Genomic DNA, 57,671 nt, shown 5'->3' with positions numbered 1-57,671 from the left:
AGCGCAGTGTCCGGTTTAAAGCTCCATTTGCCATCGCTACCAACAACGGTAGAACCGATCGCCTTACCATTGTCATAAACAGTAATGGTGTTACCTGCTTCACCAGTCCCATAAATTGTTGGATTTTTTTCATCGGTAACAGAACCATAGGCAATCTCACCTGTGATAGTACCGGTGATATCGGTTGCGCCGCTAATGGTTGGTACAGAGGCAGGCTCTGGAGCCGGAGATGATTTATCATCTTTGTTATGCTCATAGATAGCATTGCCAACAATACCACCGATAACTGCTGCACCTAAGAACCATGGCCATAATGCTAATAAACCATAGTCATTTTCAGTTTCGGCAAACAGATAAGAACCATCCCCTTGCGAAGCTCCACCTAACGCAACAGGGGCAAAACTACCATCATTAAACAGATAGCCATCACCTAAACCCGAACCATCCGTGATTACATAGGCATATACCTGACCATCCTCTGCCATACCCAACAATGGCGTGTTATTGCCAGAAATATAATAGTCTTCAATAACTATCGCTGGTGTGCTATCTCCTTCTAAAATGACATATAAATCATCACCATTACGCTGCAGAGTTGCGTTTTCAGGTGCGAAATTATCATTTTGGTTTTTAAGAAGGTATTTAGTACCGGGTTGGATCTTTATTTTGATGGGTTTACCCGCGTCAAGGGAAACTATCTGGGAAGGACCACTTCCTGAATTAACCAATAAACTGACATTCTTATTCATTTAGAATAACTCCTTTATCCTTACATATTCCTAGAAAGAAGCATTCTGTTAGGTATATGACAGCACACTTAACCGAACTCTTCTCAAAAGACGAACGCAACGATGCAATTACGTCACAATATCCGACTAAGAAAACATATTAACCCATAAGACAATACTTACGCGATCGAATTATCTATTTATGGTTAGATAAAGGATTTAAAAACCAAACAATAAGGCAAAATAAAGAATAATCATCTTATTTTGATCTGGCGAATAGACAAAACAAAAGAGATATAACAAAAAAAAGAGATATAACAAAAAAAAGAGATATAACAAAAAAAGAGATAAAATAACAACAAAGAAACGCATTAAATTAATATAAAAATAAAATTAGCACTCTTTTTAATAGGCAGCTCACGTTAAAACAAAATAAAAATAAATAATAAAAAATACCAATAACAACATATTTAAAAAAATTAAAATAATAAATATATTAAATTTTACTCAATTAAAACAAATAGATGAAAAAATTATCATTAAAAAAATAGAATGAAAATGTTGAAAATAAAAACTAAAAACAACAAAAATGAAAACCAAGCATAGATTTAAGCCACAAAATTCAATCTGAGAAATATTGTTGAAGACACAATTGCAATCAATCAAAAATAGGTAGGGAACAAGAGTGATAACAATCAGAAACTATTACCTAGGTTAGTATTTATTGTATAATAAAAGAGCATGAACCATAAAAAATTTGAATAAGTAACTATTGTTGTTAATTCCGCCGTTCAGGGTTAGCCAACCATTATTCTTATAAAAAATAAGGCCACCCTTTAGGTGGCCTTATTCAAAATAATTATGCAAAAAAATATTGATTTTAGTCGATCAATTCGACATCCGAGCCAGATGTTTAATATGCTGCTCTACCGTAGAAAGCCGCACTCTGATCTCATTACTAATCTGTTCAGGTGTCAGCTCATCAGTAAGCAGACGCTCGACCTGGGCAGCAATATTCTGCTCTTTACCCTTATAGATATAGTTAGTTTGAAACGTCTTCTTACACAGCGCACAGTAATAACGCTGATGGCCAGATTTAGCAATACCATGCTTCTTAACGCCATTTGCTTCGCCACAGTGGTGACAAATAGGAATTTCTCTTTTCATTATTAACCTCCGTATAGTAACGAAAACCAGTCCATTGAACTTACTCAATACTTAATGCTGGTTTGACTTCTAATCGGTGCTATCGCTCCAGTAATCGATAGCACCTTAAACCACTAATAGACTGGCATTCCCAGCCATCCCAATAACATTGCTGATTCCGCCATGATGCTGATATTGGCGGTATAACCATCAAACTCATTGTTAATAGCCGAAATTTGGTTATTAAAATGGTCATTCTCTGCTGTCAGTACATCCAGCAATGAACGCTTACCCAGGTAGTACCACTGTTCATAGAACATGTTCCTCACCCGATCCGTCTCTGATGACAGTGCCTGATACTCTTTTGCCCGTTCAAAGGCGGAGTCTCGTACCTGGATCATGCTGCGAATTTTGTATTTCAGCTCCAGTACCGTTGTCTCAAACTGCATCTGAGTCGCTTGTGCGCGCTGTACGGCCGCTGCCTGAGATGCCGAGGCCGAACCACCGGTAAACAGATCCCACTCTACGTTGATCCCGGTATACCAGGCCTGTTCATCGCCGTTGCTGTCTCTGGCAGAGCTTTTTGACACTACCCAGTTGATATTCGGGTAGCTGGATGACTTGATAGCATCGGCTTTGTGCAAGCTGGCCTGTACATCTGCCTTTGCCTTCATTATTTGCGGATGATTGTCCAGCGCCGTCAAAATGGTTTGAGTCGACAGTGCAGAATCATCCCACTGTAAGTTTTCCGGTATCTGAACTTCGCGCCCTAACAGACGGGTCATTTTGATTTGGGTGTCGCGCCAGCTGCTTTCCAGTTGCTGTACGTTGGTCTGGGCCTGTAACAGTTTAGACCGGGCCTGAACCAGTTCACTGCCCCGGCCTTTATCGGTCTGGGTGATTTGCGACAACATATTTACCAAATCGGCCATGCGCTTTTCATAAGCTTTTGCCACTTTGATGTCTTTCTGGAATTTATTTAACTCCAGCAACCCTTCAATGGTTTGATAGGCGATCTGATTGCGGGTTAACTTCACCAGTTGTAAGGACGATTTAGACGTCTCTTCAGCACTCTGAATACCGCTGCCGGTTTTACCAAAGTCATACACCGTGGTGGTCATGGATACTGAGCCGCTGGTATCACTCACATCGGAAGAGTAATTATTTCTGGAACCGCTACCAAAACTGGATACTGGTGAGTTAGCACCCACTTTCACCTGCGGCCAGCGGGTACCTTTAATTTCATCCACATCATATTTAGCTGCAGTAAATGCAGCCTGAGCGTTACGGATTTCCGGACTAAAGTTCAGTGCCTGGCGTACGGTACTTTTTACAAACTCAATGGATGGAATACCTTTACCCGCCACCGGCAGTTTATTGGCATAGCCAGAAGCCTTCACATTGCTCTCAGCACTTTGACCATTTTCCGGTGAGCTCAGTGAGGTATCAGTCACTACCCAGTTCAGAATATCCTGTTCAGTCGCAGTTTCTGCACTTGCCGTTGTGGTTTGCATGACCGGCACGGATCGGGTAACCGGACGGGTATCCACCAATGCTTTACCAGATGCCGGTTTAGTTACCGCAGGTATATCGTCTGACGATGAAATATCGGTAAAAGCCAGTTGCTCAGTATCATGGGAATCCACACCCTTTGTGGATTTCACTGGCTGCCCGGCCGCTACAGCCGCAACAGTTTGTTTCAGATTGTGTTCTGCTACCGCCACACCACTCATCGAGGCTATCGGAGCCGGATTTTTCGCACTGCGTTTGGGTTCTGGCTCTGCCACTGAAACAGGAGTACTACTCGCGACAGTGTCAACGTTAGTCTCTGGCGCATTAATTGCGGTAAACTCCAGCGCATCAGGATCGGAAGATGCCATCGTAGAAATCAACGGTTTTACGTCTGGTTGCGTACTGGCTTTAGCGGGTTGAGCCCCGGTATCTTTTACTACCCAGAGTTTGCCATCACGACCCACTGTAGTGATTGGTGCTGCTATTGATACAATCGGTGCCGGATTTTGTGCGGTTCTAACCGGTTGCGGCTCTGCCACAACCACCGGCGCTGGCGTGCTGTTTGCCACTGCTTTTGGGGCGGTCTCTGTGGCGTCAATATCCATCAGCTCCAGCACCTGATTATCATCGCCTGATGGCTGGCGAACGGGTTCAGAAGCGGGTTGAGTCGGCGCATCCTGCTGCCAGCCTTTATGGCTGCTGGCAGTCGACACAGGCACAGCTGCGGGCTTAGTGCCTGTCGACCAGCTGTTACCGTCACGACCCACGGTCGATACCGGTGCAGGAGGGGGCACAACAATTGCCGGGGTCACTTCACGGGCAGGTGTAGCTGATACCGGGGTTGGCGTAATCATTACCGGTTCGGCCTGAGCCACCGGCATATCAACCACTTTCGGTTTGACCGCCGGTGGAGGCGGCTGATTGACCGCACCCGCACGACGCCCCGGCTGTAACGCCTGTAATAATTTATCGTCCACCTGTGCTGACATGGCGGTTGTCACCGTCACCGATAAGGAGAGTGTCAGCAGGGCCAGTTGTTTCATCTTCATATATTTATTAACGCTCCCGGAACGCTTCTCTGGCTTTCAAGACTGGTTTCAGGATGTAATCCAGTATGGTTTTCTCTCCCGTTCTGATTTCTACCGTGGCTATCATGCCCGGCATAATCGGGAAGACCTTGTCTTTGGCGGTCAGTGCCGCTTTGTCAGTACGCACTAACACCCGGTAATAGGTGGTATCACCACGACCCTGACGCATCTTGTCTTCATCTTTCAGGGTATCGGCACTGATGTGCTCCAGCGTGCCGCTTAAGCCGCCGTATATCGCATAGTCATAGGCGGTGATTTTGACCGTGGCCTTCAGGCCGGGATGCAGGAATGCCACATCCGACGGTTTAATCTTCGCTTCCACCAGCAGTTGATCTTCCAGCGGGATAATCGCCATGATCTCACCGCCCTGTTGGATAACCCCGCCAACGGTGGTCACTTTGATGTTATTCACCGTGCCACGTACCGGGGCCACGATGGTGGTCCGGTTCATCACGTCTTCCCGGGCCGCTACGTTCTCCACGCTTTGTGCCAGCTCACTTTCGAATTTGTTCAACTCGGCGTTGGCCTCGGAGCGGAAGCGGTTCTGACGTTCAGCAATTTGCAGGCGGAACTCGTTAGCCTGACGGCGCATCCGCAGCAGTTCCACTTCGGACATTAACCCCTTTTGCATCAGCGGTTCGGACAGATTGATTTCATCTTCCGCCAGCTTCAGGCTGGTTTGCAGCGTTTTAACACTCTCATCCAGCGTCTGCTTGCGGGCGCTATAAGCCTGGGTTTCATCTTTCACCACTGACGGCACCGCCATCACGTCTGCCGGGAACACCAGCGGCGTACCGTAAGCTTCGGCCCGCAGGCGAGTGATGGTACCTTTCAGGCCAATCACCTTGGAAACCCCTTCGCGATATACTGCGCCGGCGCGGGTCGGGTCAATTTTCAACAGCACCTGACCTTTCTCAACAATGTCCCCTTCACGCACGTTCAGCTCTTCCAGGATCCCGCCTTCCAGGCTCTGGATAATCTGCTCTCGGCTGGCAGGAATAATCCGCCCTTCTCCCAGGGTGATCTCTTCCACCCGCGCAAACTTCGCCCAGACAAGGGCGATAATCAGGATCGCGCCGATTAAATACAGCATGATCAGGCTGAACGGCGTCTTTTGCTCGATCAGCGCTTCCTGCAGGTCACGCATAAACGGCAGATCGCTGCTTTTTACTTTTCCTGTTGGTGCCGGTAATCCACCACCCACTTTTTGTATCTTGTCTGTCATTGAACCGTATTCTCCGGCGCTATCCGCGCCATCTGTTGCTATCCATTACTGACGTCCTTGTCGAAAGTGGGTGATTTTCTTACACCCACCATCTAAAAACATCGGTTACTGCGCCTTACCGTTAGCTTTAAGAGCGGCGATAACTTCATCTTTTGGTCCGTCCGCCACCACCTTGCCCTCATCCAGCACAATCAGCCGGTCCACCAGCTCCAGCAGTGAGAAGCGGTGAGTGACCAGCACCACCGTCTGGTCAGTAATGGAGGTTTTTAACTTATTGATAAACTGCAATTCGGTCATAGCATCCATCGAACTGGTCGGTTCATCCATCAGCAGAATTTTGGGTTTTAACAGCAGGCAACGGGCCAGTGATACCAGCTGTTTCTGACCGCCGGAAATACCCTGTCCCATTTCGCCGATGGGCATTTCAAAGCCTAACGGGTGGCGCATCGCCACTTTGTCCAGGCCGGTCATACGGGCTACCTGTAATAACTCTTCGGTCGCCACCGATGGATTACCAATGGTGACGTTTTCCCGCAGGGTGCCGAAAAACAGACGACTGTCCTGCCCCACATAGCCTACCGAGGTGCGCCAGTCTGCCGGGTCTACCTGAGTGGCATCCACGTTGTCGATCATCAGCTGACCGCCACCCGGCTGGAACAGTCGTGCCATCACTTTCAATAAAGTAGATTTACCGCTGCCGATGCTGCCGAGGATCGCCACCCGCTCACCCCGACGGATAGAGATATTGATTTTTTGCAGTACCACCGGCGCACTCATCATCATGTTGCCGCTCGGGTAACTGAAGTTGACGTTCTTTAAACGCAGGTTGCCGGTAAAGTTAGGAGCCGACAGATAGTGAATTTTCTCGTCACGCTCGGTAGGCATTTTCATTAACTGGTTCAGTGAACTCAGCGCGGCTTTCGCCTGCTGGAAACGCAGGGTCAGACCCACTACCGAACCCAGTGGCGACAGAGTACGACCCGATAAGATCACCGCACCGATCATCGAACCCATGGTCAGTTCACCGGCATGGATGAGATAGACACCCCAGATAACGATGGCCACCGTGGTCAGCTGTTGCATAAAGCTGACAAAGGTGGTGGTGGTACTGGATAACGCTTTAGTCTTCATTGAGGTGGCCGCTGCCAGCGCACTGAAGTCTTCCCAGCGCTTTTGCATCACCCCTTCACCCTGCGCAGCTTTCAGCGATTCCAGCCCGTCGATGGTTTCAATCAGCAGGCCCTGTTTAAGGGAGATTTCCCGCAGGTTTTCCTTCATGTTTTTTGCCAGCGGCCACTGCACGCACAGGCTGACAATCAGGATAATCGGCACCGCACACAACGGAACCAGCACCAGCGGACCGGCTACCAGATAGATGATAAACAGGAACAGCGCACAGAACGGCAGATCCGACAGCGTTGATAACGTCGCGGAGGTAACGAAATCGCGCACCGATTCAAATTCACGCAACTGGTTAGCAAAGGCACCAGAGGATTGCGGTTTGCTCTCCATGCGGATCCCCAGCACTTGCCTGAACAACATGGTTCCCAGCAGTAAATCTGCTTTCTTACCCGCAATATCAAACAGGTGAGATCTTACTAACCTTGAGACAAATTCGAAGATGATGGCGATAAATACGCCGATACCTAATGACCATAAAGTCACATAGGCCTGAGTCGGTACCACCCGGTCATACACGTTCATGGTGAAGAAGGTGGAGGCCAGCGTCAGGACGTTGGCTAACAGCGCAGCAAGGGCCGCACTGGCAAAGTAGTGGCGGTAGCGCCACAGGGTGGAGAACAGCCAGTGGCCTTCTTTATTCGGTTCCGGCAGGCAGTCGTTGCTGCGTTCATCCAGTTTGGGTTTAGGGTTACACAGCAGGGCGTAACCGGAATACATCTCTTCCAGCGCACGGGCAGACAGAGTTACTTCGCCGCCGTTTTCCGGCAGGATCACCCGATAGGATGAACCGGCACCTTTACCGCTGCTGCGTTCGGTAACGATACAGTGGCTACCGTCTTTACGGGTAAGCACCACCGGGAACAGGTAAGAGAACAGTTGGTCTAAATCCCGCTCCACCCAGGCAACGCCCATGCCGATCTGGTCCAGCATGCGCAGGGCAAGCTGGGAAGTTAGTTTCGGCTCTTTAGGCAGCCCGGCGTACAGTACCGCGGCACTGGCCGGTTTATTGTAATATGCTGCCAGCCACTGAACGGACCAGAGTAAGCTGTCCTGTTGAGCGTCCGTTGCGGGGGCGAAATCCTGACTCATAGTTATTGTTATTCCTGTTGTTGGTGCTTCATCTATTTTTTGATATGGGTAGCAGACTTCGGTTTTCTTGATGGTGGAAATCCGCTGTCCATATCATTAGCTCAATGTGTTGCTTAATATTATTAAATAAGCTTTTTTGGATATTCCGGCCGTAAAGGCAATGTGCTTATATCGCCTTTGTGTTCGGCCGGAAGACCGGTTGTACTTTAATTCGGAGGGCGTCGGGCATTACCCTCCGATTAACATCTTTTACTATTAGCTTCCGCGGATATTCCGGCCGTAAAAGCAATGTGCTTATATCGCCTTTGTGCCCGGCCGGAAGACCATTTGTACTTTACCCTTGTGGGCGTCGGGCCTAGCCCGCCTACGGGCGCTTCGTTGGCTTACGCCAAGTCGACCCCCACGGCGGCCTCTCCCTCCGATTGGCTTTGATAAATTCAAGACCAATCTCTTTTCTAACTATCAAACCGGTTGGTACAAATTCAGGTACCAAACCGGTTTGGTTTACTTCATTACTCTTAATAACCTGCGCCGGTTTGGATCATGGTGTCGACGCGACGGTTAGCACGGTTGCAGAAGTTGCGTTCGTTGTTTGGCAGGCCGGTGCAGTCAACCGTTGGGTTGTTGGCGCCCTGACCGCTAACAGACAGTACTGATGGTGAGACGCCGTAGGAGATCAACATCTTCTTCACGGTTTCTGCACGCTGTACTGACAGCTTCTGGTTAAACGATGGGTTACCCACCGGGTCGGCGTGGCCGACGATGTTGACACTCGAACCCGCAGGCAGACCATTGATGTGGTTTGCCATGTTTTGCACGATTTCTGTACCGCCCGCTTCAATATCCGATACGTTTTTACCGGCGAAGCTGAACAGTACGTTGCCTAACGGTGAACCACCGACGTAGTCACAGGCGCGTACTGCGGAGGCACGGTTAATGGTCGCGCCACCTTTGTAGCCAAACAGTTTGCTTTCGGCCTGGGTACGAGTGACTGCGATTGGTGTACCCACACCCGGTACGCGGTTAGCTTCGATAAAATAAGTTTTGCCACCATTTAATCTAGCGACCGATTTTGGCGTTTCTTTACCGTTATAATTCGGTGCATCATCCGCATAGGCTTCGATGATGTGTTTTCCCGGCTCCACACAGAACACGGTGAACTCACCGTTTCTTAATGCACCCTGGAATTCACGATCGACATAAACGTTTGATACGCCCACATCCGCATCACCCGGCTGACGATAGAACACCACCTGAGCCAGATTTTCACTGACTCTGGCTACCGGTACGTATTGAGTACCGGTATGGGTCAGTACTACCGGTGCAGAAACAGTAGCTGCTTCTTCCGTTGAACTGATTTCCATCACATCATTCGCCGGTACACTGGCAGCTGTTACGCTGAAGGCTAATAAAGCAGGAATCACACCCGCAGCAGATACGCGTAATAGCGTTGTCAGCTTATTCACTTCAGACCCCTTGTTTTCCCTAAACATATTTACTCCTGGGTTATTCAGTTATTGGTAAATTAATCAGTGTCCCGAAAGGACTGCCTTACGGCAGTCCTTCGGTTAAGCCATTACAGGATGACCGGGTTCACCGTATTCTCGACCAGCACCTCAATTCCTGAGGCGCCCATAGTCCAGACGTTATAAGTGTTACCTTGATACTGGTAATTGCTTTGCGACATGGTCCACTGACCATCAGTACCCTCTAACTGCAGGGTACTGCCGGCTTCGCCGTTGACCACAATCGCTTTATTGCCACTGTTAATTGCCAGTTCTTCTGATCCCAGGCGCAGGACATCTTCCAGCGATACGTTCATGGTGTTGCCACCGTTGCCCATATCGAAGATCTCCACTGAGCTCAGCTTGTCTTTCAACGCACTCAGGTCTAACAGTTCGCCGGTGGTATCCAGGATCAGGGTGTCGATACCCTCATCACCGGAAATATGAGCGAAGTCTGTAGAGATAATCTTAATGATGTCGTTACCGTCACCACCCGATACCTGATCCCCTTTACCGATGCCGATAAAGGTGTCGTCGCCCAGACCGCCCAGCAGAATGTCTTCGCGCTCGGTACCGAACATAATGTCGTCACCCACACTAAACATTTGCGTGATGGCCTGGAAGTCGCTGGTTGTCGCAGACACTTTTCCATCGTCGATGACTATCTGGTGGTTCGCTAACAGCTCTTCCAGAGTTGCTTTGGTATCTTTCAATGTCAGCAACTCGGTACTGCTATAAGCTGAGCCATCACCATCACGGTCAATAGACAGAATAGTGTCATTACCGCTGTAGGACACAGAGAGGTACTGAGTAATCCGGTCACCGGCATCAATGGTTGCAACACCATTAATATAGTGAGCCGCACCGTCAGCATCCGCGATGTAACCAACCAACATGTCACTTACGTCAATAATGTCAGCATTTGGTGTTGCTTCCACCGTACCAATCGCGAAGTTATAGACCGTATCGCGACCGTTGCCACCATTATTGGCTGATAAGCTCAGCGACTTATACATCAGCGTATCCTGACCATTACTACCAAGATGGAAGGTGTCATCGCCACCGCGACCTTCAAAGTAGTTATGCGCTGCTGTACCACTGGTAAAGGTGTCGTTACCGCCACCGCCAGCGATCCCTTCGATATTCACAAACTGTGCATTACCGAAACCGGTATTCTGCATAGTCGTCTTGCTCAGATCGATGGTCAGTGCTGTATTACCTGCCAGTTTGTAGTCAACGATGTCCAGACCGCCAGTATCACTCCAGGACTTAACGCCGGATATCTCCGTGGTACCGCCCGCGCCGTTATACAAATCATTACCCTGAGTGGCAAAGAATGTATCGTTGTAGCCGGTTCCCACAATACCCGTCTTGTTGGTGCCGCCGTTGGCGCTGGCGTTCGCAACGTTGGTTTCAGACTCGGTAGTCAGCACATAGGCATGGTTAGCCTCTTCTGCCTTCAACCCAGCCCATGCCTTGTTGACGTTCTGAACGGTGGTGCTGTCCACACTGGCCACACCACCCACGTTGGCGACTGCCCCCTTCTCTGAACGCAGGATGACTGCACTGTATGACTTGCTGGCATCCAGGTTATAGAAGTCAACAATCGCCGTACTGTCGTTGGTCTGGTTGCCGGACTGCGGGTTGATGATTTGAGTGGAAACCACTTGGCCTGTGGCCTCATCAATCAGCTGTACCGTATTGCCATACAGGGAGTTAATACCGCCCGCATCCAGAATACGCAGGTGGATAGCCGTGCCGTAACCAACATCATTTTTGTTCTCAATGTAGGTAGTAACACCACCGTTAGTGAACACTAACAGGTCACGGTCGCCGTCCCAGTCAATATCAATGGCGATAGCACCAGTGACTTGCTGCGAGGTGCTCGTGCCACCAATCGTCGTTTTACCCACTTGGGTAAGCAGATTCGTGGTGTCAAAGCTCACCGTGCTACCGGTTGTTGTATTGGTGTACAGGTTAACCGGTCCGGACGCTCTGGCGTTCGACATACCGCCGGTGTTACCCATGCCCGGCAGTTCGATAACGTCCATCTTACCGTCGTGGTTCCAGTCCAGCGCAAGAGATGCACCACCCGCAAGGGTGTCGTCATTAAAGGTATACATTCCTGCGGCGGTTGGGTTACAAATACCGTCGTTGTTCGGGTCATCGAACACCAGTTTGCCGGTTCCGTCGTTAAAGTAGATCCGACTGGCGTGCTGTGCTGCGTTGGTGCCAGAAGCAGCACCGGAGTTAGTGGTGCTGGCACTTCCACGGCCCAGGAACAAGTCCATCATGCCGTCGCCGTTAAAGTCGCCCCAGGTCATGGCAACACCGTTACCGATATTCGGGTCATCATCCGAGCCGCGCTGGAACACGTTCTCAACGATCTGATTGACCTTCCAGTTTCCGTTGTTGGTGCCGTTAACCACCACCAGACGGGCCTGATCGGTACTCCGTGCAGCTGAACTATTGGTTGCCCCGTCCTTATCAATACGTGAGCCATCCGCAACGATGTTCTGACTGTGCATTACAAAGTCAACGATACCATCGTTGTTGATGTCCACACCGGACAGTTCCATATCAGGTTGTGACTGATCCAGCCCGATTGGTTGGTGCGAAGCGTTGGCCGCATAGTCCGTTGCGAACGTACCATCTTTGCTCATACCGGTGATCGTACCGTCATTATTCAGTACGATCTGCGAACCATAACCACCACGAATAGCACTATCGTTAGGCGTCTGGTCACCGTTGATCATATCAACATAACCGTCGCCGTCTTTATCGATAGCGATAATCCCGCCGTACCAGCTCCAGGTGTTGGCACTGCCATCAGTACCCGCATCACCGGCAAAGTCGCCGGACTGAGACGTGTTGGTGTTTGCCCCCACCTGGTATGCTACATAGGTAGAACCGTTGTAGTAGAACATCTGCTGACCGTCGTTATAGTTACTATCTATAGCAAACAGATCCATCAGACCATCACGGTTATAGTCCATAAAGGTAGCGTTCTGTACGTAGTTATTCGCGTCGTACCCGGTACCGGTGTTACTGACCAGTTTCGTCGTAGTGAAATCACCCAGCGTTGATGACGAAGTTGCCTTCGACTCCAGCATGGCCTGGTTACTATGGATTCTCCATGTACCATTTTCACTCAGCGTAACCGCAGTACCCTTCTGGTTCGGATCGCCGCCACCCGCACCTACCGTAACGGTAGATGTTGGCGATACGGTAAGCTCATTGAGCGTATCGTCATTAGTGATGCTGGCACCATAAACATCATATAGCACCGCTTTCACGTCATATTTTCCGATAGGTAACGCATCGCTGTCCGGGATCTGGACATACCATGTGTTATTACGGAAATCGATCACCACGCTACCGTTCTGCGAGCTGTATTTCTTACCGTTCACCGTTACTTCAAGGTATTCGCCCGGCAGAATATCAAAGCCGGTAGAACCCGTGATAATTGGTGTGGTATCCAGCGTATCCTGAACGTTAATTACCACCGTCAGGTCAATTGATATTACGAAGTTATTGGACACAGTCCCTTCGTTACCCGCCTTATCCGCCACAACAGCACGGAAGGTATAGGTCATATCATCTTTCAACGCAGATGGATCGAAACTCCAAGAAACGTTGTCCGCATGTACTGTTGCCGTACCCAGCATTAAACCGGTAGCAACATCGTAAATACGTACTTCATCACCTGCCTCCAGAGGAGCACTGATGGTTCCGTTCAGCGTTGGAGTACGGTCGTCTGTTGTCGTATTGGTACCAAACTTACCTTGTGACAGACCAACATCATCGGTGTAATTGAGAATATCAATGGTCTGCGTTGGCGGATCCAAATCGATAGTCAACAAGAAGTCCGGTGAAATGGTGGCTTTGTTTCCGGCAACGTCAACGGCAACGGCAGTAAAGGTATAGGTGTTGGTATTAACCAGCCCGCTTACCGCAAATGTCCATGAACGATTAACCAGATCGACCGTTGCGATGCCCAGTAGAATGCCATTCTGATAAATCTGGATGACATCGGTACTGTCAAGGTCGCCACTCCAGGTACCTTTCAATATCGGAGAGGTATCATCGGTGGAGGTACCACTACCCAGTATCAGCCCCTTATTGGTGCCAACATCATCGTGGTATCCTTCAATTACCACCGCTGCAACTGGTGGGGTACCGTCAATATTCAGGATGAAATCAGCAGATGGCGCACTGGCGTTACCCGCTTTATCAGATGAAATGACGTAGTAGTCATGACGACCTTCGGCCTGCTCTGGTAACTCGTAGCTCCACTTACCTTGATCGTTAACCAATACACTACCCAGCACTTGATCATTCTCATCATAGATGGTGATTAAGCTGCCCTTCTCGCCGGTACCGTGCAGGGTTGGGGTCTTATCATCAGTAAACGCACCTGAGTTCATATCACCGGTGACATCGCCGAAGTTATCCACGGCTTTATCAATGGTTGGCAGAGTCGGTGGAATATTATCGATAGTAAAGATAAATTCCGGACTCATGTCAGTCACGTTGCCTGATGTATCCTTCGCCGTCACCGTCACTTTATGCTCACCCTGACCCAGGTCAGTAGTTGGCGTAAAGCTCCAGGTGCCGTCGGCTTTCACCGTGGCCGTACCCTGATTCACTCCATCGATATACACAGTAACAATACTGCCTGGCTTGCTGACCGTACCCACGATTTCCGGACGCAGGTCATCAGTAATGCCGTTTGGCAGAATATCGCCGGTTACCGTACCTACGTCATCGATCAGGTTATCGATCTTGACGGACAGCGTACTGGTATCAATGGTGATGTTAACCACTGGTGTTGACGCACCCTGGTTACCCGCTTTATCGGTAACCGTGGTGGTGAACTTGTAGTTACCATCCGGCAGATCGGTAGTCGGAGTAAATGTCCAGCTTCCGTTATCACCCACTTTGGCTGAACCAATCGCCACGCCATCGTTGTAGATGGTGACAATGCTGCCCGCTTCTGCCTGACCGCTGAAGGTTGGTGTTGCATCATCAGTGGTATCGCCATTTTTCAGCTCACCCTGATAATCGCCGACGTTATCAGTGATCAGCAGGCTTTCTACCGGAGACGGTGCCTTAGTATCCACTTCAATGACAAACACATCGCTTGGATCGCTCACCTGACCAATTGGTGAAGTCGCGGTAAAGGTGATGTCGTGCGTACCGTCTTTCAGCGCCGTTGATGGTTCAAACGTCCAGTCACCATTGCTGTCAGCCTTAGCTGTACCCAACAGTGTGGTGCCGTCGTACACATGAATGGTGCTGCCTGCCGATGCCTTACCTTCAAAGGTTGGTTTGGTATCGTCAGTCACGTCGCCGCTCTTCAGCTCGCCCGTTACTGTACCTACATCATCGATAACCCTATCCAGCGTTGGAGCAACTGACGGAGTACCATCCAATGTCACGGTGTAATCGTTACTTGGTCCCACTTCGTTGCCGACCGGATCGCGTTCGTAAGCAGTGAACTTATTGCTACCCTCTGCCAGCGCATTCTCCGGACGGAAGGTCCAGGTTTCATCGCCCTTAACAATCGCTGTACCCAACAGCACATTGGCACCTGACTCATGGGAGACATAGATATAAATCGTGTCACCCGCCGTACCGGTACCGCTGATGGTTGGACGACTGTCGTCGGTGAAGTCACCGTCGTCAACGTTGCCCGTTACGTTACCTACCTGATCGTCCACGCCGGTGATCTTCAGCTTGCTGAGATCCGGACCAGTAAAGTCCATTTCCAGCACGAAGTCAGCGGATGGCATGCTCACGTTGCCCGCTTTATCGGTCGCCGTAACATGGAACTTATGCTCACCTTCCACTAATGGCGAGGTTGGCGTAAAGGTCCACTGGCCAGTGGTTTCATCAGCCACCACAGAGCCTAACAGCGTTTCGCCGTCGTACACCTTAACGGTGCTGCCCTTCTCGGCTTTACCGGTCAGGGTTGGCGTCGGGTCATCCGTTGCCATACCGTTTGTCAGCGTACCCTGAACGGAGCCCACGTCATCTTTCGCCGATTCAATGGTTGGTTGAGTCGGAGCCACGTTATCAACCGTGAACTCAAATGCCGAGGTTGGATCGGTGGTGTTGTTGGACTGATCGGTAGCCGTCACGGTAATGCTGTGCTTGCCCTGACCCAAATCGGTGGTCGGGGTGAAGCTCCAGCTCTTATCCGCATTAACGGTGGTAGAGCCCAGCAGAGTTGCGCCATCGTATACTTTGATGATGCTGCCCACTTTACCGGTACCGGTGATTTCCGGACGGGTATCGTCGGTTACGCCGTTTGGTGCAATCGGCCCGGTGATATCGCCCACGTCGTCAATCAGTTTATCCAGGCTGACTTCAACCGTTTCGGTGTTAACAGTGATGTTCACAACCGGAGTGGCATCACCCACGTTACCGGCTTTGTCCATCACGGTGGTGGTGAACTTGTAGCTTCCATCCGGCAACGGTGTGCTTGGCGTGAAGCTCCAGGTACCGTCGGTACCGACTTTCGCCGTACCTAACAGGTTGCCGTCGTTGTAGACAGACACGGTGCTGCCCGCTTCGGCTTTACCGCTGAAGGTCGGGGTGTTGTCATCGGTGGTGTCACCGTCTTTCAACGGACCCTGATAGTTACCCACGTTATCGCTGATCAGCAGGTTCTCTACCGCACCCGGAGGCGTGGTATCCACGGTAAAGTCAAAGATACCGGTCTTATCACTGGTCTGACCCACGGTGTTGGTGGCATCGGCAGTAATATTGTACTTACCGTCCACCAGCGCAGGATCTGGAGTAAAGCTCCAGTTACCTTTGTCGTCAACTTTCGCCGTACCAATCGCCACATCGTTGTTGTAGATAGTGACGGTACCGTTGGCCACTGCCGTCCCCTTCAGGGTTGGCGTGTTGTCATCGGTCACGTCGCCTTTCTGCAATGGCACAGTGATAGAGCCCACGTTATCTTCCACGCGGTCAATCGTTGGTGGCTGTGGCGGGTTACCGGCCAGCAGGATGTCATAGCCGTCACTTGGACCCGCTTTGTTACCCACCGGATCCATTTCCACTGCGGTAAATTCGTTCTTACCGGTGGACAGCGCCGTATCCGGACGCAGACTCCACTTGCCATCACTACCTACAGTGGTGGTGCCCAGCAGGCGATCGCCCATATCGTCTTTCACGTAGACAAAGATGGTGTCGCCAGCCGTACCTTCACCCCAGATGGTTGGACGGTTATCGTCGGTTTCAGAGCCGGATGTCACGTTACCGGTGACTTTACCCACGTTATCGATCACTTCGGTGATCTTCAGTGCGTCCGGATCCGGACCGGTGAAGTCCATATTCAACACGAAGTCAGCGGATGGCAGACTCACGTTGCCCGCTTTATCCGTTGAGGTGACATGGAACTTATGCTCACCTTCCACTAATGGCGAGGTTGGCGTAAAGGTCCACTGGCCAGTGGTTTCATCTGCTACCACCGAGCCTAACAACGCACCACCATCGTATACCTTAACGATGCTGCCCTTCTCGGCTTTACCGGTCAGGGTTGGCGTTGGATCATCCGTTGCCATACCGTTAGTTAACGTGCCCTGGATGGCGCCCACATCATCTTTCGCCGATTCAATGGTTGGCTGAGTTGGGGCCACGGTATCAACCGTGAACTCAAACGCCGAGGTTGGATCGGTGGTGTTGTTGGACTGATCGGTGGCCGTTACGGTAATGCTGTGCTTGCCCTGACCCAAATCGGTGGTCGGGGTGAAGCTCCAGCTCTTATCCGCATTAACGGTGGTAGAGCCCAGCAGAGTTGCGCCATCGTATACTTTGATGATGCTGCCCACTTTACCGGTACCGGTGATTTCCGGACGGGTATCGTCGGTTACGCCGTTTGGTGCAATCGGCCCGGTGATATCGCCCACGTCGTCAATCAGTTTATCCAGGCTGACTTCAACCGTTTCGGTGTTAACAGTGATGTTCACAACCGGAGTGGCATCACCCACGTTACCGGCTTTGTCCATCACGGTGGTGGTGAACTTGTAGCTTCCATCCGGCAACGGTGTGCTTGGCGTGAAGCTCCAGGTACCGTCGGTACCGACTTTCGCCGTACCTAACAGGTTGCCGTCGTTGTAGACAGACACGGTGCTGCCCGCTTCGGCTTTACCGCTGAAGGTCGGGGTGTTGTCATCGGTGGTGTCACCGTCTTTCAACGGACCCTGATAGTTACCCACGTTATCGCTGATCAGCAGGTTCTCTACCGCACCCGGAGGCGTGGTATCCACGGTAAAGTCAAAGATACCGGTCTTATCACTGGTCTGACCCACGGTGTTGGTGGCATCGGCAGTAATGTTGTACTTACCGTCTGCCAGCGCAGGATCTGGGGTAAAGCTCCAGTTACCTTTGTCATCAACTTTCGCCGTACCAATCACGTTACCGTTGTTGTAGATAGTGACGGTACCGTTGGCCACCGCCGTCCCCTTCAGGGTTGGCGTGTTGTCATCGGTGACGTCGCCTTTCTGCAGCGGAGCCGTGATAGAGCCCACGTTATCTTCCACGCGGTCAATCGTTGGTGGCTGTGGCGGGTTACCGGCCAGCAGGATGTCATAGCCGTCACTTGGACCCGCTTTGTTACCCACCGGATCCATTTCCACCGCGGTAAATTCGTTCTTACCGGTGGACAGCGCCGTATCCGGACGCAGACTCCACTTGCCGTCACTACCCACAGTGGTGGTGCCCAGCAGGCGATCGCCCATATCGTCTTTCACGTAGACAAAGATGGTGTCGCCAGCCGTACCTTCACCCCAGATGGTTGGACGGTTATCGTCGGTTTCAGAGCCGGATGTCACGTTACCGGTGACTTTACCCACGTTATCGATCACTTCAGTGATCTTCAGTGCATCCGGATCCGGACCGGTGAAGTCCATGGTCAGCACGAAGTCAGCGGATGGCAGACTCACGTTGCCCGCTTTATCGGTCGCCGTGACATGGAACTTATGCTCACCTTCCACTAATGGAGAAGTTGGCGTAAAGGTCCACTGGCCAGTGGTTTCATCTGCTACCACCGAGCCTAACAGCGCGTCGCCGTCGTACACTTTAACGATGCTGCCCTTCTCGGCTTTACCGGTCAGGGTTGGCGTTGGATCGTCCGTTGCCATGCCGTTAGTCAGCGTACCCTGAATGGCACCCACGTCATCCTTCGCCGACTCGATAGTCGGTGCATTTGGTGCCACGGTATCAACCGTGAACTCAAACGCCGAGGTTGGATCGGTGGTGTTGTTGGACTGATCGGTAGCCGTCACGGTGATGCTGTGCTTACCCTGAGACAGATCGGAAGAAGGCGTAAAGCTCCAGCTCTTATCCGCATTAACCGTGGTGGAACCTAACAGCGTCGCGCCATCGTATACTTTGATGATGCTGCCCACTTTACCGGTACCGGTGATTTCCGGACGAGCATCGTCGGTTACGCCGTTTGGTGCAATCGGCCCGGTGATATCGCCCACGTCATCAATCAGTTTATCCAGACTGACTTCAACGGTCTCAGTGTTGACGGTAATGTTCACAACCGGTGTGGCATCGCCCACGTTACCCGCTTTATCCATCACGGTGGTGGTGAACTTGTAGCTTCCATCCGGCAATGGTGTGCTTGGCGTGAAGCTCCAGGTACCGTCGGTACCGACTTTCGCCGTACCTAACAGGTTGCCGTCGTTGTAGACAGACACGGTGCTGCCCGCTTCGGCCTTGCCGCTGAAGGTCGGGGTGTTGTCATCGGTAGTATCACCGTCTTTCAACGGACCCTGATAGTTACCCACGTTATCGCTGATCAGCAGGTTTTCGACTGCAGCCGGAGGCGTGGTATCCACGGTAAAGTCAAAGATACCGGTCTTATCACTGGTCTGACCCACGGTGTTGGTGGCATCGGCAGTAATGTTGTACTTACCGTCCGCCAGCGCAGGATCTGGAGTAAAGCTCCAGTTACCTTTGTCATCAACTTTCGCTGTACCAATCACGTTACCGTTGTTGTAGATAGTCACGGTACCGTTGGCCACCGCCGTCCCCTTCAGGGTTGGCGTGTTGTCATCGGTCACGTCGCCTTTCTGCAATGGCGCAGTGATAGAGCCCACGTTATCTTCCACGCGGTCAATCGTTGGTGGCTGTGGCGGGTTACCGGCCAGCAGGATGTCATAGCCGTCACTTGGACCCGCTTTGTTACCCACCGGATCCATTTCCACCGCAGTAAATTCGTTCTTACCGGTGGACAGCGCCGTATCCGGACGCAGACTCCACTTGCCATCACTACCCACAGTGGTGGTGCCCAGCAGGCGATCGCCCATATCGTCTTTCACGTAGACAAAGATGGTGTCGCCAGCCGTACCTTCACCCCAGATGGTTGGACGGTTATCGTCGGTTTCAGAACCGGATGTCACGTTACCGGTGACTTTACCCACGTTATCGATCACTTCAGTGATCTTCAGTGCGTCCGGATCCGGACCGGTGAAGTCCATGGTCAGTACGAAGTCAGCGGATGGCAGACTCACGTTGCCCGCTTTATCCGTTGAGGTGACATGGAACTTATGCTCACCTTCCACTAATGGAGAGGTTGGCGTAAAGGTCCACTGACCTGATGTTTCGTCAGCCACTACGGAACCTAACAATGCATCGCCGTCGTACACTTTAACGATGCTGCCCTTCTCGGCTTTACCGGTCAGGGTTGGCGTCGGGTCATCGGTGGCGGCGCCATTGTTCAGGTTACCCTGAATAGCACCCACGTCATCTTTCGCCGATTCAATAGTCGGCTGAGTCGGTGCTACCGTATCGATAGTGAACTCAAACGCCGAGGTTGGATCGGTGGTGTTGTTGGACTGATCGGTAGCCGTCACGGTGATGCTGTGCTTGCCCTGACCTAAATCGGTGGTCGGGGTGAAACTCCAGCTCTTATCCGCATTAACGGTGGTTGAACCTAACAGCGTCGCGCCATCGTATACTTTGATGATGCTGCCTACTTTACCGGTACCGGTGATTTCCGGACGGGTATCATCGGTCACGCCGTTTTGTGCAATCGGCCCGGTAATATCGCCCACGTCATCAATCAGTTTATCCAGGCTGACTTCAACCGCTTCGGTGTTGATGGTGATGTTCACAACCGGTGTGGCATCGCCCACGTTACCCGCTTTATCCATCACGGTGGTGGTGAACTTGTAGCTTCCATCCGGCAGCGGTGTGCTTGGCGTGAAGCTCCAGGTACCATCGGTACCGACTTTCGCCGTACCAATCAGGTTACCGTCGTTGTAGATGGAGACGGTGCTGCCCGCTTCGGCCTTGCCGCTGAAGGTCGGGGTGTTGTCATCAGTGGTGTCGCCATCTTTCAATGGTCCCTGATACGCACCCACGTTATCGCTGATCAGCAGGTTTTCTACCGCACCCGGTGCAGTGGTATCCACGGTGAAGTCAAACACACCGGTCTTATCACTGGTCTGACCCACGGTGTTGGTGGCATCGGCAGTAATATTGTACTTACCGTCTGCCAGCGCAGGATCTGGGGTAAAGCTCCAGTTACCTTTGTCGTCAACTTTCGCCGTACCAATCACGTTACCGTTGTTGTAAATGGTCACCGTACCGTTGGCCACCGCGGTTCCCTTCAGGGTTGGCGTGTTGTCATCGGTCACGTCGCCTTTTTGCAGCGGAGCCGTGATAGAGCCCACGTTATCTTCCACGCGGTCAATCGTTGGTGGCTGTGGCGGGTTACCGGCCAGCAGGATGTCATAACCAGCGCTTGGACCAACCTTATTGCCCACTGGATCCATTTCCACCGCAGTAAACTCGTTCTTACCGGTGTTCAGAACCACATCAGGACGCAGGCTCCACTTGCCGTCACCACCCACGGTGGTTGAACCCAGCAGGCGATCGCCCATATCGTCTTTCACGTAGACAAAGATGGTGTCGCCAGCCGTACCTTCACCCCAGATAGTTGGACGGTTATCGTCGGTTTCAGAGCCGGATGTCACGTTACCGGTGACTTTACCTACGTTGTCGATCACTTCGGTGATCTTCAGTGCATCCGGATCCGGACCGGTAAAGTCCATGGTCAGCACGAAGTCAGCGGATGGCAGACTCACGTTGCCCGCTTTATCGGTCGCCGTGACATGGAACTTATGCTCGCCTTCCACTAATGGAGAGGTTGGCGTAAAGGTCCACTGGCCGGTGGTTTCATCTGCTACCACGGAACCTAACAGTGCACCACCGTCGTACACTTTAACGATGCTGCCCTTCTCGGCTTTACCGGTCAGGGTTGGTGTTGGGTCATCCGTTGCACTACCGTTAGTCAGGTTACCCTGAATAGCACCCACGTCATCTTTTGCTAACTCAATGGTTGGTACAGATGGCGCCACGTTATCAACAGTAAATACAAATGCTGAAGTTGGATCGGTGGTGTTACCGGACAAATCAGTGGCCGTTACGGTGATGCTGTGGCTGCCCTGACCTAAATCAGTGGTCGGGGTGAAGCTCCAGCTCTTATCCGCATTAACCGTGGTGGAGCCCAGCAGAGTTGTACCATCGTATACTTTGATGATGCTGCCCGGCTTACCAGTACCGGTGATTTCCGGACGGGTATCATCGGTTACGCCATTTTGTGCAATCGGCCCGGTGATATCGCCTACGTCATCAATCAGTTTATCCAGGCTGACTTCAACCGCTTCAGTATTGACGGTGATGTTCACAACCGGGCTGGCATCGCCCACGTTACCGGCTTTATCCATCACGGTGGTAGTAAACTTGTACTCACCATCCGGCAGCGGTGTGCTTGGGGTGAAGCTCCAGTTACCATTGGTATCCACTTTCGCCGTACCCAGCAGATTACCGTCGTTGTAGATAGAAACGGTACCACCCACTTCAGCCTTACCGCTAAAGGTCGGGGTGTTGTCATCGGTGGTGTCGCCGTCTTTCAGCGGACCCTGATACGCACCCACGTTATCGCTGATCAACAGGTTTTCGACTGCACCCGGTGCCGTGGTATCAACGGTAAAGTCAAAGATACCGGTCTTATCACTGGTTTGACCGATAGTGTTAGTCGCATCGGCAGTAATATTGTACTTACCGTCCGCCAGTGCAGGATCTGGGGTAAAGCTCCAGTTACCTTTGTCGTCAACTTTCGCCGTACCAATCACGTTACCATTGTTGTAGATAGTCACGGTACCGTTGGCTACCGCGGTTCCCTTCAGGGTTGGCGTGTTGTCATCGGTCACGTCGCCTTTTTGCAACGGTGCAGTGATAGAGCCCACGTTATCTTCCACGCGGTCAATCGTTGGTGGCTGTGGCGGGTTACCGGCCAGCACAATCTCATAGCCAGCGCTTGGTCCAACCTGGTTACCCACTGGATCCATTTCTACCGCGGTAAATTCGTTCTTACCGGTGTTCAGAACCACATCCGGACGCAGACTCCACTTGCCGTCATTACCCACGGTGGTTGAACCCAGCAGACGCTCACCCATATCGTCTTTCACGTAGACAAAAATGGTGTCGCCGGCGGTACCTTCACCCCAGATGGTTGGACGGTTGTCGTCGGTTTCTTTACCTGATTCCACGTTACCGGTGACTTTACCCACGTTATCGATCACTTCGGTGATCTTCAGTGAGTCCAGATCCGGACGGGTATAGTCAGTAGTCAGAATGAAGTCAGCAGATGGAACGCTGGTGTTACCCGCGGCATCTGTCGCTGTCACATGGAACTTGTTCTCACCTTCTGGTACTGGCGTCGATGGTGTGAACGTCCACTTACCGGTGGTGCTGTCAGCAACTGTTGAGCCTAACAGCGCGCCATTATCATAGATCTTCACCACGCTGCCTTTCTCGGCAGTACCGGTCAGGCTTGGTGTGGAGTCATCGGTCTTATCGCCATTGTTCAGAGTACCCTGTTTTGTACCCACGTCATCCTGGGCTGACTCAATGGTCGGCATGGTTGGCGCAGTGGTATCCACGGTGAACTCGAACGCAGAAGTACGATCGCTGGTGTTACCCGCCTGATCTTTGGCAATCACGGTGATGCTGTGCGCGCCTTCTTTCAGTGGGGTGGATGGCGTGAAGCTCCAGGTGCCGTCGGCTTTCACCGTGGTTTCACCCAGTTTCACAGAGCCGTCATAGATGGTCACGGTGCTGCCCGCTTTACCTTCACCGGTGATTTCCGGTTTGGTATCGTCAGTCACGCCGTTTGGTGTGATATTGCCCTGCTTATCGCCCACATCATCAATGATTGCACTAATGCTGACCACAACGTTAGTAGTATCAATAGTGATAGTCAGTGATGGGCCATCGGTATTGGTGTTACCAGCTTTATCAGTGACAGAGGTAGTAAAGGTGTGCTCACCATCCGGCAGGTTGCTGTCCGGGGTAAATGACCAGTTACCGTTACTGTCGACTTTGGCAGAGCCAATGGCATTACCATTGTCATAGATGGTAACCGTGCTGCCCGCTTCGGCTTTGCCACTGAAGGTTGGCGTCGCGTCATCGGTGGTATCGCCATCCAGAATGTAACCCTGTTTATCACCCACGTTGTCGAATACCTGCAGGTTTTCAACCGCGTTAGGTGCCTTGGTATCCACTTCAAAGTTGAAGATACCGGTAGGTTTACTGGTTTGTCCCAGCGGGCTGGTGGCGGTAGCGGTAATGTTGTGCATACCCTCTGCCAGTGCCGTGGTTGGCTCGAACGTCCACACGCCTTTTTCGTTAGCGGTGGCAGAACCAATCAGCGTTGCACCGTCATAGATACGTACCAGATAGCCTGCTTCAGAAGTACCGGTGATAACTGGTTTGGTATCATCCGTCACATCGCCTTTCTGCAATGCACCGGTGATGTCACCCACATTATCCAGCACGTTAACGATAACCGGCTCGGTTGGACGTGACATATCCAGCGTGACGACGTACTCGGCGCTTGGATCGGTGAAGTTGCCCACCGGATCGATTTCTACTGCGGTGAACGTGTTCTCACCCGGCAGTAATGGCGATTCAGGCTGTAAGCTCCACTTATTGTCAGACCCTACCGTGGTACTACCAATCACATGCTTACCGGTGGCATCTTCGGCATACACAATGATGGTGTCGCCAGCGGTACCGGTACCGTGAATGGTTGGACGGCTGTCATCGGTGGCTTTACCGTTTTCGATATTGCCGGTGATTTCACCGTAGTTATCCGTTACACCAGAGATCTTCAGATTGCTGGCATCCGGACCGGTATAGTCGGTGGTCAGGATAAAGTCAGCAGATGGAGAGCTGGTATTACCCGCCGCATCGGTAGCCGTCACATGGAACTTATGCTCACCTTCGCTGATTGGGGTAGACGGTGTGAAGCTCCACTCGCCGGTGATATTGTCTGCTGTCACCGAACCCAGAACTTTACTTCCGTCATAGATAGTAACCAGACTGCCTTTCTCTGCCGTACCTTTCAGGGTTGGCGTGGAGTCATCAGTCATACTGCCGCTGGCCAGTGAACCTTGCTTGCTGCCTACGTCATCAAAGGCAGAATCAATGGTCGGTGTGTTTGGCGCAGTGGTATCAACAGTAAAGTCAAACGCTGCCGTTGGACCAGTCAGGTTGCCCGCTTTATCGGTCATGGTAACCGTAATGCTGTGTGCACCTTCTTTCAGTTCAGTGGTTGGCGTGAAGCTCCAGCTACCGTTGGCTTTCACCGTGGTTTCACCCAGCAGGGTTGAACCGTCGTACACCTTGATGGTTGCGCCTGGTTTACCCTGACCGGTGATTTCCGGTTTAGTATCGTCAGTCACACCATTAGCGGTGATATTGCCGGTTACGGTACCCACATCATCGATTAATGCGGTGATGCTGACCGGATCGTTTGAGGTATCAACCGTCAGAGACAGGCCCGGACCATTTGGATTCACGTTACCCGCTTTGTCGGTCACGGTGGTAGTGAAGTTATGATCACCATCAGTCAGTGCTGAATCTGGTGTAAACGTCCACTTGCCTTCGCCATCCACTTTCGCCGTACCCAGCACTTTACCATCGTCATAGATAGTGACGGTGCTGCCCGGTTCCGCTTTACCGCTGAAGGTCGGGGTGTTGTCATCGGTGGTATCGCCGTTGCTCAGTGGCCCCTGATAATCACCGACGTTATCGGTCACTACCAGATTTTCCACTGCGTCAGGCGCTTTGGTATCCACTTCAAAGTTGAAAATACCGGTCTTATCGCTGGTTTGACCCACCGGGCTGGTAGCGGTAGCGGTAATGTTGTGCTTGCCGTCAGACAGTGCCGTATCCGGAATAAATGTCCAGACACCTTTGCTGTCAGCCGTTGCCGTCCCTAACAGGGTGGCGCCATCGTAAATACGGATGGTGTAGCCTGCTTCAGCAGTACCAGTGATAGTTGGTTTGTTATCGTCAGTCACATCACCTTTTTGCAATGGACCGATAATATCACCCACATTATCCAGCACGTTCACAATCACCGGCTCGCTTGGACGGGAAACGTCCAGAGTCACGGTGTATGAGTCACTTGGGTCAGTTTTATTACCGGCCGGATCCATTTCAACCGCAGTAAACTGGTTGCTGCCCGGCAGTAATGGGGTTTCTGGCTGAATGTTCCACTTACCGTCAGAACCGACCGTACCGCGACCAATTTCATGGTTACCGGTGCCGTCGTTCACATACAGAATAATGGTATCGCCTTCAGTACCGGTACCGCTGATAACCGGACGGCTGTCATCGGTGGCACCACCGTTGGTGATGTTGCCGGTGATTTCACCGTAGTTATCCATCACGCCAGTGATAGACAGATCTTTGGCATCCGGTGGGGTGGTATCCACGACGAAATCAAAGCTGTCGGACGGATCGCTTTCGTTACCCGCTTTGTCAGTTTCCGTCACGGTGATGCTGTGCGGGCCATCACTCAGTTCAGTCTCTGGCGTGAAGCTCCATGCACCGTTTTCATCAACGATAGCGGTACCAATAACTTTATCGCCATCTTTAACGGTAATGGTGTTACCCGGTTCGCCTTCACCGGTAAAGGTCGGGGTCTTATCATCAGTTTCATCACCCGGTTTGATAGCGCCGGTGATATCACCTTCGTTATCAATAACACTACCTAACTCCGGTTTAGCCGGTGCGGTAGTATCCACTTCAAAGTCGATTGGATCGGACGGATCACTTTCATTACCCGCTTTATCGGTTTCAGTGACCACTAAACTGTGTTCGCCTTCGCCTAACGGCTGCTCTGGTTGAACGGTCCACTTACCGTCTTCGTCCACCGTTGCGGTACCCAGTACATTACCGTCTTCGTCTTTCAGAGTAATGGTGCTGCCCGGTTCGCCTTCACCGCTGAACTCCGGACGAGTTTCATCGGTTACGTCGCCTGAATTAATCGGGCCAGTAATGCTGCCGGTGTTATCCGTTACGCCGCCAATGGTTGGTTTTTCTGGCGCAATGGTATCCACCACCACTTCAAACGGATCGGACGGGTCACTTTCGTTACCGGCTTCGTCGATTTCGACGATAACCAGTTCATTAGAACCTTCTGGCAGTGGCTGCTCTGGCTTCACGGTCCATTTACCGTCTTCATCCACCACGGAGCTGCCGATAATTTCGCCATCTTTGTCTTTGATAACGATGGTGCTGCCCGGCTCGCCTTCACCGCTGAACTCCGGCTGGGTTTCATCCGTTGGTTCACCAGTATTGATAGGACCCGTTTTGTCACCGGTGTTATCAGTTACGCTGCCGATTTCAGGTTTGGAAGGAGGGGTAGTATCCACCACGAAATCAATCGGTGCAGAAGGATCACTTTCGTTACCGGACTTGCTGGTTTCCGTGGTGGTAATGCTGTGACTACCTTCTTCCAGTGCCACATCCGGGATCAGGCTCCAGTTGCCGTCTTCACCAACAACCACGCTGCCGATAGGCTGATCGTTGTCATAAATGGTGATGATGCCGTCCGGTGTACCTTTACCGGAGAATTCTGGTTTGGTTTCATCAGTCTTATCACCGGACTTGATTGGACCGGTAATATCGCCGGTGTTATCCATGATGGTGATAGAATCTGGTGCATTAACACCTGTCGTATCAACGGTAAAGTCGCGGGAGTCAGAAGGTTCGCTGACGTTGCCGGCTTTGTCCGTTTGAGTATAAGTAATGCTGTGGCTACCTTCGCTTAATGCTGTCTCTGGCGTAAAGCTCCAGGTACCATCTTCACCAACGGTAGTACGACCAATTTCGTTGCCATTGTTATAAATAATAACGGTGTTACCCGCTTCGCCCCAGCCTTTAAACTCTGGTTGGGCGTCATCAGTAATATCACCATTGTTAATCAGGCCGGTCTTATCACCTACATTATCGTAGGCTTCAAGGCGCGGTGGCTTATCTGGCGCAGTGGTATCAACGTTAAAATCGAAGGTTGGGGAAGTTGCGCTGGTATTACCGGCTTTGTCGGTTTCCGTAGCGGTAACCTGATAGTGACCGTCTGCCAGATCTTCGGTTGGCGTCCAGCTCCATTTGCCGTCTGCACCAACGGTGGTTTTACCCGCTTCTTTACCATCAATGAAAATCGTGATGGTACTGCCTACTTCACCTTTGCCGGTGAACTCAGGGCGGGCATCATCAGTGGTTGCACCGTTCGCGATTGGACCCTGAATAGAACCCACATCATCCAGTGCTTCAAACATTGGTTTGTTTGGCGCTACGGTATCAACGATGAAAGTGAAATCATCAGACTGGCTGCTGGTTTGGCCTTCAGGGTTGGTCTGAGTAACAGTGATCTTGTGAGAACCTTCACTTAATGCCGTCTCTGGCTTAAAGCTCCAGTTACCATCCGCACCCACAACGGCAGAGCCAATCGCTTTACCGTTATCGTAAATGGTGATGATGTTACCAGCGTCACCGGTACCAAAAAGAGTTGGTGTTTTTTCATCCGTGGTGGAACCGTAAGAGATCGGTCCGGTAATATCGCCGGTCGCATCCGTTGCGCCGCTCAGCGTTGGTACTGAAGCTGGGGTTGGTGATGATGAACCGTCATCTTTGTTGTGCTCGTAAATGGCATTGCCGACAATACCACCGATAACGGCTGCGCCCAGGAACCATGGCCATAAAGCCAACAGTCCAAAGTCATTGTTTTCCGTATTTTCAAACAGATAAGCACCGTCACCCATTGGCATTCCGCCAAGAGCAGCAGGGGCAAAGCTACCGTCATTAAACAGGTAGCCATCACCCAAAGCCGAACCATCCGTGATTACATAGGCATAAACCTGGCCATCCTCTGCCATACCTAATAACGGCGTGTTATCGCCGGATACATAGTAATCTTCAATAACGATTGCAGGTGCTGAATCCCCTTCCAGAATCACATACAAATCGTCACCATTACGCTGCAGAGTAACGTTCTCTGGCGCATAGTTGTCGTCTTGATTCTTGAGAAGGTATTTATTGCCCGGCTGAATCTTAATCTTGATGGGCTTACCTGAGTTGAGGGATACTACCTGAGAAGGGCCGCTTCCTGTGTTTACCAATAAACTGGCGTTTGTATTCATACTAGAATAACTCCTTTATCCTTACATATTTCCTGAAAGTCTCTCGCGTTCCGCGCTAAACACTAAAACAAAATCCACACATTAAGTCTGCACAAATAACACACATTCACGCGTTATATTACCCCAACTCCAACACATTGCGCGATCGAATGAATTTTTTGTAAAACATATTTCAGTTCTTTGTTCTTTTGTAAGCGAATTTTTCAGGCAAGAAATCTATATGAGTAATTAGGAGCAGTTTTATTTAAAGGTTATACTGATTAAAAAGATATAAACGAATTTTATATAATTAACAAACATTCTTTAGATTATTAGTTCAAAAAACAACCTTTAATTAAATGAGAATTGATATGTAACTCAATGATAATTTAATGAAATTTTTTAAAAAAATACCATGATTTAAAAACAACACAAAACAAAAAAAATAAATATCCTTTATAATCAATTGATTATACGAATTAAAAGCAATGTCAAATTCTTAATAAAATGGTGGATTTGTAACTTACATATAAAAAAACAACCCAATTGAAATCATAAAAAAATGTGTAACAAAAAATAATAACATCCGTTACATTAACCTTAACAATAACCATAAACCGAAAAAACAATAAAAATCCCGTTTTTTGAGCAGTGCATTGTTATTTAAGACCCCACATTTGAACTAAAAAATAAAAAATAACCTTATTCTTCAATAAGAAAAGCGAATGTAAAACAACCAGTTTAATAGTGAAAATACGGTATAAATAGTAACGTAAGTGAACAATAATCCAAGATTTACCTTTATCAAAAACAACACGATTGATAACTAACCGATAACGGGTTTACTTTGCACATAGTGATTAACAGGGGGGAGTGACAGAAAATAATTCAAAAAAAAGCGACTACTTGAATAACACAAAAATAAATAAACCATACAAATCAATTGAATATAGATTTATTTGATACGAACAAAAATTTCTTAATGTGTTGTTATAAAGTATTAAATTCAATTTGAATTGCTTCATTAATTGGCCAAGAGCTAAGCCATCAAGCAACAGCCTTTCAATCTGACCAACAAAATTATAATTACATCTGGCGGTTCATTTCTGCGTTATTGGTACAGCATTTTATACTATTTTAAACCGTTGAGTTTTTGAATAAACGGGTGGGAAACTGAGCCTGTGCTTAAGTCAGCGATATCAGGCTCTGATACAAAGGCGATGTAAACGTTTTATGACTGAGAGATTAATCTCTTGATATGCAACTCCACAGTCTCTAAATCCACCTGAAGTTCTGCACTAATCTGTTTAGGCGTGAGATTATCGGCCATCAATCGCTCAATTTGACCAATAATATGTTGTTCACGTCCTTTATAAATATAACCCGTTTGAAACGTTCTTTTGCATAACGTACAGAGATAACGCTGGTGACCTGACTGAGTAATACCATGCCTTTTTATGCCATTGCTGCGATCGCAGTGGTGGCAAATAGGTACATCATTTTTCACTACAAACCCTCCATGATCCTCATCACGATATCCATTAAATTTACAATCGTGATGGCTCTTACACAGGAGGGCTATTAACAATACTTGCTAATAGCCCTCCAACTCTCTGTTCAACATATGATCAATAAACCGGCATACCTAACCAGTTCAGTAACATTGCTGATTCCGACATAATGCTGATATTCGCCGTATAACCGTCGTACTGATTGTTTATTGCCGAAATTTGGTTGTTAAAGTGGTCGTTTTCAGCTGTCAGAACATCCAGCAATGAACGTTTACCCAGGTAATACCACTGCTCGTAGAACATGGTTCTTACCCGATCGGTATCTGCCGATAAATTACGATACTCTTCTGCCCGTTCGAATGAGGAATCCCGGGTCTGGATCATGCTGCGGATACGGTATTTCAACTCCAGCACCGTGGTTTCAAACTGCATTTGGGTCGCCTGAGCACGCTGAGTGGCCGCGGCCTGAGATGCCGATGCGGAACCTCCGGTAAACAGATCCCACTCAACGTTAACGCCCGTATACCAGGCCTGCTCATCGCCGTTTATATCTTTAGCACTGCTCTTTGAGACTACCCAGTTGATATTCGGATAAGAAGAGGACTTGATGGCATCCGCCTTGTGCAAACTGGCCTGTACTTCAGCCTTCGCCTTCAGAATTTGCGGATGATGATCCAGCGCAGTCAGAATAGTTTGTGTGGACAGATCTGAGCCTTCCCATTTCAGGTTTTCCGGCACTTGTACTTCATGGCCAACCAGTCGGGTCATTTTGATCTGAGTTTCACGCCATTTGCTTTCCAGCTGCTGAACGTTAGTCTGAGCCTGCAACAGTTTGGAACGTGCCTGAACCAGCTCGCTTCCCCGGCCTTTATCCGTTTCCGTAATTTGTGACAGCATTTTCACCAGATCGGCCATTCGGGTCTGATACAGCTTGGCAACTTTGATATCTTTCTGATATTTATCCAATTCCAGCAAACCGGAAATGGTCTGGAAAGCTATCTGGTTGCGCGTCAGTTTTTCTAATTCCAGCGATGCTTTGGAAGTTTCTTCAGCACTCTGAATACCACTGCTGGTTTTACCAAAGTCATAAACCGTGGTGGTCATCGAAACCGAACCACTGGTGTCACTGACATCCGTTGAATTATTGACGCTTTTACCCCCACCAAAACTGGATATCGGTGAGTTAGCACCCACTTTTACCTGAGGCCAGCGCTTTCCTTTAATTTCATCAATGTCATAGCGAGATGCCGTTGATACCGCCTCGGCATTACGAATTTCAGGACTGAACACCAGAGCCTGGCGTACCGTGTTCTTGATAAAATCAACGGAAGCTTTATTACCACCGGTAGTAGAAAGTTTAGGCGCTGACTTATATAAATCTGCACTGCTGGTGGTATCAACCGGTGCCAGAGAGGTATCCGTCACCGTCCAGTTCAGAATATCCTTCTCAACCGCTTGATCTGCCTTAGATGGCCTCGCCGAAGTATCCACAACCTCATTTTGAACCGCCTTACTCTTGCCAGATACCGGTTGGATCGCTGGTCGGGTATCGGTCAGTGTCGTTGCTGACTCCGTAGTTGTCGTTTGAGCTGCAATTGGCGTTGATTCCGTCATTGGCTCGGTAGAGTCTAATGCGATATCGGTAAAACTGAGCTGTTCCGTGTCATGGCCTTTGTTGATGACTTTTGACGATGGAGGAGCAGTGACTGGCTGACCGGATGCTACCGGCGTAATCTTCTGATTGATATTTGAAGGAGTCATATCAACCGAATTTGGCGTATTAGATACTGGCACCATCGCCACAACCGGAGCTGGGTTTTGTGAACTCCGTTTTGGCTCAGGCTCGTTAGAAAATACTGCACTCTCCGCCTTTTCAGCTATCTTCTCTGCATTTTCCACAGAGACAAACTCCATCGATGAAGAATCGTGCGATGAAGTTCCTGCTGAATCAGACTTAGCTGGAGTATTAGTTACCTGCCATTGCTTACCATCACGGCCAACCGTTGCTATCGGCGCGGTCAGTACCGCATTTTGTACTGTACTGACTGGCCGGGGTTCCACAACCGGTGTATTCACATTTTTAGCTACCGGCTCCACTGGAGGCTGTGCCGTATCAATGTCCATCAGCTCCAGTACCTGATTATCATGACTGGCAGCCGTCGTTGCACGTGAAGGTTGGCTAACGGGTTCTGGTTGAATAGTTGATTTAACCTTTGGTGGATCTGCCACCCAGCCTTTACCATCCCGACCAATGGTTGCAACAGCCACTGGTGGCTGAACGGAACGAGCCGGTGTAGCAGATACCGGCGTTGGCATAATTATCACTGGTTCTGACGAACCAGCCTGATCCACAGCAATTGATGGTTCTACTGGCTTCTTCATTGCCGGTGGCGGCGGATTAACCACCCCCGCCCGGCGGCCCGGCTGCAGTGACTGCATCAGGCTGTCATCTACCCGTGCTGATGTCGCAGTGGTTAAAGACACTGATAGCGACAACGTTAGCAAGGCAAGTTGTTTGATTTTCATATTTTTTCTTACCGCTCCCGGAACGCTTCTCTGGCTTTCAAGACTGGTTTCAGGATGTAATCCAGTATGGTTTTCTCTCCTGTTCTGATTTCTACCGTGGCTATCATGCCCGGCATAATCGGGAAGACCTTATCCTTAGCCGTCAATGCTGCCTTATCGGTACGTACCAGCACTCGGTAATAGGTGCTATCGCCACGGCCCTGACGCATTTTATCTTCATCTTTCAGGGTATCCGGGCTGATATGCTCCAGCGTGCCGCTAAGCCCACCATAAATAGAATAGTCATAAGCGGTGATTTTTACCGTTGCGCGAAGGCCCGGGTGTAAGAACGCCACATCGGAAGGTTTAATCTTGGCCTCCACCAACAGCTGGTCTTCCAGCGGGATAATCGCCATGATTTCCGCTCCCTGCTGAATAACCCCACCCACCGTGGTAACTCTGATGTTATTTACCGTACCCCGTACAGGTGCAACGATGGTGGTACGGTTCATCACATCTTCCCGCGCCGCTACGTTTTCAATGGTCTGGGCCAGTTCACTTTCAAACTTAGTAAGATCGGCGTTAGCTTCAGAACGGAACCGGTTCTGCCGCTCTGCAATTTGCAGGCTGAATTCATTGGCCTGACGGCGCATCCTTAACAGTTCCACTTCGGACATGAGCCCTTTTTTCATCAGTGGCTCAGACAGATTAATTTCACTTTGTGCCAGTTGCAGACTGGTTCTTAGCGTCTTAACACTCTCGTCCAGCGTTTGTTTACGGGCGTTATAAGCCTGAGTTTCATCTTTTACTACCGATGGTACTGCTCTCACATCAGCCGGGAATTCCAATGGAGTACCGTAGGCTTCTGCACGCAATCGGGCAATCGAAGCTTTCAGACCAATCACTTTAGAAACCCCTTCACGGTACACTGCACCTACCCGCGTTGGGTCAATTTTCAGCAGCACCTGGCCTTTCTCTACGATGTCTCCTTCATGCACATTCAGCTCTTCCAGGATCCCGCCTTCAAGACTCTGAATAACCTGTTCACGGCTGGCGGGAATAATTCGTCCTTCCCCCAGAGTCACTTCTTCTACCCGGGCAAATTTCGCCCAGACAATGGCAACTACCAGTACGGCAGCAATTAAATAGAGCATGATCATACTGAACGGCGTTTTCTGTTCGATCAACGCTTCCTGTAGATCGCGCATATAAGGCAAATCACCTGATTGCACTTTGCCTGTCGGTGAAGGTAACCCTCCACTCACTTTTGGTTTTTTGTCTGTCATGGAACCTGATTCCCCACACCATTATTGCTATCTGTCACTTTCGGCTCCGTTAATTTCTATATAACTTTATGCCTGAGATAATCTGAAAACTGTCTGTTATTGTGCTTTACCGTTGGCCTTCAAAGCCGCGATGACTTCTTCTTTCGGTCCGTCAGCCACTACTTTGCCCTCATCCAGCACAATCAGACGATCGACCAGCTCCAACAGAGAGAAACGATGTGTAACCAATATTAGCGTTTGATCGCTAATAGCAGCCTTTAACTGCTGAATAAATTGCAACTCAGTCATGGCATCCATGGAACTGGTCGGTTCATCCATCAGCAAAATTTTCGGCTTTAACAACAGGCAGCGGGCCAGTGAGACCAGCTGTTTTTGACCACCAGAGATACCCTGCCCCATCTCACCGATGGGCATTTCAAAACCTAATGGATGACGCATTGCCACTTTATCCAATCCGGTCATGCGGGCTACCGCCAGGATCTCTTCAGTGGTTGCCGATGGGTTACCGATAGTCACGTTTTCACGCAGCGTACCGAAAAACAGGCGACTGTCTTGCCCCACATAACCAACAGAAGTACGCCAGTCCGCAGGATCTACCTGAGTAGCATCCACGTTATCAATCATCAGTTGCCCGTTACTTGGTTGGAATAATCGCGCCATGACTTTCAATAACGTTGACTTACCGCTACCGATACTGCCTAGAATGGCAACTCGCTCACCCTGACGAATGGCGAAGTTGATTTTTTGTAGCACTACCGGTGCCGCCATCATCATGTTGCTGCTTGGGTAGCTAAAGTTGACGTTTCTTAAACGTAAATTGCCGGTGAAACTTGGTGCTGACAGGTAGTTAATTTTTTCATCCCGCTCTCTTGGCATTTTCATCAATTGGTTCAGAGAACCCAGTGCTGCCTTAGCCTGCTGGAAACGGATCGCCAAACCAACAACAGAACCCAGCGGTGACAATGTCCGCCCTGACAGGATCACCGCACCGATCATTGAGCCCATGGTTAACTCACCGGCATGAATCAGATAAACACCCCATACCACTAGTACTACCGTTGTCAGTTGCTGAACAAAAGACACGAAAGTGGTCATAAAGCTCGATAGCGCTTTTGATTTCATAGAAGAAGCCGCAGCCAACGCGCTGAAATCCTCCCAGCGTTTTTGCATCACCCCTTCACCACGGGCTGCTTTCAGGGATTCCATTCCGTCGATGGTTTCAATCAGTAATCCCTGTTTGAGAGAGATTTCTCTCATATTTTCTTTCATGTTTTTTGACAGCGGCCATTGAATATAGATGCTGACAATCAAAATGACAGGGATTGCACCCAGGGTAACCAATGCCAGAGGACCTGCCACCAGATAGATAATAAACAGAAACAGAAGACAAAACGGCAGATCGGACAACGTCGATAACGTCGCTGAAGTGACGAAATCCCGTACCGATTCAAACTCGCGCAACTGGTTGGCAAAAGAGCCTGATGACTGCGGTTTATTCTCCATACGAATGGACATTACCTGCCGAAATAGCATGGTCCCCAAAAGTAAATCGGCCTTTTTACCTGCAATATCAATTAAGTGAGCCCTCACTAACCTTGAAATAAACTCAAAGGTAATCGCAATACCAACACCCACCGCCAGAGACCATAAGGTCACATAAGCCTGAGTGGGTACCACTCGGTCATACACGTTCATGGTGAAGAAGGTGGAGGCCAGAGTCAGAACGTTAGCTAACAGCGCGGCAAGGGCTGCGCTGGCGAAATAGTGACGGTAACGCCATAAGGTAGAAAACAGCCAGTGGCCTTCTTTATTAGTCTCTGGTAGACAGTCATTACTGCGCTCATCCAGTTTCGGTTTGGGGTTACACAACAATGAGAACCCTGAATAAACCTCCTGCAATGCGCTGGCAGGAAGCGTGACTTCACCACCACCACTCTCCGGTAGAACCAACCTGTAAGAGGTATTCGCCCCCTTGCCTATCCGCTCGGTAACAATACAGTGGGTACCATCTTTACGTGTAATTGCTACCGGGAACAGATAAGAGAATAACTGATTTAAGTCTCTTTCAACCCAGCCAACTCCCATACCTATCTGATCCAGCATCCGTAATGCTAATTGGGGAGTGAGTTTCCTTTCTCTTGGCAATCCCGCATACAAAACTGCTGCACTGGCTGGCTTATTGTAATAAGACGCAAGCCATTGAACAGACCATAGCAAACTGTCCTGTTGAGCATCAGTTTTAGGATTAAAATCCTGACTCATAGTTATTCCTGTGTTAATAATTGCATGTTGCATTAAATATAACGTATGGCAATTTTCTTGCTGCATAACTGTTGATACCGTCAGCAGGCTTTCTGTAAACCCACTGGAGGTATCATTAACCGGCCCGTTATCCAGGCCGGTTGCTTACTGATTACAACATGCGATTATTCAGCACTACCGTTTGTCTGGATTAATGCATCCACACGACGGTTAGCACGGTTACAGAAATTACGTTCTTTATTCGGTAAACCACTACAATCGACGGTTGGGTTGTTGTCCCCTTCACCACTGGTGAACAGTAATGAAGCCGGTACACCTTTAGAAACCAGCATTTTCTTCACGGTTTCTGCACGCTGTACTGATAGTTTTTGGTTGAATGCCGGGCTACCCACTGGGTCAGCATGACCAACAATATCCACTCGTTGAATCTGTGGCTGGCCCTTAATATAGTCCGCCATGTTTTCAACGATATCTTTACCGCCAGTTTCGATATCCGATACTTTTCTACCGGCAAAGCTAAACAGCACATTACCCAGTTGTGACATACCACCTACGTATTCACACGCTCTTACCGCTGAAGCACGGTTAATGGTGGCACTGTTTTTATAACCAAACAGTTGATTTTCGGCCTGAGTACGGTTGACGGATACCGGTGTACCCACGTTTTGATCGGCATTAGTTTCAACAAAGTAAGTTTTTCCACCGTCCAGACGAGCCATCGTCCGTGGGATCTCTTTACCCGCATAATTAGGTGCATCATTCTGATAAGCTTCAATAATGTGTTTACCCGGTTCTACACAGAACACGCTAAACTCACCGCTTCTCAGCGCTCCTTGAAATTCACGATCCACATAAATATTGGCAACACCGACAGCGTTATCACCCGCTCTCTTCGGGTTATAAAACACCACCTGAGACAGGGAGTCGCCAATACGCCCTACCGGTACGTACTGAGTACCAGTATGAGTCATGGTGACCGCCGGTCCTGGCATCACGATTGCTGGTGTTTCCGATGTATCCACCGGACTAATTTCCATCTCATCATGACTGACAACACCTTTGGCCATCACATTGAAAGCCAATAGTGCTGGAAGCAACCCCATTACCGATGCGCGTAACCATGTTGATGGTTTACTTACTTGTGACATTTTGTTTTTCCTAAACATATATACCCCTGAGTTATTCCGTTACTGATGAATTCAACAGCGTGCTGAAGACGACCGCCTTACGGCGGCCGCTTCAATCACTCAATTACATAATGATCGGGTTCACTGTATTCTCGACCAGAACCTCAATACCTGAGGTACTTACAGTCCAGACGTTATAAGTATTACCGTCATGCTGATAATTGCTTTGCGACATTGTCCACTGGCCATCACCACCCTCTAACTTCAGGGTGCTGCCTTCTTCACCATTGACGACAATCGCTTTGTGACCACTGTGAATTGCCAGTTCTTCTGAACCCAGACGCAGAACATCATCCAGAGATACTTTCATGGTGTTACTTGCGTCACCCATGTCGAATATCTCTATTGATTCCAGCTTGTCTTTTAACGCGCCCAGATCTAACAGCTCGTTTTTACCTTCCAGAATCAGGGTGTCGATACCCTCATCACCAGAGATATAAGCGAAATCTGTTGAAGCCAGCTTGATAACATCGTTACCTGCGCCACCCATGACCTGATCACCCGTACCGATATGGATAAAGGTATCGTTGCCCAGACCACCCATCAGAATGTCTGCCTTATCGGTGCCGAACAAAATATCGTCACCGGAGGTAAACATCTGAGAAATGGACATCAGTGATTCATGTGTTGTCGATACCAGAGTCTGTGTGCCAGAAACTCTATGCATCAAGCTATCGTCACCTACTTCGATCTGGTTGTTAGACAACAGCGTCACCAGGTCGGTACTCACACCTTTCAGCGTTATCAGTTCCTGGAAGCCATACGCACCACCAGAACCATCACGGTCAATGCTGATGATGGTATCGCCACCTACCTGCTCTACTTTCAGGAATTTCAGTATTCCCTGAGAAGCATAATCCAGCGTCATGACGCCTTCATCCATAAAGCAGGATAACGGACCGGAATAATCCAACAGATCGCTCAGGTCGATCAGGTCGGCATTGTCGTTCGTCAGCAGATTACCCACTGTGAAGCCATATACCGTGTCATGACCATTACCACCTGCTGCATCACTGCTCTTGCCTGGCAGCACTTTATACATCAGTACATCATTACCACCGTTAGTCAGGTAGAAGGTGTCATTGCCACCACGTCCTTCAAACAGGTTATTCGCCGCATTATCAGTGAACGTATCGCCCTGTGCAGAACCAATCAGGCCTTCAATACTGACTAACTTGTCAGTACCCCAACCCGTTGCAACACCAGTCATCAGGTTAGCTGTAATAGCGGATGCTGAACGGCTGTAATCAACAATATCCAGACCTGCAGTTGCGCTCCAGACTTGCTGACCACTCATGATCAGGTTCCAGCCGCCACCGCCGGTGTAGGTATCATCCCCACCAGAGCCGAAGAAAGTATCGTTATAACCGGTACCGATAATACCGCCCGTTCCTACCGTATTGTTGGAGGCATCTAAGCTTTCTGCCGTCAGTACGTAGGCATCGTGCGACTTACTGGTTGTCAGACCACCCCAGTTAGCGTTAACCGTGCTGTTGATAATACCTCCGATCAGTGGGACTGAACCCACATGGTCGGTGACGCCATTGGTGATACGCAGCAATTGCACCGAGTACACTTCTTTCGGATCTAATCCAAAGAAGCTGACCAGACCCATACTGTTACTGGAACCAGACGCCTGCGGGTTAATCAGCTGTGTAGCAACACAGGCACCTTTAGAGTCATACAACTTAACGGTATTACTGTAGTAGGTATTGATGCCAAAACCGTCAACAATACGGATCTGCAGGCTGGTGCCGTCCGCCGCGATATTGGTGTTTTTCACCAACAGCGTTGGAGCAGAGTTAGTACTGGTTACCACAGCAGTATCATTGCTGCTTGCACGATATAGCACGATGTCCATCGAGCCATCCCAGTCGTAATCCAGTGCTACAGCACCAGTAATATCACTAAACTTAGTAGAACCCGTCAGGCTAACACCGCCGCCATTCCAGATATCAGTACCCATGTTGGTATACAACGTTGGACTACCGTTCACACCGGATCGTGGAATTTCGATAATGTCCATTTTACCGTCATGGTTCCAGTCCACCGCCAGCGAGGTACCGCCAGCCAGATTGTCACCAAACCACAGTGCCTGATTGTCCTGAGTAATCAATCTACCGGTACCATCATTCAGGTAGATACGGCTTTCATCGCTGTTAGCCCCCGCTTTAGAACCACGACTCAGGAACAAATCCAGCCAGCCATCACCGTTAAAGTCCGCATAGGTCATCGAGATGGACAGGTTACCGTAGTCTTCATGACCATCATTGGTGAATACGTTGGCGTAGTAACCGACGAGGCCGAACTTGGTTTTTCCTGTACCGTCATTAGCAAGCTGGTTATACAGAATACCCAGGCCACGTGAAGTATTACCTACGTAGCTACCCGCACCGTTGTAGTCAATGTGCGCTGTAATATCGACGGTACCGTTGTTATCGATATCCACCGCACCAACTTCGTGCATGATACTCAGGGCTGCCGGAATAGCGCCGCCTGGATGACCGTTATCAAAACCGGATACTTTCTCGTAAGACAGTACTCCCTTAACATTCTTCAGGAATGAAATGGAGTCTGACTCGGAGTCTGCCAGCACGAAGTCCAGATAGCCGTCACCTTCACGGTCATAGGCAATCACACCGCCCAGGTGGTTCAGGGTTCCCTGATCCACTACTTTCGGTGAGAAGGTACCGTCTGCATTTTGCATCCAGTAGGCTGTACGGCCATCGTTCTGGTACGCACTGATTTGTGACATCACATCGGTGTAACCATCGCGGTTAATATCCGCAAATACCGCTGAGTTCACGTAACGACTATAGTTGTTACTATCGAGGTTATAACCAGCACCATTTGTGGTGGACGGCTGAGCCAGATAAGTAGAGGTGTAGTTCTCCTGATCGGTTGCGGTATACACGCGACCGGCGTTAGCGGTATTTGAACCCGTCGTACCACGTACGCTCTGGAAGAATGACCACAAACCGTCCTGACTGATTGTGACTGCTGCGGCGTTAAGGCCACGACCATCTGCGTCAGTTGTTCCGCCCCACTTCTGAGTAATCAACAAGCTGCCTTCACCGTCAGTTACACCAACGCTGGTACTAGCTCCCATACTTGAGTGGTTACCTGCGGCATCCCACACTATAAACGCCAGGTTATGTGCCCCTGCCGGTAACTTAGTGGTCATGCTCCAGGAGCCGTCCGCATTCGCTGTAGCAAACGCCAGTACCTGATCCAAACCTTCCTGATAGTTGCCGTTACCATTTTCATCGCTGACCAGCGCTACGATGGTACCCGCTTCTACTGCACCATAATGGCTGCTATCGAAGGTGAATGAGTCTTTGGTGCTAACGTGCGTAGCAATATCTGGAGCAGCCACAAGCGCATCTGGCACGGTCAGATCAATCACAACCTTGTAGAAGTCATCAAACGTGGTGTTTCTACCCAGATTACCGGCATTATCAACCACCTGAAGCTTGAACTTATATGTGGTGTCCGCAGAAACCTCCGGCAACACGTAGCTCCAGTTATTACCTGTCATCGTGAGCGTTTTCCAGGTCGCGCCGTTATCCAGCGAGATCTGTAGTTTTTCACCCGTTAACAGAGCTGCACTCAGGGTACCTGCTACTGTCACGTTACGGTCACGGGTAACCATATCAGTGTTAGTGAGTGTTGCACTGTGGCTGAACAGGTCACCGGCTACCAGACCATGACTGGTATCGGTAGTGATCTTCGTAGTCGTACTCAGACCTTCCATATCACGACCTTCAGTGATAATGGTCAGCGCATGAGAATCGGTGCTACCAACGTTACCGGCAGTATCCACCACGCGGGCTTTGATGGTGTAATCTCCATCAGCCAGCACTTTACTTTGCAGATCGACTGTCCAGGTGCTGTCGGTTACCGTACCTGCACGAGTCCAGGTTGTACCATTATCCAGACTAACTTCTACTGTCTCATCAGACTGCAGAGCCTTATCCAGCGTACCGCTAATCAACAACGTATTATCATTGGTGATAAAGTCAGTACTGGAGCCGCCTGTGTCATCAGTGATCGCAGTAATAGCAATCTTCGCATCTGAGACATAGGTGTCTAAGGTAATGGTATATGGAGCACTTGGGTCAGTTGATAAACCCACCAGATCCGTTTCCACTGCAGTGAACACGTTTGAACCTTCAGCCAGCGCCGTTGCTGGTTGCAGTTTCCACTTGCCATCTGCATCAACGGTAGTGCTACCAATCACATGCTTACCAGTGCTGTCCGTAGTGTACACCGTAATGATGTCATTCTTCGTACCGGTACCGCTGATGGTTGGACGGGTGTCATCGGTGGTGCCGCCAGAAACAACGTTACCTTTGATGATACCAACCTGATCGTCCACGCCAGTGATAGCCAACTTGCTCGGATCAGGCTTGGTGTAGTCCATAATCAGGGTAAAGTCATCAGATTTAACACTGACGTTGCCTGCCGCATCCGTAGACGTTACGTGGAACGTATGCGTGGTTTCAGTCAACTCATCGGTAGTGAATGTCCACACACCGCTGCTATTTGCTGTTGTTGTACCCAGCAGAGTCGTACCATCGTATACGCTTACGATACTGTCTTTTTCAGCCTTACCGGTCAGAGTTGGCATGGAATCATCGGTAGAGTCACCGCTATGCAGCGTACCGGTGATAGTACCCACGTTATCTTCTGCTGATTCGATAGTCGGCTTAGTTGGCGCCACGGTATCAATCGTGAACTTGAACGGATCCGTTGCAGTACTAGTGTTACCAGACTTATCGGTTGCTTTCGCAGTAATGCTGTGTTCACCCTGAGACAATGCGGTTGCTGGCGTAAAGCTCCAGTCACCATTTGCATCTGCCGTGGTTGAACCTAGCAGTGTTGCACCATCGTATACTTTGACAATACTGTCCGCTTTAGCAGTACCAATCACTTCCGGTTGAGTATCATCCGTGAAGCCACCATTCTTAATCGGACCAGTGATATCACCGACGTTATCTTCCAGTTTAGTAATGGCCACCGCTAACGTACTGGTATCAACGGTTATATGTACCACTGGTGTCGCCGCACCAGTATTACCTGCTGCATCTGTTACCTTGGTAGTGAACTCATAGTCACCATCTTTCAATACAGTCGGAGTGAACGTCCAGCTACCATCGCTACCCGCTTTGACAGAACCAAGTGCAGTTGTGCCATCATAGATAGTCACAATACCATTGGCTTCCGCTTTACCAGTGAAGGTTGGCGTATTGTCATCGGTGGTATCGTTGTCTTTCAGTGGTCCTTTGTAATCACCTACATCATCAGTGATCGCCAGATCGGTTACTGCTCCCGGAGCAACAGTATCAACGGTAAAGTTGAAGGTATCGCTCTTATCACTGATTTGACCGACCGTATTGGTCGCATCAACAGTGATCTTATACGTACCATCATTCAGTGCTGTCGCCGGAGTGAATGTCCACTTACCGTCAGCATCAACTGTTGCCGTACCGATTTTTGTACCATCGTTATAGATGGTGACTGTTCCACCTTTGGCTGAAGTCGCGGTACCAGAGATCGTCGGTTTGTTGTCGTCAGTAAAATCACCGTCTTTTAACTCACCGGTGATGGTACCCATATCATCCATTACGGAATCAATGGTTGGGGCATTTGGTTTACCGGTATCCACCGTAATGGTGTACGACGGACTTGGCTTAGTGGTATTACCCGCCGGATCCATTTCCACCGCAGTAAACACGTTTTCACCGGTGGTCAGCGCAGAAGTTGGCTGCAGACTCCACTTGCCGTCATCACCCACTTTCACTGAGCCAATAACATGATTACCCGTGCTGTCAGTGGTGTAAACAGTAATCAGATCACCTTTAGTCCCAGTACCGCTGATGGTTGGACGGCTGTCATCCGTGGTCTCACCTGACTTCACGTTACCCGTGACGGCTCCCACGGCGTCATTCACACCGGTGATGGCCAGAGCATCGTAATCCGGTGCGGTGAAGTCCATGGTCAGGATAAAGTCGGTGGATTTACCACTGATGTTACCCGCTGCATCCATGGCCGTAACGTGGAACTTATGCTCTCCCTCAACCAGAGAAGAAGTTGGGGTAAATGTCCAGTTGCCGTCAGACTTCACGGTGGTTGAACCCAGCAGTGCGCTGCCGTCATACACCTTAATGATGCTGCCAGTTTTACCGGTACCGATAATTTCCGGACGGGTATCGTCGGTCATTCCATTCGGTGTAATAGGGCCGGTAATAGCACCCACATCGTCAAGCAGTTGAGTGATACTGACCACAACCTTAGTGGTATCTATTGTGATATTCACTGCCGGTGTCGCTGCACCGGTGTTACCCGCCACATCCATTACCGTGGTGGTGAACTTATAATCACCGTCAGCCAGCGCAACATCCGGAGTAAATGACCAGTCACCGCTGGCATCTACCTTGGCAGTACCAATTTTCGTACCGTTGTCATAAATAGTGACCGTGCTGTTGGCTTCCGCCTTACCGGTAAAGGTTGGCGTATTGTCATCGGTAATATCACCGTCTTTCAGTGGCCCCTGATAGGCACCCACATCATCAGTAATGACCAGATTGGTCACCAGTCCCGGGGCAACGGTATCAACGATAAAGTCAAAAGCACCGGTCTTCTCACTGGTCTGACCAATGGTATTGGTGGCATCTGCAGTAATGCTATGGTTGCCGTCTTTCAGTGCCGTCTCCGGCGTGAAGGACCACTTACCGTCAGCATCAACCTTGGCAGTACCAATTTTCGTACCATTGTCATAAATGGTGACCGTGCCGTTCTCTACCGCTGTACCGGTAATGGTTGGTTTGCTGTCATCCGTTATCGCACCTTTTTGCAGCGCGCCGGTAATCGAGCCCACATCATCCAGCACCTTCTCAATTACTGGCGGTACTGGTCTGCCGGTATCCACCGTAATGGTGTAGGACGAACTTGGCTTGGTGGTGTTACCCGCCAGATCCATTTCCACTGCGGTCAGGATATTCTCACCGGTAGTCAGTGACGCAGCCGGTTGCAGACTCCATTTGCCGTCATCGCCCACTTTCGCGGAACCGATCTCATGTTTACCGTTCACCGTATCGGTGGTGTACACAATAACGATGTCACCCTTGGTGCCGGTACCGCTGATGGTTGGACGGGCGTCATCCGTGGTCTCACCTGATTTCACATTACCGGTGACTGCACCCACCTGATCGTCCACACCCGTAATGGCCAGTTTGCTGGCATCCGGGGCGGTATAATCAGTAATCAGGATAAAGTCATTTGATGGCTTGCTAACATTACCTGCCTCATCTGTCGCGGTCACATGGAACTTATGCTCACCTTCCAGAATCGGAGTCGCCGGTGTGAAGCTCCAGTCACCATTACTGTCAGCAACAGTAGAACCCAGAACAGCTTCACCGTCATAAACGATTACAGTACTGCCTTTCTCTGCTTTACCAATCAGCGTTGGTGTGGAGTCATCGGTTACTCCACCGCTGACCAGTGGCCCCTGAATAGCCCCCACATCGTCTTTAGCTGAGTCAATGGTTGGGATAGATGGAGCAGTTGTATCTACAGTAAATTCAAACGCAGAGGTTGCCGGGCTGGTATTCCCCGCCTTGTCTGTTGCTGTAGCAGTAATGCTATGTTTGCCTTCATTTAAGGCCGTTGTTGGTGTGAAGCTCCAGGAACCATCTGCCTTAACGGTGGTTTCACCTAACTTAACCACACCGTCGTAAACCTTAATGGTGCTGCCCGCTTTACCAGTACCAATAATTTCTGGTTTGGTATCGTCAGTCACGCCATTTGGTGTGATATCACCGGTGATCGCACCCACATCATCAACCAAATGAGTAATACTGACGACTACATTACTGGTATCGATAGTAATATGAACATCTGGCGTTGCCGGGCTTGAGTTACCAGCTTTATCCGTCACTATTGTGCTGAACGCATAGTCACCATCATCAAGTGCATTACTTGGCGTAAATGACCAGTTACCACTGGCATCAGCTTTCGTCGAACCAATTGCGTTATCACCGTTATAGATAGTCACAGTGCTGTTGGCTTCAGCCTTACCACTAAAGGTTGGTGTAGCATCATCCGTGATATCACCGTCTTTCAGTGGTCCCTGATAAGCCCCCACATCATCGGTAATCTTCAGGCTATCGGCAGCCAATGGAGCCTTGGTATCCACTTCAAAGTTGAAGATACCGGTTGGCTTGCTGGTTTGACCAATAGTGCTGGTTGCTGTCGCAGTAATATTGTGTTGACCATCAGCCAGCGCGGTGGTTGGTGTAAATGTCCACATGCCTTTGCTGTCAGCCGCAACAGAACCTAACAATGTTGCACCATCATAAATACGAACGGTATAGCCAGCTTCAGCCGTACCATTGATTGTTGGCTTGTTATCGTCCGTCACATCACCTTTTTGCAATGCGCCAGTAATAGGGCCGACATCATCCAGTACGTTAACAATCACTGGTGCTGTTGGTTTAGAAACATCCAGCGTAATGGTATAGGTAGCGCTTGGAGCAGTGGCATTACCCGCCGGATCGATTTCTACTGCGGTCAGCTCATTGCTACCTGGCAGTAATGGAGTGGTTGGTTCCATACTCCACTTACCGTCATCACCTACCGTTGCGCGACCAATTTCATGATTGCCTGAACCATCTTTTGCATACACAACAATGGTGTCGCCTTTAGTACCAGTACCACTAATCACTGGGCTGGCATCGTCAGTTGAACTACCATTAGTGATATTACCAGTAACTTCACCCACATTATCTTCAACGCCGGTGATAGCTAACTTGCTCGGATCTGGTGGCGTAGTATCTACAGTAAATATAAACGGATCGGATGATTCGCTCTTGTTACCTGCCGGGTCTGTTTCAATGATAGTAATGCTATGCTTACCTTCATCCAGCGGGGTTTCAGGAGTAAATTTCCAGCTACCGTTTTCATCAATTTTCACGCTACCAATAACGGTACCATTATCTGTAAATGTAATGACATCGCCAGCATCACCTTCACCTGAGAAGGTTGGAGTTGTATCGTCGGTAACACCACCGCTAATAATTGGACCAGTAATCGAACCTTCGTCATCAATAACGCTATCAATAGCTGGTTTAGCTGGCGGAGTAGTGTCCACTTCAAACGTTATTGGGTCTGATTTTTCACCGGTATTGCCAGTCTTCGGATCAAACTCAACAACTTCGATGGTGTGTTCGCCCTCACCTAACTCAGTTTCCGGCGTAAAGGTCCAGGTACCGTCGTCACCAACAGTGGTTGAACCAATCACTTCACCGTTATCAATTACTTTGATAATGTCGCCCGGCTTAGCATCTTCGCCACTGAATGTCGGTGTCGTATCATCGGTCACCTTACCGTCTGTAATTGCACCTGTGATATCACCATAGTCATCGGTGATTTCTGGTATGGCCGGTTTCGGTGGTGGAACATCATCCACAGTAAATTTAATCGGATCCGATGGTTCACTTTGGTTACCTGCCGGATCTGTTTCAGTGGTGGTAATGCTGTGGTCGCCGTCTTCCAGCTTGGTTTCCGGGGTCCATTCCCACTTGCCGTCTTCATCCACCACGGTGGAGCCGATGATGTCATCACCGTCTCTGATAATGATGGTGTCGCCCGGCTCGCCGCCGCCGTTAAAGGTCGGGGTGGCGTCGTCGGTCACGTCGCCCGGCTTGATGGTACCGGTGGTGTCACCGTAGTTATCAGTAGCAGTTGGTGCGTCCGGTTTAACTGGCGGGATGGTATCCACTTCAAACGTGATTGGGTCTGACGGATCGCTTTCGTTACCGGCCGGGTCTTTCTCGGTTACGGTAATGCTGTGGTCGCCGTCTTCCAGCTTGGTTTCCGGGGTCCATTCCCACTTACCGTCTTCATCCACCACGGTGGAGCCGATGATGTCATCACCGTCTCTGATAATGATGGTGTCGCCCGGCTTGATGGTACCGGTGGTGTCACCGTAGTTATCGGTAGCAGTTGGTGCGTCCGGTTTAACTGGCGGGATGGTATCCACTTCAAACGTGATTGGGTCTGACGGATCGCTTTCGTTACCGGCCGGGTCTTTCTCGGTTACGGTAATGCTGTGGTCGCCGTCTTCCAGCTTGGTTTCCGGGGTCCATTCCCACTTGCCGTCTTCATCCACCACGGTGGAGCCGATGATGTCATCACCGTCTCTGATAATGATGGTGTCGCCCGGCTCGCCGCCGCCGTTAAAGGTCGGGGTGGCGTCGTCGGTCACGTCGCCCGGCTTGATGGTACCGGTGGTGTCACCGTAGTTATCAGTAGCAGTTGGTGCGTCCGGTTTAACTGGCGGGATGGTATCCACTTCAAACGTGATTGGGTCTGACGGATCGCTTTCGTTACCGGCCGGGTCTTTCTCGGTTACGGTAATGCTATGGTCGCCGTCTTCCAGCTTGGTTTCCGGGGTCCATTCCCACTTGCCGTCTTCATCCACCACGGTGGAGCCGATGATGTCATCACCGTCTCTGATAATGATGGTGTCGCCCGGCTCGCCGCCGCCGTTAAAGGTCGGGGTGGCGTCGTCGGTCACGTCGCCCGGCTTGATGGTACCGGTGGTGTCACCGTAGTTATCAGTAGCAGTTGGTGCGTCCGGTTTAACTGGCGGGATGGTATCCACTTCAAACGTGATTGGGTCTGACGGATCGCTTTCGTTACCGGCCGGGTCTTTCTCGGTTACGGTAATGCTGTGGTCGCCGTCTTCCAGCTTGGTTTCCGGGGTCCATTCCCACTTGCCGTCTTCATCCACCACGGTGGAGCCGATGATGTCATCACCGTCTCTGATAATGATGGTGTCGCCCGGCTCACCGCCGCCGTTAAAGGTCGGGGTGGCGTCGTCGGTCACGTCGCCCGGCTTGATGGTACCGGTGGTGTCACCGTAGTTATCAGTAGCAGTTGGTGCGTCCGGTTTAACTGGCGGGGTGATATCAATTTCAAACGAGATTGGGTCTGATGTCTCACTTTCTTTGTCTGTTGTTGGATCGACTACAACAATCTCGATTTCATGCTTGCCTTCCGGCAGTGGATCTTCCGGTGTCCATTCCCAGTTACCTTTATCATCCACCACTGTTGAACCAATTACTTCTCCATTATCAATTACTTTGATAATTTCGCCTGGTTCAGCACCGCCACCGTTAAAGGTTGGTTTGGTCTCATCAGTCACATCACCAGAATGTATTGGACCAGTGATATCACCGTGATTATCCATAACTTCTGGGATAGCCGGTTTGGCTGGCGAGGAGGTATCAACATTAAAATCAAATGTTGGTGAAACAGGGCTGACATTGCCCGCTTTATCCGTTTCAGTGATAGTCAGTTGATAATGACCATCGTTTAAATCTGTTTCTGGAGTCCAGGTCCAGTTACCATTGCTGTCAACAGTAGCCTTTCCAGCTTCATTACCATTAATGAAAATAGTAATGGTGTTGCCCGGCTCACCGGTACCCGTCACTTCGGGACGAGCATCATCGGTAGTTGCACCATTAGCAATTGGACCAGTGATAGGACCAACATTATCAATAATGTCGCCAAACAACGGTCTCAATGGCGCAACGGTATCAACAATAAAAGATAAATCATCAGATGGCTTACTTACGGAACCGTCTGAGTTAGATTGGGTAATCGTAATGCTGTGAGAGCCATCGTTCAATGCAGCTTCTGGGGTAAAGCTCCAGTTACCGTCAGCAGCAACAATCGCAGTACCAATTAATACACCGTTATCATAAATATTGATGGTGTCACCGGCATAACCTGTTCCATAAATGACCGGATGATTTTCATCGGTATAAGAACCGTAAGCGATAGGGCCAGTAATGCTACCCGTCTGATCCAGAGCTCCTTCTAATGTTGGTACGGAGGCTTCTCTTGCCGTTGGTAGTGGAGCCGGGGCTGGATCAGAATGGTGATCGTTATCCTTATTGTGCTCATAAATAGCATTTCCAACAATGCCAGCCACTGCAGCAGCACCCAAAAACCATGGCCATAACGCCAACAGCCCCATATCATGATCGGTTTCTTCAAATAGATAAGCACCATCACCTAATGGCATTCCACCCAGCGCTGCCGGAGCAAGAACGCCATTATCAAAAAGATAACCTTCACCGAATGATGAACCATCCGTCACGATATAAGCGTAAAGTTGGCCATCTTCAGCCATACCTAATAACGGCTCGCTATTACCGGAAACATAGTAATCTTCAATAACGACAGCCGGAGTTGAGTCACCTTCAAGAATAATGCACAGATCGTCACCATTACGCAGAAGAGTTATATTCTCTGGCGCAAAGTTATTATCGTTATTCTTAAGAAGGTATTTGCTTCCGGGCTGGATTTTAATTTTGATCGGTTTGCCTGAATCAATCGCAACGACCTGAGAGGCACCACTACCTGAATTTACCAATAAGCTGGCATTCGTATTCATACTTGAATAACTCCTTTATATCCTTAATTATTGCTAAAGATTCATAATAAAAAATTAGCATTCCTGCGTGATAACAACCCTTTATCGCGCTGAATTCTTGTTATTTAAGGCCACATTTTAGGGAATATGGGCACTATGCATAAACAACTTACATATTAACCCATAAGAAAAGGAGTATGCGAACTAAGTAATGCAACAATGAACATGAATTAGTTTTTTATTTCATTAAATGACGATAAAACCAGTTTAAAAAACTATTCATTAATATAGGAAATGGTTTATTTATAATAAGCATTATGATAAAAAAATTGAATACACCAAAAAAATGTGTTGCACCAACGCATTTTTATATTATTGAGAACATTTTAAATAAAAATAAATAAAGATTAATAAATACATAAAAATCAGATATATAAAAAACAAAATCAATATAAAAACAATGATATTTAGAAAAAAATCAAGTAACACAATGTATCAGTCAACTTTTTAGCTCACATAAATATTAATTCATTTACGCCCAGGTTATCCACAATAAATCCAAAGCATATCAGCAAGTATTCAGCATTTCGCTAAGTCATTCATGTTATCTAATCATGACAAACGGAGAGAAAATGAAATTAACTAATATAATCAATATAATATTTCACATTCAATTCTATCTTTTATAAGTAAAACTATTTTTATACACTTATCTGCTCATGTGTTGTTTCTTCATTTTTTGACATCTTTTTACCTGCAAGAAAAAAGCATAATAACTGAGTTATTTTAAATAACTCAGAGCAATAACAACATGAATTTACAACAGCCATTAAAAATAAAAAACATCAATAAATATTTTTTATTTTTAATAACATTAATTAACTTAAATTAAATAGTGTTAATAATCAATTAATCCACATACTTATTACATAAAATACTTTACTGCTACTAATGACAGACGGATAATTTTCTATCTCTCCAATTATCTGTATTCACATAACGGCATCCTGCTATTCAAATAGATAGTTTTTACCTTAATAAGATATGCAGAAAACACTCAATAAGACATGACCTGGCATCTGGCAAAGAAAAGCGCAGACGAACGTATACAAGGTTTATATTTCAATACAAACCCTTCCTTATATGAGTGTTTAGCGCCATTTACACGGATAAAGAGCAATGTTCTTATTCTTACCATAAGGTCGGAGACACTCCCGGTAATGAGATAAACAGGCAACAAAAAAGCTGCCCTGAAGAAGCCAGCATACATCTGTCATCTTCAGGGCAGCTTAATATCACTGCTATTCTTTTGAATAACTACACGTCCAGGTTAGCAACCTTCAGCGCATTCTGTTCGATAAAGGCACGACGAGGTTCAACTTCATCCCCCATCAGCGTAGTAAACAGCTGGTCAGCGGCAATCGCATCTTTAATCGTTACCTGTAGCATACGACGCCCTTCAGGATCCATTGTGGTTTCCCACAATTGTTCCGGGTTCATCTCTCCCAGACCTTTATAGCGCTGAATAGATAACCCACGGCGTGACTCCTTAACTAACCAGTCAAGTGCCTGTTCGAAAGTTGCTACCGGCTGACGGCGCTCACCACGTTCAATAAACGCATCATCTTCAATCAGACCACGCAATTGCTCACCCAAGTGACACATCTTGCGGTATTCACTACCCAATACAAAATCAATATTCAGGTTGTAATCAGTATCTACACCATGAGTACGCACACGAATCTGCGGTTCAAAAATAGCGCGTTCGCTGTTTTCCTGAACCAGAGCAATATAAGTACTGCCATGCTGCTCTTTCTCATTGAGAGTATTAACCAGTGATTCAACCCACTCCTGAGTTTTAGCTTTATCAGACAGAATTTCTTCCGTCAGCGTTGACTGATAGACTAACTGATTAAGCAGAGCCAGCGGAGTACGACGCTCCATACGTTTAAGCATCTTCTGGACGCTGTAAAATTCTGCCACCAAACGCTCCAGAGGTTCACCCGCCAGTGCAGGTGCCTGTGGATTCACAAACAGTGAAGCACCATCTAATGCAGTAGTGATCTGGTACTGATCCATCGCTTCATCATCTTTGATGTACTGCTCTTGTTTGCCTTTCTTCACTTTATACAGCGGTGGTTGAGCAATATAGATATAACCGCGCTCAATCACTTCCGGCATTTGACGATAGAAGAAAGTCAGTAACAGAGTACGGATGTGTGAACCATCCACGTCAGCATCAGTCATGATAATGATACTGTGATAACGCAACTTATCCGGGTTGTATTCGTCACGGCCGATACCACAACCTAATGCAGTGATCAGGGTCGCGACTTCCTGAGAAGAGAGCATCTTGTCGAAACGAGCCTTCTCTACGTTGAGGATTTTTCCTTTCAACGGCAGAATTGCCTGATTCTTACGGTTACGCCCCTGTTTAGCAGAGCCGCCCGCTGAGTCCCCTTCCACTAAGTAGAGTTCAGACAATGCCGGGTCGCGTTCCTGACAGTCCGCCAGCTTACCCGGCAGGCCACCTAAATCTAATGCCCCTTTACGACGAGTCATTTCACGCGCTTTACGTGCTGCTTCACGAGCCCGAGCTGCATCGATGATTTTGCCTACTACGATTTTGGCATCACCTGGGTTTTCCAGCAGGTATTCAGACAGTTTTTCCGCCATGATGGATTCAACGGCAGATTTAACCTCTGAAGAAACCAGCTTATCTTTAGTCTGTGAAGAGAATTTAGGATCCGGTACTTTTACCGAAACCACAGCGATCAAGCCTTCACGAGCATCATCGCCGGTGGCGCTGACTTTGGCTTTTTTGCTGTAGCCCTCTTTTTCCATATAGTTGTTCAGCGTACGGGTCATTGCGGCGCGGAAACCGGCCAGGTGAGTACCACCGTCACGCTGTGGAATATTGTTGGTAAAGCAGTAGATATTTTCCTGGAAACCATCATTCCACTGTAGAGAGACTTCTACATTGATACCGTCTTTTTCATTTTGATGCGTGAAATAGAATACAGAAGGATGAATCGGCGTTTTATTACGGTTCAGATATTCTACGAACGCTTTAATACCACCTTCATAGTGGAAGTGGTCATGCTTATCATCGCGCTCATCATTCAATTTGATGGATACACCGGAGTTCAGGAATGACAACTCACGCAGGCGTTTAGCCAGAATGTCATACTGAAACTCAAGGTTAGTGGTGAAGGTGTCCGGGCTTGGCCAGAAACGAATACGCGTTCCGCTTCTGTCAGCATCACCCACCACTTTCAGAGGCGCTTCAGGCACCCCGCTGCGATAGATTTGCTTATGCGTTTTGCCATCGCGATCGATAACCAGTTCCAGTTTGTCCGACAGCGCATTGACTACTGAAACACCCACGCCGTGCAAACCGCCGGATACTTTATACGAGTTATCATCAAACTTACCGCCAGCGTGCAGTACGGTCATAATAACTTCCGCAGCAGAAACGCCTTCCTCTTCGTGAATACCGGTAGGAATACCACGGCCATCATCCTGTACGGAAACGGAGTTATCACTGTGAATGGTTACAACGATGTCTTTACAGTAGCCAGCCAGCGCTTCGTCGATTGCGTTATCGACAACCTCAAATACCATGTGGTGCAGACCGGTACCATCGTCGGTATCACCGATATACATGCCCGGGCGTTTACGTACCGCATCCAGACCTTTTAAAACCTTGATACTTGAGGAATCATATGTATTCGACATTAGCGTTTCTCGCTCACTATTAATCCTGTGGTTGATGCTCTATTTTGCCATGTTCTACAGAGAACATCTTGCCCTTTTTGTCCATCATATCAGCGATCTGTTCAGCGCTGACGGCGCTGACAAAAACCTGAGCGCCGGTAGCTTTTAAACGATCTGCTAACAGTTTTCGGCGATGAACATCAAGCTCGGAAGCAAAATCATCGATAAGATAGAGGCAGCGGCGTCCACTCTGGCGAGTTAAAAACTCCCCCTGAGCTAAACGCAGTGCACACATCAATAATTTGAGCTGGCCGCGTGACAACAAATCTTCCACCGGCGTTCCATCGGCACGAATACGAAAATCTGCTTTATGTGGGCCTGCTGACGTATAGGTCAAAGCCCGGTCACGCTCAAACTGCCGCTCAAGAAGTTCACCATAGTCGCTCTCTTTATCCCAACCGCGCTGGAAGGAGAATGACAGGTTGAACTCCGGTAAAAACTCAGCACAGGTTGCGGTAATGTCCTGTGCGATAGCCTCTGCATAGGCTGCACGCCATTCGCTAATACGCATCGCCAGTGGAATGAGTTCCTGATCCCACGGACGAATTTGTGAATAGCGATGGGTTTGACGCAGCGCTGCGTTTCGCTGTTTCAGCAATCGTCTGAGATTGCTCCAGCCATGAAAAAAGTGTGGCTCACTGTGGAAACAGCCCCAGTCTAAAAATGCTCGCCGAAATTTAGGGCCGCCATTGAGTAAAGTGAACCCTTCCGGCGTAATTAACTGAATGGGTAACAGTTGGGCCAACTCAGAGACTTTATGGTCATCACTGCCATCAATGCGAACTTTCGTATCACCAAGGCGGCTTTTACGTAACCCAACCGATAACTCCCGTTCATTACCGGCTATTCTACCATGTAATACGAATTCTTGCTGCTCATGACGAACAACTCGTCCGGTTTGCAGGCTGCGAAAAGCGCGGCCATGACCGAGCGTATATACTGCTTCCAGTACGCTGGTCTTGCCGCTGCCGTTAGGGCCGACAAAGAAATTGAAGCCGGCGGACGGTGCGAGATCCGCCGATTCGATATTGCGGAAGTCATTTATCAATAAACGGGTTAAAGCCATTCAGTGGTACAGTAGCCCCGTTTACAGACGCATTGGCATAACAACATAGGCTGCGCTGGTATTAGCACAATCCTCTATTTGTACGCTGGATACTGAGTCGGTTAGTAATAAACGCACATCTTCACACTTAAGCGCGTTCAGCACGTCCAGCACATAACTGACGTTAAAACCGATTTCCAGATCGGTACCGCCATAAACCACGTCCAGAATCTCTTCTGCTTCTTCCTGCTCCGGGTTATTGGCGGTGATTTTCAGTTGATTCTGATTCAGGTGCAGACGCACGCCACGGAACTTCTCATTAGAGAGGATCGCCGCACGGGAGAATGCCTGCTTAAGCTCATCACAGTTAGCTTCCAGTGTTTTATCCGGATTTTTTGGCAGCACGCGACGATAGTCAGGGAAACGACCATCAACCAGCTTGGAGGTGAAAATAAAGTCACCAACGTGAGCGCGGATATTATTGCTACCAATTTGCAAACGCAGATCGCCATTGCTGCTATCCAGCAGTCGAACCAGCTCCAATACCCCTTTACGCGGAACAATCACATCATGAGGAGGTAGTTTCTGACCGACTGACATGGAACACACCGCCAGGCGATGGCCATCAGTGGCAACAGTACGCAACTCTTCACCTTCGGTTTCAAACATCATGCCGTTCAGGTAGTAACGAACATCCTGATGTGCCATAGAAAACTGGGTAGCTTCAATTAAACGCTTCAGCGTTGCCTGAGGCAGAGTAAATTCTACTTCACTCTTCCAGTCATCCAGATTCGGATAGTCTGACGCTGGCAACGTAGAAAGGGAGAAGCGGCTACGGCCTGAACGCACCAGAATGCGATCGTTTTCCTGAGTGATGCTGATTTCAGCACCGTCGGGCAGCCCACGACAGATATCAAGGAATTTACGCGCTGGAACAGTAATCGCACCCGGCTCATGAGGTTGAGTCAAGGTAATGCGAGCGACCATCTCCATTTCAAGATCGGTACCGGTCAGTAACAGATAACCGTCTGTAACTTGAATCAGAAGGTTACCAAGAATAGGCAGCGTTGGGCGGCCACCCAGCGGGCTGCTGACTTGCTGCAGCGGCTTAATTAAATGTTCACGGTCAATGATAAATTTCATAAGCGTTATGATGATAATGTTCTGATTAAGTTAGAGAAATCTTCTTTGATGTCGTGGCTTTCCTCTCGCAACTGCTCTATTTTACGACAGGCGTGCAGCACGGTGGTGTGATCCCGGCCGCCAAACGCATCACCGATTTCCGGTAAGCTGTGGTTGGTCAACTCTTTAGCCAATGCCATCGCCATCTGGCGCGGGCGGGCAACGGAACGGGAACGCCGCTTAGACAACAAATCAGCGATCTTAATTTTGTAATATTCCGCTACCGTTTTTTGGATATTATCTATAGTAACCAGCTTTTCTTGCAGCGCCAATAAATCCCGCAGGGCTTCACGCACAAAGTCAATGGTAATGGCGCGACCGGTGAAATTAGCATTGGCAATCACTCGGTTTAATGCCCCTTCCAGTTCCCGGACATTAGAACGCAGACGCTTGGCAATAAAGAAAGCAACTTCTGCTGGCAGTCGGATATCGTTCTCATCTGCCTTCTTCATTAATATAGCGACTCGAGTTTCCAGCTCCGGAGGCTCAATGGCCACCGTCAACCCCCAGCCGAAGCGAGATTTCAGACGATCTTCTACGCCATTAATCTCTTTCGGGTAACGGTCAGAGGTAAGAATAATTTGTTGGTTACCTTCCAGTAACGCATTAAAGGTATGAAAGAATTCTTCCTGTGAACGCTCTTTATTAGCAAAAAATTGAATATCATCGATCAGTAGTGCGTCAACAGAACGATAATAACGCTTAAATTCTTCAATCGCGTTGTTTTGTAATGCTTTTACCATATCCTGAACAAAGCGTTCAGAGTGCATATAGACAACTTTGGCATTCGGCTTGCGCTCAATAATACCGTTGCCTACCGCGTGTAGCAGGTGAGTTTTACCCAGTCCGGTTCCGCCATACAAAAATAGTGGGTTATAAGCGCCACCTGGGTTATCTGCAACCTGACGAGCAGCAGCCCGTGCCAGTTGGTTAGATTTACCCTCAACGAAATTATCAAACTGATGTTTAGGGTTTACGCCTGAACGATAAGAAAGCTCTGGCTGTGCCGAAGTGCTTTCCCAGCTTGGACGAACCGCAGCAGGACGAACAGCACTTGTCTGTCCATTTCCATTAGTATTCACTTTCGCCGGACGATCGATTTGAGCCAGTGGTTTCGTGCCAACTTCAAAACGCAACTGAGGCACATCGGTACCGCAGAAGTCATTCAGTAATGCATTAATATTATTAAGATATTTATCGCGAACCCAATCCAGAACAAATCGGTTAGGTGCATAAAGGGCGAGTGTATCGTCACTCAGTTCCGCCTGTAACGGACGAATCCACATACTGAATTCGGTGGCAGGTAATTCATCTTGCAGTCGGGCAAGGCACTGCTGCCAAAGAGAAAGTGACACGGCGAACTCCACTCGAACAAAAGATCAATAACAAAGGTAGAGAGACATAAACGATGTTAACGCTTCTTCCTCTACCGCTTACAACGAACTTCTTTTTTTATTTAGAACATACAGACAGTTGTGTCTGGATCGAACCAGC

Annotated in this window: 17 protein-coding genes (1 of these 17 running past the window's edge); all 17 read right to left on the bottom strand. The window is 49.1% G+C overall.

What is annotated here, in order from left to right:
* Nucleotides 1-749, bottom strand: the 5' end (the start) of a protein-coding gene (locus tag EKN56_RS00085; RefSeq protein WP_130589947.1) for an Ig-like domain-containing protein. It extends 12,733 nt beyond the left edge of the window; only the first 749 of its 13,482 coding nucleotides appear in the window; it begins with the start codon at nt 747-749; its stop codon lies beyond the left edge, outside the window.
* Between the two features lie 867 nt (nt 750-1,616).
* Nucleotides 1,617-1,895 carry an IS1 family transposase gene (locus EKN56_RS00080; RefSeq protein WP_130589946.1) on the bottom strand — a complete coding sequence of 93 codons (279 nt, stop codon included), beginning with the start codon at nt 1,893-1,895 and terminating at the stop codon, nt 1,617-1,619.
* 113 nt (nt 1,896-2,008) lie between these two features.
* Nucleotides 2,009-4,435: a TolC family protein gene (locus EKN56_RS00075; RefSeq protein WP_130589945.1), complete on the bottom strand. Its 2,427-nt coding sequence runs from the start codon at nt 4,433-4,435 to the stop codon at nt 2,009-2,011.
* Between the two features lie 7 nt (nt 4,436-4,442).
* On the bottom strand, nt 4,443-5,699 hold the full coding sequence (locus EKN56_RS00070) for an HlyD family type I secretion periplasmic adaptor subunit (RefSeq protein WP_130589944.1): 1,257 nt from the start codon (nt 5,697-5,699) through the stop codon (nt 4,443-4,445).
* A gap of 105 nt (nt 5,700-5,804) precedes the next feature.
* A complete protein-coding gene (locus EKN56_RS00065; protein WP_130589943.1) occupies nt 5,805-7,970 on the bottom strand; it encodes a type I secretion system permease/ATPase in 2,166 nt (721 codons plus the stop codon).
* 518 nt (nt 7,971-8,488) lie between these two features.
* Nucleotides 8,489-9,463 (bottom strand): OmpA family protein, encoded by a 975-nt coding sequence (locus EKN56_RS00060; RefSeq protein WP_130589942.1) that lies wholly within the window; start codon nt 9,461-9,463, stop codon nt 8,489-8,491.
* A gap of 83 nt (nt 9,464-9,546) precedes the next feature.
* Nucleotides 9,547-28,998: an Ig-like domain-containing protein gene (locus tag EKN56_RS00055; protein WP_130589941.1), complete on the bottom strand. Its 19,452-nt coding sequence runs from the start codon at nt 28,996-28,998 to the stop codon at nt 9,547-9,549.
* A gap of 1,210 nt (nt 28,999-30,208) precedes the next feature.
* Nucleotides 30,209-30,484 (bottom strand): IS1 family transposase, encoded by a 276-nt coding sequence (locus tag EKN56_RS00050; protein WP_130589940.1) that lies wholly within the window; start codon nt 30,482-30,484, stop codon nt 30,209-30,211.
* Nucleotides 30,485-30,605: 121 nt separating this feature from the next.
* On the bottom strand, nt 30,606-33,014 hold the full coding sequence (locus tag EKN56_RS00045; protein ID WP_130589939.1) for a TolC family protein: 2,409 nt from the start codon (nt 33,012-33,014) through the stop codon (nt 30,606-30,608).
* Between the two features lie 8 nt (nt 33,015-33,022).
* Nucleotides 33,023-34,279: an HlyD family type I secretion periplasmic adaptor subunit gene (locus EKN56_RS00040; protein ID WP_130589938.1), complete on the bottom strand. Its 1,257-nt coding sequence runs from the start codon at nt 34,277-34,279 to the stop codon at nt 33,023-33,025.
* Nucleotides 34,280-34,375: 96 nt separating this feature from the next.
* Nucleotides 34,376-36,541, bottom strand: coding sequence for a type I secretion system permease/ATPase (locus tag EKN56_RS00035; protein WP_130589937.1), 2,166 nt, complete (start codon nt 36,539-36,541; stop codon nt 34,376-34,378).
* A gap of 164 nt (nt 36,542-36,705) precedes the next feature.
* Nucleotides 36,706-37,689 carry an OmpA family protein gene (locus EKN56_RS00030; protein WP_168189569.1) on the bottom strand — a complete coding sequence of 328 codons (984 nt, stop codon included), beginning with the start codon at nt 37,687-37,689 and terminating at the stop codon, nt 36,706-36,708.
* A gap of 103 nt (nt 37,690-37,792) precedes the next feature.
* Nucleotides 37,793-50,194 (bottom strand): Ig-like domain-containing protein, encoded by a 12,402-nt coding sequence (locus EKN56_RS00025; protein ID WP_130589935.1) that lies wholly within the window; start codon nt 50,192-50,194, stop codon nt 37,793-37,795.
* Between the two features lie 1,296 nt (nt 50,195-51,490).
* Nucleotides 51,491-53,911, bottom strand: a complete 2,421-nt coding sequence (gyrB, locus tag EKN56_RS00020) for a DNA topoisomerase (ATP-hydrolyzing) subunit B (protein WP_130589934.1) — start codon at nt 53,909-53,911, stop codon at nt 51,491-51,493.
* A gap of 19 nt (nt 53,912-53,930) precedes the next feature.
* A complete protein-coding gene (gene recF, locus EKN56_RS00015; RefSeq protein ID WP_130589933.1) occupies nt 53,931-55,016 on the bottom strand; it encodes a DNA replication/repair protein RecF in 1,086 nt (361 codons plus the stop codon).
* Between the two features lie 21 nt (nt 55,017-55,037).
* Nucleotides 55,038-56,138, bottom strand: a complete 1,101-nt coding sequence (dnaN, locus tag EKN56_RS00010) for a DNA polymerase III subunit beta (RefSeq protein WP_130589932.1) — start codon at nt 56,136-56,138, stop codon at nt 55,038-55,040.
* A gap of 5 nt (nt 56,139-56,143) precedes the next feature.
* Nucleotides 56,144-57,532 carry a chromosomal replication initiator protein DnaA gene (gene dnaA, locus EKN56_RS00005; protein ID WP_130589931.1) on the bottom strand — a complete coding sequence of 463 codons (1,389 nt, stop codon included), beginning with the start codon at nt 57,530-57,532 and terminating at the stop codon, nt 56,144-56,146.
* Nucleotides 57,533-57,671: the final 139 nt, after the last annotated feature.

Source organism: Limnobaculum zhutongyuii (assembly GCF_004295645.1).
Lineage (GTDB): Bacteria > Pseudomonadota > Gammaproteobacteria > Enterobacterales > Enterobacteriaceae > Limnobaculum > Limnobaculum zhutongyuii.
This window is presented reverse-complemented; position numbering and strand designations above follow the sequence as displayed.

Bases quoted from the DNA above. Each gene is read 5' to 3' on its own strand.
- EKN56_RS00080 (WP_130589946.1), bottom strand. From the start codon at position 1,895: ATGAAAAGAGAAATTCCTATTTGTCACCACTGTGGCGAAGCAAATGGC.
- EKN56_RS00075 (WP_130589945.1), bottom strand. From the start codon at position 4,435: ATGAAGATGAAACAACTGGCCCTGCTGACACTCTCCTTATCGGTGACG.
- EKN56_RS00070 (WP_130589944.1), bottom strand. From the start codon at position 5,699: ATGACAGACAAGATACAAAAAGTGGGTGGTGGATTACCGGCACCAACA.
- EKN56_RS00065 (WP_130589943.1), bottom strand. From the start codon at position 7,970: ATGAGTCAGGATTTCGCCCCCGCAACGGACGCTCAACAGGACAGCTTA.
- EKN56_RS00060 (WP_130589942.1), bottom strand. From the start codon at position 9,463: ATGTTTAGGGAAAACAAGGGGTCTGAAGTGAATAAGCTGACAACGCTA.
- EKN56_RS00055 (WP_130589941.1), bottom strand. From the start codon at position 28,998: ATGAATACAAACGCCAGTTTATTGGTAAACACAGGAAGCGGCCCTTCT.
- EKN56_RS00045 (WP_130589939.1), bottom strand. From the start codon at position 33,014: ATGAAAATCAAACAACTTGCCTTGCTAACGTTGTCGCTATCAGTGTCT.
- EKN56_RS00040 (WP_130589938.1), bottom strand. From the start codon at position 34,279: ATGACAGACAAAAAACCAAAAGTGAGTGGAGGGTTACCTTCACCGACA.
- EKN56_RS00035 (WP_130589937.1), bottom strand. From the start codon at position 36,541: ATGAGTCAGGATTTTAATCCTAAAACTGATGCTCAACAGGACAGTTTG.
- EKN56_RS00030 (WP_168189569.1), bottom strand. From the start codon at position 37,689: ATGTCACAAGTAAGTAAACCATCAACATGGTTACGCGCATCGGTAATG.
- EKN56_RS00025 (WP_130589935.1), bottom strand. From the start codon at position 50,194: ATGAATACGAATGCCAGCTTATTGGTAAATTCAGGTAGTGGTGCCTCT.
- gyrB (WP_130589934.1), bottom strand. From the start codon at position 53,911: ATGTCGAATACATATGATTCCTCAAGTATCAAGGTTTTAAAAGGTCTG.
- recF (WP_130589933.1), bottom strand. From the start codon at position 55,016: ATGGCTTTAACCCGTTTATTGATAAATGACTTCCGCAATATCGAATCG.
- dnaN (WP_130589932.1), bottom strand. From the start codon at position 56,138: ATGAAATTTATCATTGACCGTGAACATTTAATTAAGCCGCTGCAGCAA.